General features: G+C 63.6%; 54 protein-coding genes and 1 pseudogene (1 of these 55 only partly in view). 26 read left to right on the forward strand and 29 right to left on the reverse strand.

All coding sequences use genetic code 11. The features are described from left to right. Positions 1 to 187: pseudogene (locus tag OOJ09_RS16930) on the forward strand (cobalamin-binding protein); the annotation flags it as partial. A gap of 86 nt (positions 188 to 273) precedes the next feature. On the opposite strand, the gene OOJ09_RS16935 reads toward OOJ09_RS16930, so the two are convergent. After that, positions 274 to 411 (reverse strand): EncA/B family entericidin, encoded by a 138-nt coding sequence (locus OOJ09_RS16935; RefSeq protein WP_269906280.1) that lies wholly within the window; start codon positions 409 to 411, stop codon positions 274 to 276. Positions 412 to 474: 63 nt separating this feature from the next. Between OOJ09_RS16935 and OOJ09_RS16940 the strand changes: the two genes are divergently transcribed. Further along, complete coding sequence (locus OOJ09_RS16940) at positions 475 to 1104, forward strand: DUF1638 domain-containing protein (RefSeq protein WP_269906281.1); 630 nt, start codon at positions 475 to 477, stop codon at positions 1102 to 1104. Between the two features lie 10 nt (positions 1105 to 1114). Here OOJ09_RS16940 and OOJ09_RS16945 read toward each other — a convergent pair whose 3' ends face one another. Next, the gene (locus OOJ09_RS16945) at positions 1115 to 2038 is read right to left on the reverse strand and encodes an NAD-dependent epimerase/dehydratase family protein (protein WP_269906282.1); all 924 of its coding nucleotides are present in this window, start codon (positions 2036 to 2038) and stop codon (positions 1115 to 1117) included. Between the two features lie 123 nt (positions 2039 to 2161). Here OOJ09_RS16945 and OOJ09_RS16950 point away from each other — a divergent pair, with 123 nt between their 5' ends. The 9 genes from OOJ09_RS16950 (at position 2162) to OOJ09_RS16990 (ending at position 10623) form a co-directional block, all read left to right on the forward strand. Then, on the forward strand, positions 2162 to 2737 hold the full coding sequence (locus OOJ09_RS16950) for a DUF4893 domain-containing protein (RefSeq protein ID WP_269906283.1): 576 nt from the start codon (positions 2162 to 2164) through the stop codon (positions 2735 to 2737). Between the two features lie 104 nt (positions 2738 to 2841). Further along, a complete protein-coding gene (locus tag OOJ09_RS16955) occupies positions 2842 to 3615 on the forward strand; it encodes a formyl transferase (protein WP_269906284.1) in 774 nt (257 codons plus the stop codon). Between the two features lie 305 nt (positions 3616 to 3920). After that, positions 3921 to 4223 carry a virulence factor gene (locus tag OOJ09_RS16960; RefSeq protein WP_027029474.1) on the forward strand — a complete coding sequence of 101 codons (303 nt, stop codon included), beginning with the start codon at positions 3921 to 3923 and terminating at the stop codon, positions 4221 to 4223. Next, a complete protein-coding gene (locus OOJ09_RS16965; RefSeq protein ID WP_091575484.1) occupies positions 4216 to 4824 on the forward strand; it encodes a methylenetetrahydrofolate reductase C-terminal domain-containing protein in 609 nt (202 codons plus the stop codon). Before OOJ09_RS16960 ends, OOJ09_RS16965 begins: the two co-directional genes overlap by 8 nt. Then, positions 4821 to 5912, forward strand: a complete 1092-nt coding sequence (locus OOJ09_RS16970; protein ID WP_256751304.1) for a methylenetetrahydrofolate reductase — start codon at positions 4821 to 4823, stop codon at positions 5910 to 5912. The genes OOJ09_RS16965 and OOJ09_RS16970 overlap by 4 nt, the downstream gene beginning before the upstream one ends. 80 nt (positions 5913 to 5992) lie before the next feature. Then, positions 5993 to 6967 (forward strand): methyltetrahydrofolate cobalamin methyltransferase, encoded by a 975-nt coding sequence (locus OOJ09_RS16975; protein ID WP_023812319.1) that lies wholly within the window; start codon positions 5993 to 5995, stop codon positions 6965 to 6967. Positions 6968 to 6977: 10 nt separating this feature from the next. After that, positions 6978 to 9047, forward strand: a complete 2070-nt coding sequence (locus OOJ09_RS16980) for an ASKHA domain-containing protein (protein ID WP_269906285.1) — start codon at positions 6978 to 6980, stop codon at positions 9045 to 9047. Positions 9048 to 9235: 188 nt separating this feature from the next. Further along, positions 9236 to 9421 carry a hypothetical protein gene (locus OOJ09_RS16985; protein ID WP_269906286.1) on the forward strand — a complete coding sequence of 62 codons (186 nt, stop codon included), beginning with the start codon at positions 9236 to 9238 and terminating at the stop codon, positions 9419 to 9421. Between the two features lie 245 nt (positions 9422 to 9666). Next, positions 9667 to 10623 (forward strand): alpha/beta hydrolase, encoded by a 957-nt coding sequence (locus tag OOJ09_RS16990; protein ID WP_269906287.1) that lies wholly within the window; start codon positions 9667 to 9669, stop codon positions 10621 to 10623. Between the two features lie 33 nt (positions 10624 to 10656). Here OOJ09_RS16990 and OOJ09_RS16995 read toward each other — a convergent pair whose 3' ends face one another. Next, positions 10657 to 11556 (reverse strand): LysR substrate-binding domain-containing protein, encoded by a 900-nt coding sequence (locus OOJ09_RS16995; RefSeq protein WP_091575488.1) that lies wholly within the window; start codon positions 11554 to 11556, stop codon positions 10657 to 10659. 231 nt (positions 11557 to 11787) lie between these two features. Between OOJ09_RS16995 and OOJ09_RS17000 the strand changes: the two genes are divergently transcribed. Then, complete coding sequence (locus OOJ09_RS17000; protein ID WP_269906557.1) at positions 11788 to 11973, forward strand: hypothetical protein; 186 nt, start codon at positions 11788 to 11790, stop codon at positions 11971 to 11973. A gap of 261 nt (positions 11974 to 12234) precedes the next feature. Here OOJ09_RS17000 and OOJ09_RS17005 read toward each other — a convergent pair whose 3' ends face one another. Further along, entirely contained in the window at positions 12235 to 12747 is a 513-nt protein-coding gene (locus tag OOJ09_RS17005) for a hypothetical protein (protein ID WP_269906566.1), read from the reverse strand. A gap of 45 nt (positions 12748 to 12792) precedes the next feature. Between OOJ09_RS17005 and OOJ09_RS17010 the strand changes: the two genes are divergently transcribed. Further along, on the forward strand, positions 12793 to 13731 hold the full coding sequence (locus tag OOJ09_RS17010; protein WP_375162704.1) for a GlxA family transcriptional regulator: 939 nt from the start codon (positions 12793 to 12795) through the stop codon (positions 13729 to 13731). Between the two features lie 17 nt (positions 13732 to 13748). On the opposite strand, the gene OOJ09_RS17015 is transcribed toward OOJ09_RS17010, so the two are convergent. From OOJ09_RS17015 to OOJ09_RS17085, 15 genes are all read right to left on the reverse strand, one after another. Further along, complete coding sequence (locus OOJ09_RS17015; RefSeq protein WP_269906288.1) at positions 13749 to 14534, reverse strand: ABC transporter ATP-binding protein; 786 nt, start codon at positions 14532 to 14534, stop codon at positions 13749 to 13751. Further along, positions 14531 to 15304: an ABC transporter permease gene (locus tag OOJ09_RS17020; RefSeq protein WP_269906289.1), complete on the reverse strand. Its 774-nt coding sequence runs from the start codon at positions 15302 to 15304 to the stop codon at positions 14531 to 14533. The genes OOJ09_RS17015 and OOJ09_RS17020 overlap by 4 nt, the downstream gene beginning before the upstream one ends. 106 nt (positions 15305 to 15410) lie before the next feature. Continuing rightward, positions 15411 to 16361, reverse strand: coding sequence for an ABC transporter substrate-binding protein (locus OOJ09_RS17025; RefSeq protein ID WP_269906290.1), 951 nt, complete (start codon positions 16359 to 16361; stop codon positions 15411 to 15413). 156 nt (positions 16362 to 16517) lie between these two features. Beyond that, positions 16518 to 16859, reverse strand: a complete 342-nt coding sequence (locus OOJ09_RS17030) for a peptidase inhibitor family I36 protein (protein WP_269906291.1) — start codon at positions 16857 to 16859, stop codon at positions 16518 to 16520. Between the two features lie 109 nt (positions 16860 to 16968). Next, positions 16969 to 17817, reverse strand: coding sequence for a DUF1194 domain-containing protein (locus tag OOJ09_RS17035; RefSeq protein WP_269906292.1), 849 nt, complete (start codon positions 17815 to 17817; stop codon positions 16969 to 16971). Between the two features lie 93 nt (positions 17818 to 17910). After that, entirely contained in the window at positions 17911 to 20472 is a 2562-nt protein-coding gene (locus OOJ09_RS17040; protein WP_269906293.1) for a GcvT family protein, read from the reverse strand. Positions 20473 to 20622: 150 nt separating this feature from the next. Continuing rightward, on the reverse strand, positions 20623 to 21381 hold the full coding sequence (locus OOJ09_RS17045; RefSeq protein ID WP_269906294.1) for an FkbM family methyltransferase: 759 nt from the start codon (positions 21379 to 21381) through the stop codon (positions 20623 to 20625). Beyond that, positions 21378 to 22610, reverse strand: coding sequence for a hypothetical protein (locus tag OOJ09_RS17050; protein ID WP_269906295.1), 1233 nt, complete (start codon positions 22608 to 22610; stop codon positions 21378 to 21380). The genes OOJ09_RS17045 and OOJ09_RS17050 overlap by 4 nt, the downstream gene beginning before the upstream one ends. 23 nt (positions 22611 to 22633) lie before the next feature. Further along, positions 22634 to 24064: an aspartate aminotransferase family protein gene (locus tag OOJ09_RS17055; protein ID WP_269906558.1), complete on the reverse strand. Its 1431-nt coding sequence runs from the start codon at positions 24062 to 24064 to the stop codon at positions 22634 to 22636. 103 nt (positions 24065 to 24167) lie between these two features. Beyond that, positions 24168 to 25175, reverse strand: a complete 1008-nt coding sequence (locus tag OOJ09_RS17060) for an NAD-dependent epimerase/dehydratase family protein (RefSeq protein ID WP_269906296.1) — start codon at positions 25173 to 25175, stop codon at positions 24168 to 24170. Beyond that, complete coding sequence (locus tag OOJ09_RS17065) at positions 25172 to 25603, reverse strand: EamA family transporter (RefSeq protein ID WP_269906297.1); 432 nt, start codon at positions 25601 to 25603, stop codon at positions 25172 to 25174. Before OOJ09_RS17065 ends, OOJ09_RS17060 begins: the two co-directional genes overlap by 4 nt. Before the next feature lie 124 nt (positions 25604 to 25727). Next, complete coding sequence (locus tag OOJ09_RS17070) at positions 25728 to 27080, reverse strand: FAD-binding oxidoreductase (protein ID WP_269906298.1); 1353 nt, start codon at positions 27078 to 27080, stop codon at positions 25728 to 25730. 2 nt (positions 27081 to 27082) lie between these two features. After that, complete coding sequence (locus OOJ09_RS17075; protein WP_269906299.1) at positions 27083 to 28516, reverse strand: UbiA family prenyltransferase; 1434 nt, start codon at positions 28514 to 28516, stop codon at positions 27083 to 27085. 227 nt (positions 28517 to 28743) lie between these two features. Next, complete coding sequence (locus OOJ09_RS17080) at positions 28744 to 29007, reverse strand: hypothetical protein (RefSeq protein ID WP_269906300.1); 264 nt, start codon at positions 29005 to 29007, stop codon at positions 28744 to 28746. Between the two features lie 220 nt (positions 29008 to 29227). Beyond that, entirely contained in the window at positions 29228 to 31513 is a 2286-nt protein-coding gene (locus OOJ09_RS17085; protein ID WP_269906301.1) for a mechanosensitive ion channel family protein, read from the reverse strand. Here OOJ09_RS17085 and OOJ09_RS17090 point away from each other — a divergent pair. From OOJ09_RS17090 to OOJ09_RS17115, 6 genes are all read left to right on the forward strand, one after another. Then, a complete protein-coding gene (locus OOJ09_RS17090) occupies positions 31496 to 31882 on the forward strand; it encodes a hypothetical protein (protein WP_269906302.1) in 387 nt (128 codons plus the stop codon). The genes OOJ09_RS17085 and OOJ09_RS17090 overlap by 18 nt on opposite strands. A gap of 31 nt (positions 31883 to 31913) precedes the next feature. Continuing rightward, positions 31914 to 33173 (forward strand): sarcosine oxidase subunit beta, encoded by a 1260-nt coding sequence (locus OOJ09_RS17095; protein WP_269906303.1) that lies wholly within the window; start codon positions 31914 to 31916, stop codon positions 33171 to 33173. Between the two features lie 89 nt (positions 33174 to 33262). Continuing rightward, complete coding sequence (locus OOJ09_RS17100; protein ID WP_269906304.1) at positions 33263 to 33559, forward strand: sarcosine oxidase subunit delta; 297 nt, start codon at positions 33263 to 33265, stop codon at positions 33557 to 33559. After that, positions 33556 to 36564: a sarcosine oxidase subunit alpha gene (locus tag OOJ09_RS17105; RefSeq protein WP_269906305.1), complete on the forward strand. Its 3009-nt coding sequence runs from the start codon at positions 33556 to 33558 to the stop codon at positions 36562 to 36564. The genes OOJ09_RS17100 and OOJ09_RS17105 overlap by 4 nt, the downstream gene beginning before the upstream one ends. Next, positions 36557 to 37144, forward strand: a complete 588-nt coding sequence (locus OOJ09_RS17110) for a sarcosine oxidase subunit gamma (protein ID WP_269906306.1) — start codon at positions 36557 to 36559, stop codon at positions 37142 to 37144. Before OOJ09_RS17105 ends, OOJ09_RS17110 begins: the two co-directional genes overlap by 8 nt. Before the next feature lie 291 nt (positions 37145 to 37435). Further along, complete coding sequence (locus OOJ09_RS17115; RefSeq protein ID WP_269906307.1) at positions 37436 to 38878, forward strand: MFS transporter; 1443 nt, start codon at positions 37436 to 37438, stop codon at positions 38876 to 38878. A gap of 44 nt (positions 38879 to 38922) precedes the next feature. Here the strand turns inward: OOJ09_RS17115 and OOJ09_RS17120 are convergent, their stop codons facing one another. Beyond that, positions 38923 to 39627: a nitroreductase gene (locus OOJ09_RS17120; RefSeq protein ID WP_269906308.1), complete on the reverse strand. Its 705-nt coding sequence runs from the start codon at positions 39625 to 39627 to the stop codon at positions 38923 to 38925. A 171-nt stretch (positions 39628 to 39798) separates the two neighbouring features. Between OOJ09_RS17120 and OOJ09_RS17125 the strand changes: the two genes are divergently transcribed. The 4 genes from OOJ09_RS17125 (at position 39799) to OOJ09_RS17140 (ending at position 46581) form a co-directional block, all read left to right on the forward strand. Then, a complete protein-coding gene (locus tag OOJ09_RS17125) occupies positions 39799 to 40395 on the forward strand; it encodes a helix-turn-helix domain-containing protein (RefSeq protein ID WP_269906559.1) in 597 nt (198 codons plus the stop codon). A 95-nt stretch (positions 40396 to 40490) separates the two neighbouring features. After that, the gene (locus OOJ09_RS17130; RefSeq protein WP_269906309.1) at positions 40491 to 42944 is read left to right on the forward strand and encodes a GcvT family protein; all 2454 of its coding nucleotides are present in this window, start codon (positions 40491 to 40493) and stop codon (positions 42942 to 42944) included. After that, entirely contained in the window at positions 42944 to 44125 is a 1182-nt protein-coding gene (locus tag OOJ09_RS17135) for a pyridoxal phosphate-dependent aminotransferase (RefSeq protein ID WP_269906310.1), read from the forward strand. The genes OOJ09_RS17130 and OOJ09_RS17135 overlap by 1 nt, the downstream gene beginning before the upstream one ends. Next, positions 44122 to 46581 carry a GcvT family protein gene (locus OOJ09_RS17140; protein ID WP_269906311.1) on the forward strand — a complete coding sequence of 820 codons (2460 nt, stop codon included), beginning with the start codon at positions 44122 to 44124 and terminating at the stop codon, positions 46579 to 46581. The genes OOJ09_RS17135 and OOJ09_RS17140 overlap by 4 nt, the downstream gene beginning before the upstream one ends. Before the next feature lie 170 nt (positions 46582 to 46751). Here the strand turns inward: OOJ09_RS17140 and OOJ09_RS17145 are convergent, their stop codons facing one another. Genes OOJ09_RS17145 through OOJ09_RS17175 form a run of 7 tightly spaced genes read right to left on the reverse strand, consistent with a single transcriptional unit; the run spans position 46752 to position 53308 of the window. Then, a complete protein-coding gene (locus OOJ09_RS17145; RefSeq protein WP_269906312.1) occupies positions 46752 to 47339 on the reverse strand; it encodes an NAD(P)H-dependent oxidoreductase in 588 nt (195 codons plus the stop codon). Next, the gene (locus OOJ09_RS17150) at positions 47339 to 47920 is read right to left on the reverse strand and encodes an NAD(P)H-dependent oxidoreductase (RefSeq protein WP_269906313.1); all 582 of its coding nucleotides are present in this window, start codon (positions 47918 to 47920) and stop codon (positions 47339 to 47341) included. Before OOJ09_RS17150 ends, OOJ09_RS17145 begins: the two co-directional genes overlap by 1 nt. Beyond that, positions 47920 to 49317 (reverse strand): FAD-binding oxidoreductase, encoded by a 1398-nt coding sequence (locus tag OOJ09_RS17155; protein WP_269906560.1) that lies wholly within the window; start codon positions 49315 to 49317, stop codon positions 47920 to 47922. The genes OOJ09_RS17150 and OOJ09_RS17155 overlap by 1 nt, the downstream gene beginning before the upstream one ends. After that, positions 49317 to 50618: a cytosine deaminase gene (locus tag OOJ09_RS17160; protein ID WP_269906314.1), complete on the reverse strand. Its 1302-nt coding sequence runs from the start codon at positions 50616 to 50618 to the stop codon at positions 49317 to 49319. The genes OOJ09_RS17155 and OOJ09_RS17160 overlap by 1 nt, the downstream gene beginning before the upstream one ends. 4 nt (positions 50619 to 50622) lie before the next feature. Then, positions 50623 to 51474 (reverse strand): ABC transporter permease, encoded by an 852-nt coding sequence (locus OOJ09_RS17165; protein WP_269906315.1) that lies wholly within the window; start codon positions 51472 to 51474, stop codon positions 50623 to 50625. After that, a complete protein-coding gene (locus OOJ09_RS17170) occupies positions 51461 to 52291 on the reverse strand; it encodes an ABC transporter ATP-binding protein (RefSeq protein ID WP_269906316.1) in 831 nt (276 codons plus the stop codon). The genes OOJ09_RS17165 and OOJ09_RS17170 overlap by 14 nt, the downstream gene beginning before the upstream one ends. Positions 52292 to 52303: 12 nt before the next feature. Beyond that, a complete protein-coding gene (locus tag OOJ09_RS17175; protein WP_269906317.1) occupies positions 52304 to 53308 on the reverse strand; it encodes an ABC transporter substrate-binding protein in 1005 nt (334 codons plus the stop codon). Positions 53309 to 53573: 265 nt separating this feature from the next. Between OOJ09_RS17175 and OOJ09_RS17180 the strand changes: the two genes are divergently transcribed. Continuing rightward, a complete protein-coding gene (locus OOJ09_RS17180) occupies positions 53574 to 53957 on the forward strand; it encodes a RidA family protein (protein ID WP_269906318.1) in 384 nt (127 codons plus the stop codon). 165 nt (positions 53958 to 54122) lie between these two features. Beyond that, positions 54123 to 54926, forward strand: a complete 804-nt coding sequence (locus tag OOJ09_RS17185; protein ID WP_269906319.1) for a creatininase family protein — start codon at positions 54123 to 54125, stop codon at positions 54924 to 54926. Between the two features lie 4 nt (positions 54927 to 54930). On the opposite strand, the gene OOJ09_RS17190 is transcribed toward OOJ09_RS17185, so the two are convergent. Together OOJ09_RS17190 and cobD are read right to left on the reverse strand one after the other, a co-directional pair. Further along, complete coding sequence (locus OOJ09_RS17190) at positions 54931 to 55440, reverse strand: tyrosine phosphatase family protein (RefSeq protein WP_269906561.1); 510 nt, start codon at positions 55438 to 55440, stop codon at positions 54931 to 54933. Between the two features lie 2 nt (positions 55441 to 55442). Beyond that, positions 55443 to 56495, reverse strand: coding sequence for a threonine-phosphate decarboxylase CobD (cobD, locus tag OOJ09_RS17195; RefSeq protein ID WP_269906320.1), 1053 nt, complete (start codon positions 56493 to 56495; stop codon positions 55443 to 55445). Here cobD and cbiB point away from each other — a divergent pair. Beyond that, positions 56494 to 56946, forward strand: partial view of an adenosylcobinamide-phosphate synthase CbiB gene (gene cbiB, locus OOJ09_RS17200; RefSeq protein ID WP_269906321.1) — the beginning only. It continues 516 nt past the right edge of the window; 453 of the gene's 969 nt are visible here — the first part of the coding sequence; it begins with the start codon at positions 56494 to 56496; its stop codon lies off the right edge, out of view. The two genes, cobD and cbiB, sit on opposite strands and share 2 nt — an antisense overlap.

Below are 56946 nucleotides of genomic sequence, written 5' to 3' on the forward strand. Positions count from 1 at the left end.
TGTCATCGACACGATGAAGGAAAAGGGCATCCGCGACGACTATGTCGTGCTGGTCGGCGGCGCGCCTCTCAACGAGGAATTCGGCAAGGCCGTCGGTGCCGATGCCTATTGCCGCGACGCCGCGGTGGCGGTCGAGACCGCCAAGGACTACATGAAGCGTAAGCACAACGTGCGCGCGTCAGCCTGACCCAAGGCCATCAGGATGGACCAACAAGAAAAGCCGCGCCTTGCAGCGCGGCTTTTTTGTTCCCAGATGACGGATGAGGCTGCCGATCAGTTGGCGACAGTGTCCTTGACCGCCCTGGCCGTCGATTTGACGTCCTTGCCGACGCCACGGACGGTGTTCGCGCAAGCCGTAAGAGCCAGGGCACAGGCAAGAATGGCAACAGGCGCGGTGCGTAGCAGTTTCATGGACGGTGTCTCCCTCAATAGATAAATTAGCCCACAGCAACAAAAGCCGGCTCGACTGGTTCCATGGCCAAGACACAGAAAACGAAACCGAATCAAGACGACAGGGTGCTGGTCATCGCCTGCGGGATGATTGCGCGCGAGGTGTTGGCCGTCAAGGAACAGCTCGGGCTGGATCACCTCGAATTGACCTGCCTGCCGGCGGAATTCCATTTCTATCCGGACCGCATTGCGCCGGCCATGGACAAGGCGATCGAAAAGGCCAAGGCGGACGGTTTCAGCAACATCTTCGTCGGCTATGCCGATTGCGGCACCGGCGGCCTGCTCGACCGGATCTGCGAGAAGCATGGCGTCGAGCGCATGGCCGGCCCGCATTGCTTCGCCTTCTATCAGGGCATGGAGGCCTATGCGAAGGTCGCCGATGGCGACATGATGTCCTTCTATATGACCGACTTCCTGTGCCGCCAGTTCGACGCCTTCTTCATGAAGCCGCTCGGCCTCGACAAGCACCCGGAGCTGATCAAGGACTATTTCGGCAATTATGAGAAGCTGATCTATCTGGCGCAGACCGACGATCCGGAGCTCGACAAGGTTGCCGAAAAGGCCGCGAAAATGCTCGGCCTCGTCTATGAACGCCGCCCGACCGGCTATGGCGACCTGACGGCCGGAATGGCGCAGGCCGCGGCGCATTCCTGACGCGCGCGGACTAGGCCCTACCCTCCTCGCCCGCAAGCCCGGCAAGCACGTCGGCGAAGCTCGTCTTGCAGACGAAACCCAGCCTGTCCTTCGCCCGCGACGCGTCGTAGACGCGATCGATGGAGGAAAACATCGTCCAGCCTTTTCGCGCGTAGAGCGCCGGAAATTCCGGAAAATAGCGTGCAACAACCGATGGCGCGTCGGCGATCAGTGCCGCGCAGTCATCGCGCCGGAATGGCGTCGGCGCGCAGACGATGAAGGTGTCGAAACCGAGCCGGGGCGCCTTTTCGAGGGCAAGGATGTGGGCATCGGCCGCGTCCTCCACCGTCAGCCGGCGGAACAGCAGTTCATTGGCCTTGGTGTTGGCGTCCGACTGCTCGATCGCATGCGCCATGTCATCGGCTTCGGGAAAGAAGCGCGCCGTGCGCAATACCACCACCGACAGCCCGTGCTGGATGTGATAGAGGCGGCAGAGATGCTCGGCCGAGAGCTTGGTGACGCCGTAGATGTTGCGCGGCTCGGGCGCCATCTCCTCCGTCAGCCAGGCCGCCCTGCGCGCACCGCCGCTGAACCCGTCGCGTATCGCTTGCGAAATCATCAGCGAGGTCGTCGAGGTGAAGACGAAGCGCTGCACGCCGGCCACCACCGCGGCATCGAGCAGGTTCAGTGTGCCCTGCACATTGGTGGCGACGAAATCGCTGTTGGCGCGGCTTTCGATGTTCGGCTTGTGCAACGCGCCACTGTGGATGATCGCCTCGATCCGGTTGTCGCGGACCCTGCGCATGACAAGGTCGCGGTCGGCGATCGAGCCGACAATCTGGGTCTCCGCTGATGGAACGGGGTCGAGGCCGATCACATGGTGGCCAAGGGCACGCAGGCGGGGCGCCAGCGCGCTGCCCAGCCAACCCGACGACCCCGTGAGCAAGATTCGCATTCGTCGCACCATGATTTTTGACCGTGACGCTGTTAAGCACGGATGACAGGCGCCAGCGACCCGGTAAGTTGTGCGCCAGGGGAGCAGCGGTGCTGCTGCAAGATATCAACAGGGAGGCCTGCCATGACCCTTCGCCCGCTTTTCGCCCTTGCCGGCCTGCTCTGCTGCACCTTGCCCGCGCTTGCCGACGGCGAGGTGCAGAAACTGATCACCGCCGCCGACAAGGCGCGGCTCGACAAATATGGCGAGACGCGCAAGGCGGCTCTTGCCGAGGCCAGAGCGGGCGCTCCCGCCGAAGTCAAGCAGCTCGATGCCTTGCTGGCGAAGCCGCTGGTGTCCTTCTCCGACAAGGACCTGACCGGCAACTGGCGTTGCCGCACAATCAAGGCCGGCGGACCGTCGCCGCTCGTCATCTACGGCTGGTTCAAGTGCAAGGTGACTGATGACGGTTCGGGCTGGCGGTTGGAAAAGATCAGCGGCTCGCAGCGCACCAAGGGCCGCTTCTTCGATGACGGCGAGAAACGCGCGATCTATCTCGGCTCCGCCTACGTCAACAACGACCCGGCAAAGCCCTATGGCAGTGGCCCGCAAACCGACCAGGTCGGCTATGCCTTCCGCAACAGCGCCAAGGAATGGCGCATTGAGTTTCCCGCGCCCTACTACGAATCCAAGCTCGATATCATCGAATTCAAGCGCTGACCGGCATCGAAGACCTGATCATCAAGGATTAACCCGGACGCCCTAGCATCCCGCCAGCCAAGGCCGGTACCGGCCGCATCTTGTCCAGCGGTGCGTCGCGGAGCATGGAATCCCCGAAATCCAATATTGTCGTCGTCACCGAAGGCGGGCCGCACATCTGGGCGGTCATCAACGCCATCGCAGATCGGTTGGGGCCTGTCAGCGCCATCCTCGAAACGCCTGAATCCAAAAAGCAATTGCTGCTCAGGCGTGCCCGGCGCCAAGGTTGGATCTCCGTCATTGGTCAATTGGGCACGATGGTGCTGACGCGGCTCGGCAAAAGTTTCTTCGCCGGCCACGCCGCGCATATGATCGCTGAGCAGAAGCTGCAGACCGAACCAAAGCCGGGCCAGTCGATCATCCATGTTCCCTCGGCCAATGCGCCGGAATGCCTGGAGGCGATCGCGAGGCTCCAGCCGGGCGTCGTGTTTCTCGCCGGCTGCCGTATGCTGACGCGGGAAACGCTGTCGAAAATTCCTTGCCCCGTCATCAATTACCACGCCGGCATCACCCCCAAATACCGCGGCATGAACGGCGGCTACTGGGCGTTGGCGGGCGGTGACGCGGAAAATTTCGGCACCACCGTGCTGCTGGTCGATGCGGGCGTCGACACTGGCGGCGTGCTGCGGCAGGCGCGCGGCAAGCCCGAACCCGGCGACAGCATTTCGAGCTACGCGCTGCGCCAGGCGGCGTTCTCGCGTGGGATCTGCATCGAAGCGATCAGCGAAGCACTGGCCGGGAAACTCGTCACCATCGACCCGGGACTGCCATCGCAGCAATGGTATCACCCGACGATCTGGTTTTATCTCTGGACAGGCCTGAGAACCGGCATCTGGTGACGCGTTTTTCGCCCGAAAGCCGGGGCCGGGCGCCGGCTTTCCTGGCGCGACGAACCCGCCGCCGGCAGAAGCCGCGAACGAATAAACGCGCCTTTCATTTTACGACATCCAAATGCGTCGTTTTTGAATGCGCGCGCGTCGTCCCATAACAAGCGGCCTCACAGCGCATGCGGCAATGCTCGATACATTGCATCGGCCGGAAAATCGGAGTCGATCTTCGGAAAGCACGGCGCAGCAGAGTAAAGTGGTAGAGCGTCCTTTGTGCATCCAATTGGACGCACGGCGCTCTACGGGAGTGAGAATTCATGGCCGATCTGATCGTCGTCTACTGGCGCGACATCCCCGCCCAGATCATCGTCAAGAAGGGCCGGCAGAACGCCAAGCGCGAACTGCCGCTGCGCTTCACCGAGGCGATCGACATGTGCGCCATGCGCACCGGCGCCGGCGGCACCGACGACTATCTGGCCGAATGGCGCAAGGCTGATCCTATTCCGGTTGGCGACGACCTCGAAGCCGAGGTCGAAAAGGCCTTTCAGGACCTCGACACGAAATACGACCGCGAGCGGCTGGTCGCTCTCGTCAAAGCCGGCGGGAAAGAAAATGTCTGAAACCACCCCTGCCAAGGATGGCCCGACGGTTACGCAGGCCACTCTTAACAAGAAGGCAGCCCCGAAATCCGACTACAAGCCGGCCGATGTGTCGCCGCAGCGGCGCGTTCAGCGTTCCTTCGCGGTGCGGCTCTGGTCGGTGCGGCACTCGAAGCTGCTCGAATGGTTCTATGCCAAATTCGCCGACACGTTCCTGCTGCTGCATCCCTTGTGGAAAGGCCTCGGCTATAACAGGGTCGAGGGGCCGATCAAATTCGTCGAAAAGCGCGTCAAGGGCTTCATGTTCGACTGCCGCATGTGCGGCCAGTGCATTCTGTCCTCGACGGGCATGTCGTGCCCGATGAACTGCCCCAAGCAATTGCGCAACGGCCCTTGCGGCGGCGTGCGCGCCAACGGAAATTGCGAGGTCGAGCCCGACATGCCGTGCGTATGGGTCAAGGCCTGGGAAGGCTCGCAGAACATGGTGCATGGCGACAGGATCCTCACCGTGCAGAAGCCGGTCGACCAGTCGCTGCGGGAAACCTCGGCATGGCTGCGGGTGACCGCGCAGGCGGCCGCCGCGCGCGAAGCCGCCGCCACCAAGACCGGGGCATCGGCATGATCGGACGCCAGCGCGACGAGAACCCGGCCGGCATCCATCTGCCACTCGATCCCCTGCCCGGCCACACTTCGCGCGGCCGGCTGGAGCGCGTGCTTCGGCGTGGCGAGTTCGCGGTGACGACGGAGCTCAACCCGCCCGACAGCGCCGACCCCGAAGACGTCTACAACCGTGCCAGGATCTTCGACGGCTGGGTCGACGCCATCAACGCCGTCGACGCGTCGGGCGCCAACTGCCACATGTCGTCGGTCGGTATCTGTGCATTGCTGACCCGCATGGGTTATGCGCCGATCATGCAGATCGCCTGCCGCGACAAGAACCGCATCGCCATCCAGGGCGACGTGCTGGGTGGCGCGGCGATGGGCGTCGCCAACATGCTGTGCCTCACCGGCGACGGTGTGCAGGCCGGCGACCAGCCCGGCGCCAAGCCGGTTTTCGACCTCGACTGCATGTCGCTGCTCGAGACCTGCCGCATCATGCGCGACAACGGCAAGTTCCTGTCTGGCCGCAAGCTGACGACGCCGCCGCAGCTTTTCCTCGGCGCTGCAATCAACCCGTTCGCGCCGCCCATCGACTTCCGCCCGCATCGCCTGGGCAAGAAGATCGCCTCCGGCGCGCAATTCGTGCAGAGCCAGTACTGTTTCGACGTGCCGATGTTCCGCGCCTACATGCAGAAGGTTCGCGACCTCGGCTACACCGAACAGTGCTTTATCCTGTGCGGCGTCGGCCCTCTGGCATCGGCCAAGACGGCCAAATGGATCCGCTCGAACGTGCCGGGCATCCACATCCCCGATTCGGTCATCAAGCGGCTGGAAGGCGCCCAGGATCAGAAGAAGGAAGGCAAGCAGCTCTGCATCGACATCATCAACGAGGTCAAGGAAATCCCCGGCGTTTCCGGCGTCCATGTGATGGCCTACCGCCAGGAGGAATATGTCGCCGAGATCGTCGATGAATCGGGCGTGCTCAAGGGCCGCCAGCCCTGGAAACGCGAAATCCGTCGCGACGATCAGCTTGTCGCCGACCGGCTCGACCACATACTGCACGATGAGATTACCGAAACCCAGGTGGACATGGTGAAGACCGCGCATTGATGGCGCGAACAGTCACCAATCGCTTGATCGAAATCAGATAACGATATAAAGAACTCTTTATATCACGGCGGAGAAAATTCATGACCCGTACCATCGTCGCCTCGGCGACACGAGAAATCATCATCGGCTTCGACCAGCCCTTCTGCGTGATCGGCGAGCGCATCAACCCGACCGGCCGCAAGAAACTGGCCGCGGAGATGATCGCGGGGAACTTCGAGACGGTGATCCGGGACGCGCTTGAGCAGGCAGCCTGTGGCGCCACCATGCTCGACGTCAATGCCGGCGTCACCTCGGTCAACCCGAATGAAACCGAACCTGGCCTTTTGGTGCAGACGCTGGAAATCGTGCAAGGGTTGGTCGACCTGCCGCTGTCGATCGACAGTTCCGTGACCGCCGCGATCGAGGCGGCGCTGAAGGTCGCCAAGGGCCGCCCGCTGGTCAACTCCGTCACCGGCGAGGAAGAAAAGCTCGAAGCCATCCTGCCGCTGGTCAAGAAATACAACGTGCCGGTCGTCGCCATTTCCAACGACGAGACCGGCATTTCCATGGACCCGGACGTGCGCTTCGCGGTCGCCAAGAAGATCGTGCAGCGCTGTGCCGATTTCGGCATTCCCGCGCACGACGTCGTCGTCGATCCGCTGGTCATGCCGATCGGCGCGCTGGGCGACGCCGGCCGCCAGGTGTTCGCGCTGCTGCGCCGCCTGCGCGAAGAGCTCAAGGTCAACACCACCTGCGGCCTGTCCAACATCTCCTTCGGCCTGCCGCACCGCCATGGCATCAACGCCGCGTTCATCCCAATGGTGATCGGCGCCGGCATGACGAGCGCCATCATGAACCCGGTGCGCCCGCAGGAAATGGAAGCCGTGCGCGGCGCCAATGTGCTCAACGGCACCGACGAGAACTGCACCAACTGGATCAGGACCTACAAGGACTACAAGCCGGCCGAAGGCGGCCAGGCGGTTGCCGCACCGACGCAGGTCAATGCGCCGGGCGATGGCGCCGGCAACGGCGGTCGTCGCCGTGGCGGCCGTGAAGCCCGGATGGGTCGGGGATAAGCGCGCAATCGTGAATTCACCCGCAAACATCACCGATCCGCTCGTGCTGTTCATGCCGTCCGGCAAGCGCGGGCGGTTTCCGGTCGGCACGCCGGTGCTCGATGCCGCGCGCCAGCTCGGCGTCTATGTCGAAAGCGTCTGCGGTGGGCGCGCCACTTGCGGGCGCTGCCAGATCGAAGTGCAGGAAGGCAATTTCGCCAAGCACAAGATCGTCTCCTCCAACGACCACATCACGCCCAAGGGCCCCAAGGAAGAGCGCTATGAGCGCGTCCGCGGCCTGCCTGAGCGGCGCCGCCTCTCCTGCTCGGCGCAGATCCTGGGCGACCTCGTTATCGACGTGCCGCAGGATACGGTCATCAATGCGCAGACCATCCGCAAGGATGCCGACACAAGGGTGATCGCCCGCGATTCGGCGATCCGCATGTGCTATGTCGAAATCGAAGAGCCCGACATGCACAATCCATCAGGCGATCTCGACCGGCTGAAGATAGCGCTGATGCACGACTGGGGTCTGAAAAGCCTCGATTTCGATTTTCATCTTCTGCCGCAGGTGCAAGGCATCTTGCGCAAGGGCAACTGGACCGCGACCGCCGCCATCTACAAGGATGCCGACACCGAGACCGCGCGCGTCGTTGCGCTGTGGCCTGGGCTCAAGAACGAGGCCTATGGCCTTGCCTGCGACATCGGCTCGACCACCATCGCCATGCATCTGGTGTCGCTGCTGTCGGGCCGCGTCGCCGCCTCGTCCGGCACGTCGAACCCGCAGATCCGCTTCGGCGAGGATCTGATGAGCCGCGTCTCCTATGTGATGATGAACCCGGACGGCCGCGAAGGCATGACGGTCGCCGTGCGCGAGGCCATCTCGGGCCTGGTCGACAAGGTTTGCGCCGAGGGCAATGTCCAGCGCAACGACATCCTGGATTCCGTCTTCGTCGGCAATCCGATCATGCACCATCTGTTCCTCGGCATCGACCCGACCGAGCTCGGCGGCGCGCCCTTCGCACTGGCCGTCTCCGGCGCGGTGCACATCAAGGCATCCGACATCGGCCTCAAGCTGAACCAGGGCGCCCGGCTCTACATGCTGCCTTGCATCGCCGGCCATGTCGGCGCCGATGCGGCGGCGGTGACGCTGTCGGAAGGCCCGCACCGCCAGGACGAGATGATGCTGATCGTCGATGTCGGCACCAATGCCGAAATCGTGCTTGGCAACCGTACGCGCGTGGTGGCGGCCTCCTCGCCCACCGGCCCGGCCTTCGAGGGCGCGGAAATCTCCGGCGGCCAGCGCGCGGCGCCCGGCGCCATCGAGCGCGTGCGCATCGATCCCGACACGCTGGAGCCGAAATACCGCGTCATCGGCTCGGAATTGTGGTCCGACGAGCCGGGCTTCCTCGACAGCGTGCAGGCGACCGGCGTCACTGGCATCTGCGGTTCCGGCATCATCGAGGTGGTGGCGGAAATGTATCTCGCCGGCATCATCTCCGAGGACGGCGTCATCGACGGCGGGCTATCCGCCCGCTCGCCGCGCGTCACCGCCAACGGCCGCACCTTCTCCTACGTGCTGAAGGAAGGCGAGCCGAAGATCACCATCACCCAGACCGACGTGCGCGCCATCCAGCTCGCCAAGGCAGCGCTTTATGCCGGCACCAAGCTTTTGATGGAAAAACAGCATACGGACCATGTCGACCGCATCCATTTTGCCGGTGCCTTCGGCTCCTTCATCGATCCGAAATACGCCATGGTGCTGGGCCTGATCCCAGATTGCGACCTCGACAAGGTCTCGGCGGTCGGCAACGCTGCCGGTGCCGGCGCCCGCATGGCGCTGCTCAATCGCGGTTATCGTCGCGAGATCGAGGACACGGTCAGCAAGATCGAAAAGATCGAGACGGCGCTGGAACCGAAATTCCAGGAGCATTTCGTCTACGCCATGGCGTTGCCGAACAAGGTCGATCCGTTCCCGAAGCTGTCGGCGGCGGTGAAACTGCCGCCGCGCAAGACTGTCAGCGAGGATGGCGTCGCCGGCGACGCCGCCCCGCGACGGCGTTCGCGCGAAGGCCACGCCGCCCGGCGCGGCCGGGAGTAGCCTGACTTTCGCGGGCAAGCCGCGCCCTCATTTCATTTGCATGCAAATGTTTCCGGATCGCACCGATCCGGAAACCGAACCGCTGTTTTCGCGAAATCCATCCGATACATGCGTGGCGCATCTAACCGGCATCGAACGGCGGGCAGAAGATAGCCTTCTTTCGCCGCAACGCTCCAAGGGAGGCAGCAATGTCGATGTTCGAAAGCCTCGGCCGCTATGGTGTGGCCATCAAGATTGCCCATGACAGGAAGAAGTCGATCCGGGCCATGAACAACCTGCCGGCGCATGTCCAGAAGGACATCGGCTGGCCGGCATCGCCGCCCAGCGACCCGCAGGCCGCGCTTGCCGCGCTGCTTCTGGGCACGCCGCGCTGATGACATTCGCCGACAAATGCAAGCTGCTCGCCAGGCGCCGGAGCCCCATGCGGCCTCGGCGCCGGGCAACGCCGGGCTGCGCGCCGCTCTTCTGCCACGGCGCTGACAGCCACCGTGCGGCGCCACGGCGCGGATCACACCAGCGTGTAGACACGGCGTAAATCTTGACATTTCGGGCCAGGGGACGATCTTCGGAGACAAGTGGGGTTCTCTTAGTCGGCTTTGGCCGAAGTTCGTGTATCCGCATGCCAAGTCTCAAAAGCCACGTCGTTTCCTTCGTGCTCAGGCACAGCCGCAAGAAGGCGTTTTCCAGCCCGGAAAACCTGCAGCGCTGGATCGCTGCCGCGCGCAAGACGGAAGACCACCATCCGCCGGCCTCGCTGCACCAGCGCTTCGACATCGAAACGCGAACCGTCGACGGCTTTCCGGTCTACGAAATCGCACCCAGAGCCGGCGAGCGGAAGCGGATTCTCTACTTGCATGGCGGCGCCTATGTCTTTGAAATCACACCCTATCATTGGCACCTGATTGCCGAGATGGCCGACCGGCTCGGCTATGGCATCACCGTGCCGATCTATCCCATCGCCCCCGAACATGACTTCCATGCCATGTTCGGCATGGTCGGCGATGTCTACCGGCAAATGCTCGACGAGACAGAGGCGGAGGACATCATCTTCATGGGCGATTCCGCCGGCGGCAACATGGCTGTCGTCCTGACCATGATGGCCGCGGAAGAGGCCTTGCCCCTGCCGTCGCACCATGTGCTGATTTCGCCCGGCCTCGATATGTCGCTTTCCAACCCAAAGCTCTTCGAGGCCGAACGCAACGATCCGTGGCTCGGCGTCCCCGGCGGCCTCGAGGCGATCCGCATGTACAGTGCCGGCATCGACCGCAGCGACTGGCACATCAGCCCGATCTATGGCGATCTGTCGGTGCTGCCGAAAACGCTGCTTCTGACTGGCTCGCGCGATCTGTTGACCCCCGACAATCTGATCTTCGCCGAAAAGGCGCGTGCCGCCGGTGTCGAGGTCGATGTCGTTCACGAGGAAGGCATGTTCCACGTCTGGCCGTTGATCGACATGCCGGAATCACGCCGCGCGCGCCAGCACATCGTCGCGTTCCTCGGCGAGAGCCGCTCGCCGATCAGGCAGGACACGAGAACAAGATTTGAGGCGCCCTCCTCCGCCGAGGCGGCGGAGTAGCGCCTCTACTTTGGATCCGGCACTATCGGCGGATCAGAATTTTCCGGTTTCCCGGAACACTTCGAAGGTCGCCCGGATATGGTCGGCGACGGCCTTGACCGGCGCGCTGGCGTCCGGCGCCACCACCATGGCCAGATTATAGGTCCCGATGTCGGGCATGCCGTCCTTCGGGCTGAGTTCGACCATGTCGTTGCCGAGGAACGACTTCGGCAGCGGCGCCACCGCAAGGTCGGACATGATCGCCGCACGTTGGCCGGCTGTGTGGGCGCTCATATAGGCGATGCGGTAATTGCGGCCCTCGCGGCCGAGCGCGTCGAGCGCCCCGGCCCGCCAGGCGCAGCCCTCTTCCCACAGCGACACCGGCAAGGGTTCGCGCAGATGCGCGCAGCCGCCCTTGGCGCCAGCCCAGACGATCGGCTCGGTCAACAGCACCTCGGCGCCGAGCGCGCTGGTCTTGTAGGAATTGGTCAGGAGCGTGATGTCGAGCGCCCGGTCGTCCATGCGCCGGCGCAGATTGATGCTCTGGTCGATGGTGACGTCGACGGCGATCGACGGATGCGACTGCGCGAAACGCTTCAGCACATGCGGCAGCACGCGCTCGCCATAGTCATCCGGCGAGCCGAGCCGGACAACGCCGACGATGTCGGGAATGATGAACTTCGACACCACCTCGCGGTTGATCGACAGCAGCCGGCGGGCATAGCCGAGCAGCATCTCGCCATCCGTGGTCAGCGTCACCGATCGCGCGTCGCGCGCGAACACCGAACGGCCAAGAATGTCCTCCAGCTTCTTGATCTGCATGGAAACGGCCGACGGCGTGCGGAAGACGGCGTTGGCGGCTGTGGTGAAGCTGCCGGTCTCGGCGATCGCCACGAAGGTGCGCAGGACATCGAGGTCAAGCAGCGGCAGCGGATGATTGAGTGGGGCGTTCATGGCGATCAACCTTCAATTTTTCTGATGCCAAACATCATTCCATTTCGTTTGATTGAACATCAGTTAGGGAGGATAGTCAACACCATCGAGGCAGGACGTACTGGCAGTGGCCGCGAAACAGCCACGACACAAACCTGCAATCGACATGAAATGAAGCTGAAACACACCATGCGTAACACCTCACTCATCCAGCGCTGGAACAGTTCCAGCCCGGCAGCCAAGGAGAATGAAATGTCTATCCTGTCATCCCTCGGTCGCATCGCGACCGAATTCAGCGCGGCCCGTGCCCGCTACCAGACCGAACGCGCTATCCGCTCCCTGCCGATCGAACTGCAGAAGGACATCGGTTGGCCTGAGACTTCCGATAGCAAGACCGGTATCCGCAATGGCGTCGGATCCTGGGCTGGAGCAAAGTAGATCGTGTGTACCAAGTGCTGAAGGCCTGCCGCGCGGACCAGCCCGGCAGGCCTTCTCTATTTAATTTGTATTCAAATGAATTTTGGAGCCATGCGACGGCTGCATGGCGCATATGAGCAAGCCGCATAACGGCTCACATTCCCAATTAATGCCTTGTAAATAATCGCAAATTTCAGGCACCCTGCCCAAATTTTTCGCATTCGGTGTCGCATTTCATATCAAGCGCTTCGCTTTTGCGATTTAGTTTTGCGCGGCACAAGCCTATATCAACGCCAGCAAGCGAGCTGCCCCACTCCATAAAGCGAAGGCGACCCGTCTGAGCAACAAATGGAGATGATCATGAAGCTTTTTGCCCGCCTCTTTGCCCGCCGCGAAATGAACCTGACCACCGCTCTCGAGCGTCAGCGCCTTGCCAACACCATGCCCGGCCAGACCGGCGCGATGGCCGCGGCCCGCCTCGGCTTCGTCGCCTGAGGATTTTTCCAGGCAGCGCTTCCCTGCCGCTGCTTTAAAACTGTAACGCCGCCCGGCTCTGGCCGAGGCGGCGTTTTTGTTTCGCCGCCGCACGTTCTTGCTCGTCCATTGGACAATTGGAGCCGTTTCCCGGGCATCGCCGCGCGCCAATTGCCCATTTGCGACCCATGTCGCAAATTTAATCGCGTCCGGACGGCGTAGCCAATTGACAGGAATGGTTTTTCCTGATGTCGCTATGCTATTCGCGACATCCTGTTCGCGCCATCGCTGCGTGAGGTCCCCTTGAACGCCGTAAAGCATCCGATCAAGCGATCGTTTGTATTCTTCCTTGTCCCCGATTTCACCATGATCGCCTTTGCGACCGCGCTCGACCCGCTGCGCTCGGCCAACCGCATGCTTGGCTATGAGGCCTATCGCTGGCGCCTCGCCAGCATCGACGGCAAGCCGGTGCGCGCCTCGAACGGCGTCGAATGCGCGGTCAACACCTCGCTGGAAGAAGAGCGCAAGAAGATGGCCGGCCCCGAGCGGCCAAACATCGCCATCGTCTGCAGCGGCATCAATGTCGAGCGCTATCAGAACAAGTCGGCCTTCGCCTGGCTGCGCGAGGAATACAATCGCGGCGTCGCCGTCGGCGGCCTGTGCACCGGCGCGCACATACTGGCGGCCGCCGGGCTTCTGTCCAACAAGCGCTGCGCCATCCACTGGGAGAACCTGCCGGGCTTTTCCGAGGCATTCCCGAAGGCCAACGTCTTTGCCGATCTCTTCGAGATCGACCAGAACGTCTACACCTGCGCCGGCGGCACGGCCGCGCTCGACATGATGCTGAAGCTGATCGGTGACGATTTCGACGAAAACCTCGTCAACCGCGTGTGCGAGCAGGTGCTGACCGACCGCGTGCGCAGCCCGACCGACCGCCAGCGCCTGCCGCTGCGCGCGCGCCTCGGCGTGCAGAACTCGAAAGTGCTGACCATCATCGAGTTGATGGAGGGCAACCTGTCCGAGCCGCTGTCGCTGATCGAGATCGCCGACCATGTCGATCTGTCGCGCCGCCAGATCGAGCGGCTGTTCCGCACCGAGATGGGACGCTCCCCTGCCCGCTACTATCTGGAAATCCGGCTCGACCGCGCCAGGCATCTGCTGATCCAGTCTTCGATGCCCGTGGTCGAGGTGGCGGTCGCCTGTGGCTTCGTCTCGGCCTCGCATTTCTCAAAATGCTACCGCGAGCTCTACGCCCGCTCGCCGCAACAGGAGCGCGTCGACCGCAAGCAGTTACTGGCGGCCTGATCCGGTAATCCACGACCCTAGGCCGCCTGCGCCGTGCGCATCGCCTCGACGCGGATGTCCTCGGTAAGCCGCGCCTTCAGCGCCGAGAATTCCGGGCTGGTCTTCAGCGTGTAGTGGCGTGGATGCGGCAGGCCGACGGCGACATCCGACTTGATGCGGCCAGGGCGCGCCGTCATCACGATCACACGCGAGGCCATGAAGATGGCCTCCTCGATGTCGTGGGTGACGAACAGCACCGTTTTCTTGCGCCGTTCCCAGATGCCGAGCAGCAGTTCCTGCATCAGCCCGCGCGTCTGGTTGTCGAGCGCGCCGAACGGCTCGTCCAGCAAGAGGATCTCGGGATCGTTGGCAAGCGCCCTGGCGATCGCCGTGCGCTGTTGCATGCCGCCGGAAAGCTGCTTCGGCCAATGGTTCTCGAACCCCTTCAGGCCGACGAGGTCGACATAGGAAGCGACGATCCCGTCCCGCTCCTTTTCGGCCATGCCGCGTTCGCGCAGGCCGAAGGCGATGTTCTCGGCGACCGTCAGCCAGGGAAACAGCGTGTAGGACTGGAAGACCATGCCGCGATCCGGGCCTGGCCGGTTGACCGCCTTGCCGTCGAGCAGCACACGGCCTTCGCTCGGCGCTTCCAGGCCGGCGACGATCCTCAACAATGTCGACTTTCCGCAGCCGGACGGCCCAAGGATGGTGATGAAGTCGTTGGCGGCGACCGCCAAGTCGATCGGCATCAACGCCCTGACCGGTTGACCGCCGCGTACGCCCGCAAAGGTGCGGCTGACATTTTCGATCAGCAGCTTGCTCACGCCAGGCTCCATGGAAAGAGCCAGCGGTTGAAGGCCTTGAAGGCGAAATCGGACAAAAGCCCGATCAGCCCGATGACGATGATGCCGAAGATGATCTGGCCCGTCGCCAGCCGCGACTGGCTGTTGATGATCATGTAGCCGATGCCGGAAGACGAGCCGATCAGTTCGGCGACGATGACATAAGTCCAGGCCCAGCCGAGCACCAGCCGCAGCGTCTCGGCGATCTCCGGCGCGTTGGCCGGCATGATCACACGGCTGACGATGCCATTGTTCGTGGAACCCAGCGTATAGGCGGCCTCGACCAGGTCGCGCCGCGTGGAGCCGACCTTGACCGCGATGATCAGGATGATCTGGAACACCGAGCCGACGAAGATGACGAGCAGCTTTTCCAGTTCGCCGATGCCGGCCCACAGGATCAGCAGCGGAATGAAGGCGGAGGCCGGCAGGTAGCGGGCGAAGGAGACGAATGGCTCCAGAAACGCTTCCACCGGCTTCCAGGCCCCCATCGCGATGCCGAGCGGCACCGCGACGACGGACGCCAGCAGGAAGCCGCCGAAGACCCGCCAGATGGTGATCAGTATGTCGAGCCAGAAACGATCCTCGACGAGCAGCCGCCAACCGTCCCGGAGCATCGACAGCGGATCGGCGAGGAAGATGCGGTTGACATGGCCGCCAAGCGTGATCCACGCCCAGAAGGCAACGAACAGCACGAAGAAGGAAATGCCGAGCACGGTTCGGATGCCTGGCGGGACCGGATGCAAGGGGCGCATCGTCAAATCGTCCCCATCTTCAAATCGTCCCCATGCTCAGATCGGCTTTGTCCAGGAGAAAACGGCGGCGCCGGGCGCCGCCGCATTATGGTCAGAGGCTGGACCGTCAGTTAGACACGGCGCTGGTGTCGGCCAGCGCGGAAACGTCGGGCGCTTCCTTGATCAGCCCCATCTGCAGCAGCAGCTCGCCAGCGGTCTTGGAAAAGTCCTGGAATTCCTTGGTGAAGAACTGCTTGTTCTCCGCCCGGTCGGCCCATTTCAGGTACTTCGCCGAATCCTCGAACTCCTTGGCCGACTGCTTCACGTCGGCACCCATGATCTCGTAGGATTTCTGCGGGTCCTTCTTGATCAGGTCGAGCGCGTCGAAATAGCTGTCGGCGAGCGCCTTGGCCGCGTCGGGATTGGCCTTGAGGAATTCGGGCGTGCAGCCGACCGTGTCGAGAACCATCGGATAGTCGAGCGTGGTCGCCAGGATGTGGCCCTGATCGGACTTGTCGCGCACGGCCGAGATGAACGGCTCATAGGTGACAGCGGCGTCGTTCTGGCCGGCCAGGAAGGCCTGCGCCGCGGCGTCCGGCTCCAGGTTGACGACGGTCACGTCCTTGGTCGACATGCCGTTCTTGTTCAGCACCCAGGCCAGCATGAAATAGGGCGACGTTCCCGGTGCCGAGGACGCGACATTCTTGCCCTTGAGATCGGCGACGGTCTTGATGTCATTGCGGGCGACGATGCCGTCGGCGCCATAGGATTTGTCGAGCTGGAATATCTGCTTGGTGGTCACCCCACTGGCGTTCCACACCAGCCAGGTCTCGACCGTGGTGGCGGCGCATTGCAGGTCGCCGCTGGCGATGGCAAGCGGCCGGCTCGCTTGCGGCACTTTCTTCAAGGTCACGTCGAGGCCGTGTTTCTCGAAGATACCGGCCTGCTTGGCAAGCGTCAGCGGCGCGAAGCCGGTCCATCCGCTGATGCCGATGGTGAGCGATGTTGCGGCCATCACCGGTGCGGACAGACCGGCGGCGAGCGTCAATGTTGCGGCAAAAACGGCGATCCTGATCATCTCGGTTCCCCTTTTGTTTTCCTGGATGGGGAATAGTTCACAGACGCCAATCGGCTTGTCAATCAACAGCTTGGTGAGGCACGTGGACCGGGCGGCGACATGCTGCCGGTTGGCGTCCGGCCGCCGAAACGGCACCCGGCCGCGTGCAATCCAGTATCAGTAGCCGTCGCAATAGCACTCCGCCGACGAGATGCGGTCGTTCCAGTCGCCTCCGAGCTCGCGGGCCCTGCGCCGGATCTCGATCGACTCCCCCCTCATGCCAGTGTGCTCATAGGCGACGAGCGTGCAGCCGCGGCGCACGAACACCGACGACACGCGGTCGTTCCAGAACTGGCCGCCGCGAAAACTGACGGCATCGTCGGCCTCCATCTCGATCGACCGTCCGCGGAAATTCACATGCTCGAACATGACGCAGGCGGGCTGATCGTTGTATTGGGCGCTGGCGCCGTCGGCATAAAGCACGGATGCGACCGCAGTCAGGATGACAAGACGTTTCATTCTGGTGTTTCCTCGGTTTTGACCGCGACGCCCCGACCTTCGCGCGGATGGCGCCAGTTTGCCACTGCTTCGGGCGACGAGGCAAGCCTGTGGCAACACGAGATCGGGCCTAGCGGCTGTCGAACATCCAGCTGCGGTTACGCCACATCTTCTCGCCGACCAGGCAGTCGGTGGCCGGCCTGTCCTGCGCCAGCACCACCGGCGGATGATCCACCTCCTCGGCCGCCCATTGCGGCGAGGCTGGACCAGCAAGCTCCAGCACCAGCTTGCGGCGGATGGCTTCGGGAAATTGCGTCCAATCGTTGACCGGGATCATGAAGGCTCCGGGACCGCCGATGACGCAGTCGCTGTAGTAGCGATCGAGATCGTTGACGTCGTAGGCACCGGTGAAGCCGCCTCGGGTCATCAGCGGCAGGCCATTGATGACGATGCCCTGCCTGACTACTCCATCGCGGATCAGGTTGACCGGCGCGCCCTGGTTGTTGGGACCGTCGCCCGAAATGTCGATCACCCGCTTCGTCCCCCGGTAGCCGCTTTCGGCGAAGAGATCGCTGCCGAACTCCAGCGCGCCGGAGATCGAGGTGCGCCGCGCGCTGTTGGGCGGCTGGGCGGACAATCGCGCAACCACCCGCTCGGCGTCGGCACGGTTGGCGATCACCGTCCACGGCACGATGACGCGCTGCCAGGTGGTGCCGGCCCACTCGACATAGGTGACGGCGATCTTGCCATGGGCGCCGTCGGCGATGGCTTGCAGCACGTTGTCGTGCGTCAGCGCCGCCGCGTAGCCGTGACGCTGGATCTCGAGCTCGTCCGCCGACATCGACAGCGAAACATCGACCGCCAGCACCAGCTCGACATCGACCGGCTCGTCGGCCAGGGACGCAGGCACCAGCCAGAGCATCAGCGCGAACGCGGCGCCGCCGAAAAGGAAATGTCTTGCGCACCGGAAAGCAGACATTCCCCAAGGTTAAGCGAAAACAGCCCCGTTAAAAAGACAAAAGCCCGGCGGAAGGCCAGGCTTTTGCCATCAGTCCGTTGCCCCACCCGGCAATCAGCTGCGCGGCTTGAGGTTCTCCGGGTCGTAGAGCGGCTTGTAGCCGACTGCCGCCACTTCGACCGGATAGGTCTCGCCGAAATACTCGATGGCAAGCTTGCGGCCTTCCTGGGCATACGCCCACGGCAGGTAGGCGAGTCCGATGTTCTTGCCGATGGTCGGGCCGTAGGCCATCGAGGTGGTGAAGGACCGGCGGCCGAGCTCGTCGACCAGCGTCTCGCCCGTCTTCGGGTCCATCACCGGCATCGTGCCGACCGGATAGCGGGCAACGCCTTTCGCATCGACATTGTCGGTCATCACCAGCGTGCACAGCATGGCGGGCTGATGCTCACGGGCGCGATACTCCACATGCCTGGCCTTGCCGCAGAAATCGTTCTCCTTGACCTTCGGTCGGGCGAGATCGGCTTCGAGCAGATTGTATTCGGTCAGCAGGTCGGCGTTCTGCAGGCGCAGGCTCTTTTCCATGCGGCGGGTGTTGGCATAGGTCTCGACACCGAACGGCATCACCCCGGTCGAACGCAGCGCGTCCCAGACGGCGAGGCCGTCCTCGTAGCGCATATGCAGTTCCCAGCCCTGCTCGCCGACATAGGAGATGCGGAAGGCGGTGACGTCCTTGCCGCCGATCCGCACCGGCTTGATCGCCGCGAAGGGGAAGTTCTCCGGCGACAACCCGTCAGGATTCTCGACCACCTTCTGCAGAGTTGCCCGCGCGTTCGGACCCCAGATGCCGATGGTGACGAATTTCTCGGTCACGTCGGTGATCGTGACGTCGAAACCTTTGTCCTGCGCGGTGCGGCGCATATACTGGAAGTCGCGCGGGCCGGCATCCGCCCCGTCGATCAAACGGCAGCGGTCAGCCATGCGGATGACGGTGAAGTCGGCGCGCACCATGCCCTCTTCGTCGAGGAAGTGGGTGTAGATGCCCTTGCCGATGTTGTTGTCGCCACCGATCTTGGCCGCGCACAGCCATTCCAGCAGCGCGACATGGTCGGGGCCTTCGATGTCATACATGGCGAAGTGCGACAGGTTGACGATGCCAACATCCTCGCTCATGGCGAGGTGTTCGGCATTGGAGACGCGCCAGAAATGGCGGTTGTCCCACTCGTTCTCACGCACCGGCACCCGGTTGCCGTATTTCTCCAGCAGGTGCTCGTTGGCGGCATAGCCGTGCGCACGCTCCCAGCCGCCCAGTTCCATGAAATAGCCGCCGAGTTCCTTCTCGCGCTCCCAGAACGGCGAGCGCCTGATGTTGCGGCCCTTGGAGAACGGCTCGCGCGGGTGCACCGCCGGATTGTAGACCTTCATCGCCGTCTCGGTGCAGCGATCCCAGATGAACTGCTCCTTCGTCTGGTGCGGATAGAAGCGTGCATAGTCGATGGCGTGGTGGTCGATCGCCGTGCGGCCGTCGGTCATCCAGTCGGCGATGAGCTTGCCCATGCCGGGGCCGTCCTTGACCCAGATGGCGACGGCATACCACAGGCCCCTCACCTTCTGGCTCTCGCCCATCGACGGGCCGCCATCCGCCGTCACTTGCAGCAGGCCGTTGAAGGAATGGCTTTCGTTGTAGCCGAGTTCGCCCAGGATCGGCGTCAGCTCCATGGCGCGCTCGAGCGGCGCCAGGATCTGCTCCATGTCGAGGTCGCGCTGCGACGGCGAAAGCCGCGCCTGGTCCTTCTCCAGCAGGTCGCGAGGATGGCAAAGGCGCGGGTTGGTCTCTTCGTAATAGCCCCATTCGATCTGGCCGCCCTCGGCGGTCTTGGGATCGCCGGTGTCGCGCATATAGGCCGAGTTGCCCTGGTCGCGCAGCAGCGGCCAGCCGATCTCCTTGCCGGTGCCGGCGAACTCATTATAGGGCCCGAAGAAAGTCAGCGGATGGTCGATCGGCATGACCGGAAGGTCCTCTCCAACCATCTCCGCGATCAGCCGGCCCCAGATGCCGGCGCAGACGATGACATAGTCGGCCTCGATGGTACCGCGGTCTGTCACCACGGCGCCGATGCGACCGTCCTTGACCACGAGCGACTTGGCGGGCGTGTTGGCGAAGGATTTCAGCTTCCCCGACGCCTCCGCCTGGTCGACCAGCTTGCCGGCAACGGTCTGCGAGCGCGGAATGACGAGGCCGGCGTCCGGATCCCACAGGCCGCCCTGCACCATGTCCTGTTCGATCAGCGGAAATCTTTCCTTGATCTCGGCCGGTTCGATCAGGCGGGCGCGTGTGCCAAAAGCTTTCGCCGAGGCGATCTTGCGCTTGATCTCGTCCATGCGGCCGTCGTCGCCGACGCGCGCGACCTCAAGGCCGCCGATGCGGGCGTAGTGGCCCATCTTCTCGTAGAAATCGATGGAATAGAGCGTCGTCCAGCAGGACAGGAAATCATGGCTGGTCGTGTAGCAGAAGTCGGAGGCGTGCGCCGTCGAGCCGATGTCGGTCGGGATGCCCGACTTGTCGATGCCGACAATGTCGTCCCAGCCGCGCTCGATCAGATGATGGGCGATCGACGCGCCGACAATACCGCCCAGGCCGACGATGACGACCTTCGCCTTTTTCGGAAACTCTGCCATGCCCGCGACTCCAAAGTGCTATTGCGGGCAGCGTCGGCGCCCGTTTGATCGGCGCACAATATGCAGGCGACGGGCACGACGCTACCGCCTGTTTGCGACACGCCGCAGATGCGGCGCGACCCGATATGGATCCGGAAAAATCGCTGCTTGTCAGGCGAAGGCCCAGATGTCCTCGGCCTGGAAGCCGACCTGGTAGCCGGCGGTCTTCAACTTGACCACGACCTGGCCGATTTCGACCGCCGGCAGCGCGCCGACCTCGACCTTGATCATGCCGGGACGATAGCGCTTGAGGTCGAGCTGTTCGAAGACGATCCAGTCGGCGCCCTCGCAATCGACGAGGAAGGCGTCGATGCGGGTGATGCCGTTTCGGTCAAGAAGGGTCTGCAAGGTCTCGGATGGCACCTCGATATCCCTGAGATGCGGCGCGAACTTGTTGAAGTTGGCGTCGGCCTCGCCCCAGGCATTCTTGCCCGACATCAGATTGGTGTCGGTGACCGACGAGCAGCCTATGAACTCGATGGGCAGCGTACCCGCCTCGAGCGCGGCGGCATCGAAGGTATGGACGGTGATCGTCCCCTTCGTCTTGGTGACAGCCACCGGCTCGATGATAAACCGGCTCGTGTCGGGATAGTTGGCGCGCAGCCGTTTCTGATTGTAGGGGATTGGCTCGACCAGCATTGCGCGCGCGCCGGCAATCCGGTGCAGCCATGGCGTGACGTCGTCGAACAGCGCACCGTCGCAGGCCCCGACATTGACCATCTGGAACGGCCGTCCCGCCCCATTGAGGCGCGCCTTCAGCGCCGCCTTGGCCAAGAACTTTGTCCCGCGCAGCGACGGCCCACGATCGAGTATGCCCTCGGGAAGACCAAGCGACAGGGCGATGCGCGCCAGGCTGGATACGGAAATCATGACTTCTCTCCAGGAATGACGTGCAAAGCGGCGCGCTGCTGGCCACGGGCCACTGTTGCCCATAGTGCCATCAGCGGGGTCGCCAGCAGCAGGAAGGGCGGGATCAGATGCGGGAAATAGATGCGCGTGTCGTGGATCGGGAAGACGGCGAACTTCGCCAGCGCGCCGAGCACCAGCGCCGCAAACAGGATGCCGGCACGACAGTCGAGGCGGAAGCCGGCGCGGCCGGCCGCATACCAGCCGGCCAGTGCCAGAACCGACACGCCGACCCAGCTGTTGAGGCTGACGGCGCGCAGCAGCGATGTGGCAAACGCCCGGAGATAGGCCGTGACCGAGAATGGTGGCTCGAACCCGTCCATATTGTAGTGCTGTTCGATGCTGGAGAACCACAAATGCGGCCACCAGCCGGGGTGATGGGCCCAGTGCGAGATGGCGAAATAGGCGACGAAGGAAGCGGCAAAGCCGGCCAGCGCACCCCAAGCCTTCTGCCGGAACGCGACCAGCAGCACCGCGAAAATAGCGAGGAAAACAATGTTGTCCGGCCGCGCCATGAAGGCGAGGAAGAGCAAGATCGCGGTTGCGGCCTCGCGACCCCGGACATAGGCGTAGAGCCCGCCGAGAAACAGCGCCGAACACAACAGGTCAGGCGTCGAGGCACGCGCCGCATCGCCGAAATCGGCCATGATCAGCACAGCGCCGACCACCGGCGCCAACGCCAACGCCTTCTGTGAGCGCAGCCAGAGCAATGCGGTCGCGCCGAACAGCAGGACGGAGAACACGGAGACGAGCCGCATCGCTTCGACCGGCGACATCACCGAACTCATCGTCGACAGGATCTCGGCGTAGAGGAACTTGATCCGGTACATGCCAAGCAGCGAGTGGAAGTCGGCGGCATTGTCCGCCATGTGGCTGCGGAAACCGCCGCCATCGTCGGTCAGGGTCTTGTAGTCGCCTGCCGAAACACCTGATTTGACGGTGCTGTAGGCGTAGTCATGCAGCGCCTGCGCATCGGGATAGGTTCCCTCCTCGGCGACCGCGAGATAGGGCAGCATGTCCCAGTTGGCGTCGGGCATCGCCCATGCCGTAAACGCCGTCAAAAGGATATAGAGCGCGAAGGCCGCTGCGCCGATCGGCGCGGCCAGCCGCGCATAAGTCCCCTGGCCCCATGCCAGACCGGCCTCGGTGAGCCGGTCGAGCGGGTTTTTCGCGGTGGGAGACTTGGTCAGCATGGCCTTGCTCGGCGAACTTCGCTTTAACGGACTTGGCTTTTGACGAAATCCTTCACGATCGACACGATGCCGCGCGACAACAGGCTGTCGAGAGCATCGACGAAACGGTCGACATGCTCGCGCTGGCAGATCAGCGGCGGCTCGAGCCGGATGACGTTGCGGTTGTATTCGGTGAAGGCGACGAGCACGTCGTAATCGCGCAGCAGCAGCGCGCCGACAAAACCCGACAGGGAGCCCTTCAACTTGTCGTCGAGCACGCTGACGATCGGGCGCAGCACCATCGGCAAGGTCTGCGAGAAGTCATGGAACTCCAGGCCGACCATGAAACCCTTGCCGCGCACGTCCTTGATGATCTTGGGATATTTGTCCTTGAGCGCCTGCAGCCGCTGCAGCAGATAGTCGCCAGTGACGGCGGCGTTGTCGATCAGCCCCTCGTCATAGAGCACGTTGAGCGCCTCGATCGAGGTGACGCAGGCCTCGCCCATGCCTCCGAAAGTGGCCATGGCATGGATCATCGCCGTCTTCGGCGTGCCATAGGCCTTCATGTAGACCTCGCGCCGGGCGATCATCGCGCCGACCGCCGCCTTGCCGCCGCCAAGCGACTTGGCCAGCGCCGTCACATCGGGGATGACGCCGTAATGCTCAAAGGCATAGAAGCGGCCCGAGCGGCCATAGCCGCACTGCACTTCGTCGGCGACCCACAGCACGCCATACTGGTCGCACAGTGCGCGCAGCTTCTGCCAGTATTCGGCAGCCGCCTGGATGATGCCACCGCCGCCCTGGATGGTTTCGAGCACGATGACGCCGACCTCCGGGTCGGAGCGGAACAGGCGCTCGACCGCTTCGATGTCGGCAAAGGGAATGCGGACCGTGTTGTCCGCCATCCTGAAGTCGGCGCGATAGAGCTGGCCGTCGGTAATGCCCAGCACGCCCTTGGTCTTCCCGTGGAAGGAATTCTCGGCATAGACGACCTTCGGCCGCTTCGGGCCGGCGGCGCGCTCGGCGAGCTTCACCGCGGCTTCCATGGCTTCGGAGCCGGACGAACCGAGGAACACCATGTCGAGATCGCCCGGCGAGCATTTGGCAATGTTGTGCGCAAGTGCCGCCGCATATTGCGACATGAAGGCGATGGCGATTTCCTGCCGCTTCTCCTCCTGGAATTTCTTCCGCGCTTCCAGGATACGCGGATGGTTGTGGCCGAAGGCCAGCGAACCGAAACCGCCGAAGAAGTCGAGGATCTTGCGGCCATTCTGGTCGATGTAGAACATGCCTTCGGCGCGCTCGATCTTGATCTTGTGGAAGCCGAGCAGCTTCATGAAATGCAGCTGGCCAGGATTGAGATGCGCCTTGAACAGGTCGGTCATGCGCGCGACATCCATCGACTTGGCCTGCTCGACGCTGATCAGGTCGGGCTTGGCGATGGTGGCGGGCGACAGCGCCGGCGCGCTGACCATGGTGCGCGCATTCGTCTGCTCGGGCTTGGCCATGACGGTCATTTCAATCTCCTGTCTGCGCGCACGAGCAGGATCGTGCGCAACGAAACTGTTTGCGAGCCCGCTATTCGGCGGGCACATGTTGGGTGGCGACGGCGTGACCGGCCTTCTTGGCGCGGTACTCGCTGTAGGCGGCGATCAGCATGTCCTCGTCGCGATACTGCGGCACCCAGCCGAGCTGGCGTTCGGCCTTGGAGACGTCGAGCACGCACTCCTCGTCGGCGATCAGATATTGCTCCGGGTCCATGATCGGCATGTTCATGAGATCGAGCAGGTCGAGCGTGCGCTTGACCGCCCAGCCTGGCGTAGGCAGCAGGATCGACTTCGATCCGGCATGCCGGATCAGGTCGCCGAGCAATTTCTTCACCGGCGGCGGGTTGAGCGAGCCCAGATTGTAGGCCTCATCAGGCACACCGGCCTTCCAGGCGGCGCGCGCGGCCTCGGCGCAGTCGAACACCGAAATGAACTGATACGGGTTCCTGCCCGAACCGATCATCGGCACGGGCAGATTCCAGTCGATCAGCTTGAACAGTTTCTCGAGAATGCCGAGCCGGCCCGGGCCGATAATGAGGCGCGGGCGAAACAGCGAGATCGACATGCCGCGCTTGCGCCATTCGGCGGCCAGTTCCTCTGTCTTCTGCTTCGACCAGCCATACTCGCCAAGCGGCGCGACCGGGTGCTCTTCGGTCATCGGCTGGGTGACCGTATGGCCGTAGATCATGTCGGTCGTATAGTGGACGAGCTTGGGTGCGCCAGCCCTGTCCATGGCCAGCATGATGTGCTCGGTGCCGTGGAAGTTGACCGGAAAGAAGAAATCGTGCCGCTTGGCGCGCACCTGGATCGGCGACAGCATCTTGGCCGACAGATTGTGGACCATGTCGTCGGCCTTCAGCCCAACCGAGGCGACCGACGCCGGATCGGTCACGTCGCACTGGACGAAACGGACGTTGCGGTAGTGCGGCAGGTCGCTCTTGACGATGTCGGCGACGACAACCTCTTCTCCATCGGCCACAAGCTTCGGGGCAAGGTGGCGGCCGACGAAACCGTCGCCGCCGAAAATCACATGTCTCATCGAACGGTCTCGCTGTGAATCTTGTCGGACGAAAGGGAAGCCGTTTCCTCGTCATGCCCGCGGTCACTTTGCGCGATCAGCACCGTGCCAACGCAGATGCAGGCGATGCCGGCGATGCGCCAGCCATTGAGATCCTCGCGGAAGACGAAATAGGCGAAGATGGCGACGGCGACATAGGCAAGGCTGAGGAACGGATAGGCGAAGGAAAGCTCGACCTTGGACAGTACATAGAGGTGCGAGGCCATCGAGATGACGAAGGTGCACAGGCCAAGGAACACCCAGGGGCTGAAGACGATCTGCAACAGCTTGATGAGCGGGTTGACGCCCTCGAACGAGATCGGCCCGAGCGACATCATGCCTTGCTTCAGCATCAGCTGCGCGGCGGCATTGGTCATGACCGTAAAGAGAATGAAGACGATGTATTTCATGTTTTCCAAGCCACCCCTTCACGCTTCCTATTACAAACCCGCGAATATTTCGTGAAGTCAAAAGAATGTTTTGAATGAACCGCAGGATTGTCGTTACGCTAACCAAGATTATTTCAAATTCTAACTATTCCGCGGCTTCGACGGCACCACGCCGCGTGTCGAGCTTCTTTGCCGTCCGCGCCCAGAAGCTTGACATGAAAGCGGGATCGCGAAGCGCCTCCAGCCGTGGCCATTCGGGAAAGGACGAAGCGAAGATATCTGCGGGCATGCGCGCGTCCTTGTAAGGATTGACCGCGCCGCCGGCCTCGACCGTGATGCGGTCGAGTTCCCGCAGCAAGGCCAGCGTCGCCGCTCCCTTGTTGGGGAAATCAAGCGTCAGTGTGTACCCGGGACGCGGGAATGAAAGCAGCGCCGGCGAGCGGACGCTGCCGAAGCGTTTCAACACGGTGAGGAACGACCCCTGCCCGGCTCGCCTGGCGGCAGCGAGAAGCTCCGGCACGACGGTGCGCGCGGCCGCTTCCGGTATCACGCTCTGGTGCTGGAAAAGCCCTCTCGGCCCGTAAAGCCGGTTCCAGTCGCCCACGCCGTCAAGCGGAAAGAAGAAACTGTGGTAACCGACCTGTCGCGGCGCCGTCGACCGCCCCTTCTTCCAACGGTAGACGGCGTTGAATGCGGTCAGGAACGGTCGATTGAGCACATTGAACGGCGGCTGGACCGGTATCGAGAGATTGCCGCCGGCGCGCGAGGCGGCATGCGAGCCGTGCTCGGCATGATTGCCGGTGAACAGCAACCCGCGGCCGCTGTTGCGGCCGCCGGCAAGCTGGTCGATCCAGGCGACCGCGTATTCATTGGCCTGATCGGCGGCCTCGGCCAGGCCGAAGAACTCGCCAAGATCGCGAAACGGCGTCGCCTTCTCGACGATGTCGAGTGAGGGGACCCGCATCAACCGGATCGAGGCCGACAGGATGAGGCCGGTCAGTCCCATGCCGCCGATCGTCGCCCGAAACAGCCGTGGATTGTCCGTTGCCGAGCAGCGATGGCTTTTTCCGTCGGACCTGAGCAGCGTGAAGGTCTCGACGTGGCAGCCGAAGGTGCCGCGCCGATGATGGTTCTTGCCATGGACGTCATTGGCGATGGCGCCGCCGAGCGTGACGAATTGCGTGCCCGGAACAACCGCCGGGAAGAAGCCGTAAGGCGCGGCATGGGCGATGATGTCGGACAGGAGCACGCCGGAGTCCGCCTCGAGAAGACCCGTCTCGGCGTTGAAGGCCCGGATACGGTTCAACGGCCGCATGTCGACGACCGTGCCGGCCTCGTTCTGGCAGGAATCGCCGTAGGAGCGCCCATTGCCATAAGCCAGCAGCGACGCCGGCTTGGCCTGGCCTGCCCTCAGCAGCGCAATGCCATCCTCGGCGCCGATCGCCCGTGGCGCTGGCGGCGTGGCGAGGCCAAAACTCCGGAGCCGTTCGCCAGCCATGCCTACCAGCCCCCGATGACCAGCAGCACCGCGCCGATCAGCACGACGATCTGGCTGCGCCAGTCACGGATGATGAAGACGACCGGGTCGTCATGCATCTCGTCGCGGCGGGCGAGGATCCAGACGCGCATGGTGAGATAGAGCACGATCGGCGCCAGCGGCCAGATCAGCCACGGATGCGGATAAAGCTCGCGCACCGAAACACTGTCCATGTAGAGCGCCAGAACCAGCGCCGAGGAGAAGGCCGAGGCCATACCGGCCTGGGCGACGATCTCCTGGTCCTCGGTGCGATAGCCGCGGCCGGCAATGCGCTCGCCAGGCGGAATGGCGGTGGTGCGCAATTCGACAAAGCGCTTCACCAGCGCCAGCGACAGGAAGAAGAAGATTGAGAAGGCAAGCAGCCAGAACGAGACGTCGACGCCGGTCGCGGCCGCACCCGCCAGGACGCGGATCGTGTAGAGGCCGGCGAGCGTCAGCACGTCGACCAGCAGCATGCGCTTGAGCGACAGCGAATAGGCCGTGGTGACGACCATGTAGCCGCCGAGCACGGCCAGGAATTCCACCGGCAAGAGCAGCCCGGTGCCGATGCCGATCGCCAGAAGCACAACGATCGAGCCAAGGCCGAACGGGATCGACAGGGCGCCGCTCGCAAACGGCCTGTTGCGTTTGGTGACGTGCTTGCGGTCGAGCGCGAGGTCGAAGAAATCGTTGAGGATATAGATGGCCGACGCCACCGCGCTGAACGAGATGAACGCCAGCAGGCATTGCCAGATCATGTCGGAGTTGAAATATTCGTGCGAGAGCACCATCGGCACCGCGATCAGCGAGTTCTTCAACCACTGATGGACGCGCAGCATCTTGATGATGGTCCGCAATGTCGGCTTCGGCACCGGCATGGTCTCGGCGCCGTGTGTCGCTTGCCAGCGAGCGGCATGACGGTCTGGCGCCACGACGATCGCCGCGCGCGCGGCATCGAAGACCTGGAGGTCGTGGCGGCTGTTGCCGGCATAGTCGAACCCGCCGTCGCCATAGGCCGCGATCAGCGAGGCGCGCTTCTTGCCCGAAGTGAGATTGTCGAGACCGTCGGTTGCCAGCACCCGGTCGAAAATGCCGAGATGGGTAGCGATGGCGTCGGCGAACTTGCGTGGCGTGCCGGTCGCCAGCACGATCCTGCGGCCTTCGGCGTGCTCGGCGCGAATGCGCTCGAGCAGCGGCTCGCGATAGGGCAGCGACGCCGGATCGATGTCGATGCGTTGGGCGATCGCCTGCTTCAGCCGCGCCGGTCCGCTGGCGGCCCAGAAAGGCACGAGGAATATATAGAGCGGATTCTTCTTGAGAAGGATGAACAGTCCTTCCCACAACAGATCGGTCGCGATCAGCGTGCCGTCGAGATCGACCGCAAGCGGTATTGCGTTCCTGTCCGAGCGCGCATCCATGTCCGTCCTGCCCTGCCAGCGTATGATCCGGAAACCGGAATCTCGTTGCGCGCCGCGTTTCGGCGTCTTGAAAGCTGGTATAGCGAGGGATGGCGTAGCGAACGTTAAAACGCCCGGTTGCAGGCGGCTGCCGCGGCTGTTTTTCCGGCGTCATTGTTAAACAACCGCTACCGGAAACGATAAAAGGCCGAGCGAATGCCCGGCCTTTCCTGTCATACCATCGAGACTTACTTGATGCGGGCGACACCGCCCGAGATCTCGACCGTTTCAGAACCCGTCAGGGCTTCGAGGTCGCCGTTGGGCAAGGTGACGAAGCAGCCATTGGGGCAGAACTCGACGGTTTCACCAGCGGCCAGCGCAAGGTCGGTCTTGCTGCCGCCCTCCGTCACGACCAGCGTGCGGGTCTCGGCGTCCTTGTTGACCGCGCTCGCGGCATTGGCCGAGCCGATGGCAGCGACCAGGGCGACGGCAGCGACGAGAGACTTCCACATGTTGCAATATCGGTGTTCCCACCGCCTCTGTTGCATTTCGCAAGGCATTTTCGCCTTTGCATGGGAGCTTATATGAGATGGAAGCTGAACCGCAACTGAATGCCGCATTCATGCCGCAATCGGCTTTGGCTTCTCCAATGCCGGTCAAGGCGCGGCGGGACCGGCCTTCGCACCGCGCTATCCGCGCCGATGGCGAATGGCTGAAAAGGCAACAGGAAGCCTAGTCGGGATCGGGCTTGCGCACCTTGCGCCCCGTCTTCGCCAGTCGCTTCTTCTCCGCCTCGGCTTCGGCCTTCACCTGTTCCTGTTCGGCGAAGTCGGCCTCGATCTTGTCGTCGTCGATCGGCCAGGCCTTGGGCTTCTTGATCTCGACCACGGCGCGCGGCGTCGAGGGAATTTCGATGTGCTCCTCGTTGAATTTTTCAAGGACGGCGAAGCGGACGTCGTTCTGTACGATGTTGCCGTTCATCACATCGGCCAGGAAGACCCTGATCTCGAATTCGAGCGCGGCCGCGCCAAAATTGGAAAACAGCACGAAGGGTTCGGGGTTCTTCAGCACCAGCGGATGGTTGCGCGCGATCTCCAGCAGGATGGTATGGACCTGCTTGACGTCGCTGCCATAGGCGACGCCGACCTTGATGTCGATGCGGCCGAGCTTGTTGCGATGCGTCCAGTTGCCGACAGAATTGTTGATCAGGTTCGAATTGGGCAGGATCACCGACTGGCGCTGGAAGGTCTCGATCTCGGTCGCGCGCACGCTGATCTTCTTGACCGTGCCGCTGACATCGCCGGCCACGATCCAGTCACCGACCTTGAACGGCCGCTCGGCCAGCAGGATCAGGCCGGAGACGAAATTGGACACCACATTCTGCAGGCCAAAGCCGATACCGAGGGAAAGAGCACCGGCGACGAGCGCAAGACTGGACAGGTCGATGCCCGCCGCCGAGATGCCGACGAGCGCCGCAAGGGCAACGCCGGCATAGCCGACCGCCAGCCGGATCGAGTTGCGCACCCCGGTATCGACCTTGCCGCGCGCCATCACCGACCCGTCGAGCCAGCCCTGGAACCAGCGCGTGAGGAAATAGCCGATGATGAAGACGACGATGCCGGACAGGATGCCGGTGACCGAAATCGTCACCGACCCGATGTTGATCCCGGTTGCCAGCTTGTAGGCCCACGCCTGGATGTCGCCTGGCTGGAACCCCCACATCAGCAGGATCAGCGGCAGGAACACCAGCACGATCATCAGATTGATGGCGACGCTGACGACGAGGCCGAGCTGGTCGAGTGCCGTGTCCTCGTAGCTGGAATTGGCCGACAGCCAGCGCCCTACCGAGGTGTTGGCGAAAGCCCCCTCCTCGCCGATCGCCCGCGCCGACAGGAAGCCGATATAGGCCGTGATCAGGGCGGTGCCGGTGACCACGACCTGCAGCGACACGAACAGGGCGAGGCCAATATAGCCAAGCAAGGCCGTTATGATGGTGAACAGACCAAGCGCCAGCGACAGGTAACGCAGCCATGCCGGCCATGGCCGCCAGCTTCCGTCGTGTGCCTTGAACGGTCGCAGCATCGCCATCAGGATCAGGATGATCCCGACGATGATCGTGGCGACGAAACTGCGGGCAATGGTCAGCGACAGCGGCGAGCCCATCTTGTCGTTGATGACCGACAGGAAAGTGTTGACGCTGATGACCACGGCCATGGCGGTAGCCAGGCGAACCAGCCAGCGCGCCGGCCCCGTTTCGACCGGGATAAGACGCCAGTTTGGCAACCGCGGCGAAAGTGCCGCATTGGTCAGCCGGTTGACGCAGAACACCACCCCGATGACCGTCGCCAACGCATTGAGGAAGAGGCCAATGTCGCCGCGCAACACATTGTAATAATTGAAGAAGAAGATGGTCGAGCCAAGAAAGGCTCCGACTGCCAGCGTCGGCAGCAATGTCGACCAGAAGGCCACCGACAGGCGGCTGAGATAAGACGGGTCTTCGTTGGCGGGATCGGCTTCGAACACCCGCCCGAACAGGCGCCGGCCGCCGACCAGCAGCACCAGCGCCAACCCGAGTGCCACGAAGGTTGCCGCGAGGATGGCCTGGAACTTGAACTTGAAGGCGAAGCTCAGCCAGGACGACACCGCCTTGTAGAAATTGCCGAACTCATCGAGGGCATCCGAAAAGACCTGCGGGCTTAGCGCATCGGACAGCACGTAGCGCTTGGTGAGCAGATTGCGGAACAGCTCGCTGCGCATGTTGCCGATCTTGTCGATCAGCCCGCTGATGCGGATCGACAGGTTCTGCGCGGCGGCGACGACCGCGTTGATCTCGGCCTTTTCCGACGCCAGCGCCTGGCGTTCGCCCGTCACTATGTCGGGCTCCTGAGGCTGGCCCGCCGCCGGCGGCGGGCCCAGCACCTCGATGCGATTGTTGATGTCGGTGAGGCGCGAACGGAACGCCAGTGCACTCGTCAGTGCCGCCCGCGACAGATCCTCCAGTTGCAGACGGATATCCACGAGAGTGGCATCGTCATCACCGTCCTGCTGTATTTTCTTCTCGAGATCGTCGGTCTTGGCCGTCAGGCCCTGGATGACTTTCTGTTGATCGGTGATCAATCCGGCCGCGCCCTGGCCGAGCGCTTGCGCCATCGCGTCAAACGAAGGCGACGCCGAAACGACGAGCGTCAAAACCAAAATGAGGCGAAGCAATCTCAAAAGCATGATTTGTCGGCGACTCACGGGCGCAAAAAACAGTCTAAAAGCCTGTCCTTGATAAAGACGGCCATATCATGGGGCAAGCCGTCGCATCGGGTCGTTGCCAAAGGCGTCGGCCAGTCGAAAGGCGATGGCGCAATACTGGCTTTGCGGATGCGGCCTGCCCTATAGTCTGCCGCATCGCCCGAACCGGATGACAATGATGGCAGAGTACTCGGCCTTTTCGCTGCTCGCGAACGCGCTCAAGGGAAACAAGGACTGGAAGCCGGCCTGGCGCAAGCCGGATCCGAAGGCGTCCTACGATGTCATCATCATCGGTGGCGGCGGCCATGGGCTGGCGACCGCTTATTATCTCGCCAAGGAACACGGCATCACCAATGTCGCCGTGCTGGAAAAAGGCTGGCTCGGCTCCGGCAATGTTGGCCGCAACACGACCGCTGTGCGCTCGAACTATCTGCTGCCGGCCAACACCCGCTTCTACGAACACTCGATGAAGCTGTGGGAGAACCTGTCGCACGAGCTCAACTACAACGTCATGTTCTCGCAGCGCGGCTGCCTTAATCTCGCGCACACGCCCGCCCAGTTCGACGACTATGCAAGGCGCGGCAATGCCATGCGCCATCTCGGCGTCGACGCCGAGCTGATGACGCCAGCGCAGATCAAGCGTCTGATCCCGGCGCTCGATATCTCCGACAGCGCACGCTTCCCGGTGGTCGGCGGCCTGATGCAACGGCGCGCCGGCACCGCCCGCCACGATGCGGTGGCCTGGGGCTACGCGCGCGGCGCCGACCGTCGTGGCGTCGACATCATCGAAAATTGCGAGGTCACCGGCTTCCTGCGCGATGGCGACCGCGTCACCGGCGTGTCAACCTCGCGCGGCGACATCCGTGCCAAGAAAGTGGCCGTCGCGGTGGCTGGCAGCACCGGACGCGTCATGCAACTGGCCGGCATCGAGACGATGCCGATCGAGAGCCACGTGCTGCAGGCCTTCGTCACGGAATCGCTGAAGCCCTTCATCGACACCGTCGTGACGTTCGGCATGGGCCATTTCTACATGTCGCAGTCGGACAAGGGCGGCCTTGTCTATGGCGGCGACCTCGACGGCTACAACAGCTACGCCCAGCGCGGCAATCTGCCCATCGTCGACGAAGTGATGAGCGAGATGCTGGCGCTGTTCCCAGGCCTTGCCCGCGTGCGCATGCTGCGCTCATGGGGCGGCGTCTGCGACATGTCGATGGATGGCTCGCCGATCATCACCACCGGTCCCCTGCCCGGCATGTATCTCAACTGCGGCTGGTGCTATGGCGGCTTCAAGGCGACGCCGGCTTCCGGCTGGTGCTTTGCCTGGACCATCGCCAAGGATCAGCCGCACGACTTCAACGCCCCCTTCACGCTCGACCGCTTCCACCGCGGTCTGGTGATCGACGACAAGGGCCAGGGCGCGAATCCGCGGCTGCATTAGACCATGGTCCGGAACCGAAGACCCGCCCTAGCGAAAGTGGAAAACCGGCTTTCCGACCGGATGACGGTCAAACAAGAAGATAGAATTCAATGTTGATCACCTGTCCGTATTGCGGCCCTCGCGATGTCATCGAGTTCACCTATCAGGGTGACGGCAATCGCGAGCGCCCCGACCCCGCCTCGCAGAATTTCGAAGCGTGGAACGCCTATGTCTACGACCGGCTGAACCCGGCCGGCGACCACAACGAGATCTGGCAGCATTCCGGCGGTTGCCGCGCGCATCTGCGGGTCGTGCGCAACACACTCACGCATGAGATTTCCAGTGTCGCCTTCGTGCGCGGCGAGCACACCTCGACCCCGCGTCGCAAGGCCGAGGGCAAATCGTGAGCCCGCGCCGCACCGACACCGGCGGCCGCATCGACAGGCTGAAAACCATCCGCTTCACCTTTGACGGTGTGGCCTATACTGGCCATGCGGGCGACACGCTGGCATCGGCCCTGCTGGCCAAGGGCGTCACCCTTTTCGGGCGCTCGTTCAAATACCACCGCCCGCGCGGCCTGCTGACGGCGGGTGTCGAGGAACCCAACGCCCTGGTGACGGTGCTGAAGGGCGAGGTCCGCGAGCCCAACATCCCGGCGACCATGGTCGAGATCCATGACGGGTTGGTGGCCATCAGCCAGAACCGTTTTCCGTCGCTTGCCTGGGACATCAACGCCGTGAACCAGCTCGGCGGCAAGCTCCTGTCGGCCGGCTTCTACTACAAGACCTTCATGGGACCGGTGGTCGGCCCGCTCAAAGGCACACGCTTCTGGATGGTCTGCGAGCGTTTCATCCGCCGCGCCGCCGGTCTCGGCAGCGCCGGATCGGCGAAGGACCCGGCCCGCTACGAGCGCATGAATGCCTTTTGCGACGTGCTTGTGGTCGGTTCCGGCCCCGCCGGGCTGATGGCCGCCAAGGCCGCCGCCGATCAGGGCGCTCGCGTCATGCTGGCCGATCTCGAGCCGCGTTTCGGCGGCTCGGCCAACTGGTCGGGCGAGACGATCGATGGCGCGCCAGCCTCCGACTGGGCCCGGCGCACCGTCGCCCAGCTCGAAGGACGCGACAATGTCCGGCTTTTGCCGCGCACCACGGTCTGGGGCTATTACGACAACAACACGCTTGCCGCGCTCGAACGGGTCACCGACCACAAGGAGCAGCCCGGCAAGGGCGAGCCGCGCCATCGCTACTGGGCAATCCGCGCCAAGTCTGTTGTTTTGGCCACGGGCGCTTTCGAGCGGCCGCTGGTCTTCCCGGGCAATGACAGGCCGGGCGTGATGCTGGCGCATGCGGCGGAGCGTTATGCCAACGAGTTCGGCGTGCTGCCGGGCGAGCGGATCGCGCTGTTCACCAACAATGACAGCGCCTATCGGGTGGCCGTCGCCTTGAAGAAAGCGGGTGCGGCGGTCGTCGCCATCGCCGACGTCCGGCCGGAGCTTTCGGCCGAGATGCGCAAGCTGGCCGAGGAAGTCGACGCCGAGATCCTGGCCGGCCATGCCGTCGTCGCCACCGAGGGTGGCAGGGCGCTGTCCGGCCTCAAGCTGCAGCGCTTCGACATGGCCAATGGCACCCTCACCGGCGATGCGCGCAGCATCCACGCCGATTGCCTGCTGATGTCGGGCGGCTGGTCGCCGACAATCCACCTGGCCAGCCAGGCCGGCGCAAAGGCGCAATGGAATGCCGCGCGTCAGGCCTTCCTGCCGCCGAAGCCGACGCAGCAATGGCCGACACAGCAATGGATTGGCGCCGGCGCCTTCACCGGCAGCTTTTCGACGGCTGAGGCCATTGCCGAGGGCCGCGCCGCCGGCCTTGCCGCGGCTGGTGCAACGGGCACGCCGACTGCGTTGCCCACCGTCGAAGCCGTACCCGGAGATCCCGATCCGGCGCCGGTTTTCGAAATCAGGGCCAAGGGCAAGAGCTTTGTCGACTTCCAGCACGACGTGACGGCGGAGGATGTCCGGCTGGCGCATCGGGAAGGCTTCGTCTCGGTCGAGCATCTGAAGCGCTACACCACGCTAGGCATGGCGACCGACCAGGGCAAGAGTTCCAATATCCCCGGCCTTGCCATCATGGCCGAAGCGCTGGGCAAGCCGATCCCCGAGGTCGGCACGACGCGCTTCCGGCCACCTTTTGCACCGGTGTCGATCGGCTCGCTGGCGGCGGAGCGCTTCGGCGACCTGAAGCCCGAGCGGCTGACGCCGATGCATGACTGGCATGTCGCCAATGGCGCGACCATGTATTCCGCCGGCCTCTGGTATCGGCCGATGATCTATGGCGATGCCGGTGAGACGGTTGAGCAGGCCTATGTGCGCGAGGCCAAGGCGACGCGCGAAAGCGCCGGCATTGTCGACGTCTCGACATTGGGCAAGATTGCCGTACAGGGCCCCGATGCCGCTGCATTCCTCGACCGCGTCTACACCAACATGTTTTCGACACTCGCCGTCGGCAAGGCGCGCTACGGTTTGATGCTGCGCGAGGACGGCCTCGCCTTCGACGACGGCACCACCTGGCGGCTTGGCGAGCAGGATTTCCTGATGACCACCACCACTGCGAACGCCGGCAAGGTGATGCAGCATCTCGAGTATTTCCTCGACGTCATCTGGCCAGAGCTGAAAGTCCACGTCACCTCGGTGACCGACGAATGGGCGGGCGCCGCGATTGGCGGGCCGAAGGCCAGGCAGATCCTTGCCGCCTGTGTCACAAGCACGGCAGTCGACAACGCCACCTTGCCCTTCATGGGCATCGTGCGCGGCGAGATAGCTGATGTGCCGGTGATGATCTGCCGGCTCTCCTTCTCCGGCGAAATGGCGTTCGAGGTTTATTCCGGCGCCGGCCACGGCACCCATGTCTGGGAAGCACTGATCGAGGCCGGCAAGCCGTTCGGGCTGGTTACCTACGGGCTCGAGGCGCTGGGCACCATGCGCATCGAGAAGGGCCATGTCACCGGCGCCGAGATCGACGGCCGCACCACGGCGCGCGATCTGCATCTCGACTGGATGCTGTCGAAGAAGAAGCCGTTCATCGGTTCGGCGATGATGGACCGCGAGGGCCTGATCGCTTCTGACCGTCTGGAACTGGTCGGCCTGATCGCACTCGACAATCGGCCGCTCAACGGCGGCGCGCACATCGTCGAGGAGGTTGACGAGGCCAATCCGCACGGCTCCATCGGCCACATCACCGCTTGCTGCTATTCGCCGGCGCTGGGCAAGCATATCGCGCTCGCCCTGGTCAAGGGCGGCAAGGCGCGGCGCGGCACGCGCGCCCATGTCTCCGATCCCTTGCGCAACCGCTTCGGGCCGGTCGAGATCGTCTCCAACCACTTCTTCGATCCGGAAGGGACCCGCATGCATGGTTGAGCGCCAATCCCCCCTTGAGCCGGAGTTTCACGTCGGCTCGCACGGCAATTTCGAGCATGGGGTCGAGATCATCCTGACCGAGACGCGGCCAGGCTCGATTGTGCAACTTGCCGCCTGGCCGGGCGAGGAGAAGAAACTGATATCAGGCATTCGCACCGTCACCGGGCTTGCGCTGCCCGATGGCGCTGGCGGCGGCCTGAGCGACGGTGTGAAGTCGGTGTTCGGCTTCGCGCCGGGAAAATTCACTGTCGCCGACGAAGCCGAAGGACTGGCCGCGGCATTCGCCAGGGTGGTAACCCCGGCCATCGGCACGGTGACCGATCTTTCACATGGCCGCACCGCCATTCGCATTGCCGGGCCGAAGGCCGAATGGGTGCTGGCGAAGTTCTTCGCCATCGACTTCGCGCTGCCGGCCTTTCCGGTTGGCGCCGGCCGCTCGACCACCCATCACGACGTCTTCGCCCAGATCCAGCGCACCAGCGCCGACCAGTTCGACATCTATGTCTTTCGCTCGTTCGCCCGCTCGTTCTGGAAGGCGCTCTGCCATGCCAGCGAGGAAGTCGGCTATGAGGTGCAATAGAGCAATTCCAGGAAAAGTGTGAAACGGGCTTTCCCGGGAAAAGCGCACAGCGCTTTCCCTTGGGAATTGCGTCAAGACAAGGAGTTGGAGCAACTCACCGCTTCCCTGAAATGCTCTAACTGGCGCGGCCGGATGGTCGCGTCGCCTCTGCCTCTGGCATCAAGGCCAACCGGTTCTGCCGCTAGAGAATTCCGCCGCGGACGACCATGGTGGCAAAGCGTGGCCGTCTAGCCGGCCCAAGGGATAAATCCCGTCTCAGCGTCGGCACATTCGTTTGGTTCGAACATCTCCATGACTGCAGAAATATCCGCCGGCGCCACGGATCGCGCCGATGTGTCGGCCAGAGCCATGTTCCTGCTGCCGCTGACGGTTGCCTGCGGCGTCTTCATGACCAGCCTCGACCAGAATGTCGTGGTGACGGCGCTGCCCGGCATCGGCGAAAGTCTCGGCCGCCCGCCCAGCCAGCTCGGCCTCTTGATCACCGTCTATGTCGCCAGCCTGATCATCTCGATGCCGCTTGGCGGCTGGGCCGCCGACCGCTTCGGCCTGCGCAACGTCTACTGCTTCGCCTTGCTGGTGTTCGCCACCTCGTCGGCCCTGTGCGGGCTGTCCGACAACATCTGGATGCTGGTCGGCGCCCGCGCGCTGCAAGGCTTCGGCGGCGCGCTGATGGGCACGCTCGGCCAGGTCGTCATCCTGTCGACCTTTCCGCGCAGCCGCACGCTCAGGATCAACATGTACATCTCGCTGGCCGGCCAGTCCGGGCCATTGGTCGGCCCGCTCGTCGGCGGCGCGCTGACCACGTACATCTCCTGGCGCTGGATCTTCTTCATCAACGTGCCCTTCGCGCTGACTGCGGCTGTGCTTGCCGCCTCGCTGTTTCCGACGATGACCAAGCCCGTGCGCACGCCGTTCGATTTTCCGGGCTTCCTGCTGGTCGGAGGCGGCATGGTGCTGCTGGTCTTCGGCATGGACTCACTCGCCGCGAAGGACGCGGCTGGCGGCATGATCGCGGCTGAACTTGCGCTGGCGATCCTCATCCTGACGGCCGCCTCGTTCTACTGCTTGCGCGCCCGCAATCCCCTGCTCGACCTCAAGCTGCTGCGCATCCGCACCTTCCGCATCTCCTTCCTCACCGGCGGCGGGCTGGACACGATCGGCCTCAGCTCCGTCGTCTTCCTGCTGCCGCTGATGTTCCAGCTCGGCTTCGGCATGAGCGCGGTGCAGGCGGGATCGCTCACCTTCGTGGCGGCAGTCGGCTCGGTGATCATGCGTTTCTTCATGCCGCGCGTCCTCAACCGGTTCGGTTTTCGCCGCGTGCTGGTCTTCAACACGCCGATCGTCGCCGCCATGGTGGCCGGCTTCGCCTTGATGCAGGCGACCACACCGGTCTGGATCGTGCTTGCCTACATCTTCGTCTTCGGCGTCTTCCGCTCCGCGCAATGGGCCTCGACCGGCAACCTCGCCTATTCCGACATCGCTCCCGAGCAACTCGCCCGCTTCAGCGCGCTCTATTACATATTGTGGCAACTGGCGGTCGCGATAAGCGTCGGCCTCGCTGCCGCCGCACTGTCGTTCCTGGCCGGAGGCGGCCCGGCCGTGGCCAATGACTTCAGGATCCTGTTCGGGATCGAGGGTGTCATCACGCTGTGCGCGCTGCTCGCCTACCTCAAGCTGACACCGCAGGACGGCGCGCATGTCAGCGGCCATGGCGCGCAGATGAACACGGAGTAGAGCAGCCAGACTTGGTCCGTCAGGCCGGTGCTACTTCAAGCTGGCTACTCGCTGAACGACACCCACTCTTCCAGCGGCACGCGATCGGTGCGGAAGGCGTTTTCGGGCTTGGACGTGTCCTCATGGCCAAGCGCCATGCCGCAAACGACGATCTCCTCGTCGGGAATGTTGAGCACCGGCCTGATCTGCCGGTGATAGGGCGCGAATGCCGCTTGCGGGCACGTGTGCAGGCCCCTGCCCCGCGCCGCCACCATGATGTTCTGCAGGAACATGCCGTAGTCGATCCATGAGCCCTGGTTGAGCCGGCGGTCGATGGTGAAGATCATGCCGACCGGCGCGTCGAAGAAGACGAAGTTGCGGTCGTGCTGGGCGCGCATCTTGTCGACCTCCCTGCGGCCGATGCCGAGCGCGCCATAGAGGCCGAACCCGTTGGCGCGCCGGCGGGTCAGATAGGGCTCGAAGAACTGGGTGGGATAGTAGCGGTACTCGTCCCAGTCGGCCTTTTCGGCGCGAATGCCGGAATTGAGAATGGCGTCGGTGATCCGCTGCTTGGTCTCGCCCTTGGTGACATAGACCTTCCACGGCTGCATGTTGGTGCCCGATGGAGCCCGGGCCGCAACCGACAGAATGTTTCGGATGGTATCGTCATCGACCATGTCGGGCAGGAATGCCCGCACCGAGCGGCGCGACAGGATCGCTTCGTCGACGATCTCGGCATCACCCGCGATTCCGGGGTTATTCTCCAGCATGGGCCGTCCCTTACCCTTTGTCTCGATCGGACGTCCCCACTCGCCGCTCGCGGCCGAGCCTTTGCATGAACCATCAAAATCGTGCAAGCAAATCTTGAGCATCTGTGAAAATCTACTTGATTTTTTCATGAGCTTGATTTCTCATGAAATTTGACCGTTCTTTTTCATGAAGTGAGCGTTTTGCCTTCACCTACCGCGCGAACATTGCAGGGGCCTGACGAACGTGTGCTGGCCGGCGATATCAGGGCACTGCGCAAGGCGCGCGGGCTGACGCTTGCGGAGATCGGCCTGAAGCTCGGCCGTTCGGTCGGCTGGGTCAGCCAGGTCGAGCGTGGCCTCTCGGCGCCATCGCTCAGCGACCTCAGAGCCTTCGCCGAACTGTTCGGCGTGCCGGTCAGCCTGTTCTTCAGCCATGACGTGCCTGTCGAAAGCGAGCGCGGCGTGGTCGTGCGCGCCGGCAGCCGGCGCACGCTTGGCACAAGCGAATCCGGACTGGTGGAGGAGCTTCTGTCGCCCGATCTCGGCGGTAGCTTCGAGATGCTGCGTTCGGTCTTCGCACCGGGCGCGGAGCTGAAGATCGAGGCACGCCGGCCGACCGAGGAGGCCGGATACGTCGCGTCCGGAACGTTCGACATCGAAATTGCCGGCATCTGGCATCGGCTCGGCGAAGGCGACTCCTTTCGCTTCGAGGGCAAGCCTTTCCGCTGGCGCAATCCGGGTGCCGATCCGGCGGTTGTCATCTGGGTGGTTTCGCCGCCGGTTTATTGAATGCATGTCGCCCAAAAGCGCGCGGCGGTTTTGGCCAACGATATGCATCAAAACAAAAAAGAAAGCGCAGCGCGCTGAAGGTATGGGAGAAGAACATGGCCGGTTTGCCGAGCACGGCGCGCGTGGTGATCATCGGAGGCGGTGCCGTCGGCGCGTCCTCGCTCTATCATCTCGCCAAGGCGGGCTGGACCGACTGCGTGCTCCTGGAAAAAAACGAGCTGACCTCCGGCTCGACCTGGCATGCCGCCGGCAATGTGCCGACCTTCTCCTCGTCCTGGTCGCTGATGAACATGCAGCGCTATTCGACCGAGCTTTATCGCGGCCTGGCCGAAGCGGTCGACTATCCCATGAACTATCACGTCACCGGCTCGCTGCGGCTCGCCCACTCGGTCGAGCGCATGCAGGAATTCCAGCGCGCCAAGGGCATGGGCCGCTATCAGGGCATGGACATCGACGTCGTCGGCGTCGACGAGATCAAGCGCCGCTATCCCTTTATCGAAACCCATGATTTGAAAGGCGCGCTGTACGATCCGAGCGACGGCGACATCGATCCGGCGCAGCTCACCCAGGCATTGGCCAAGGGCGCGCGCGACATGGGCGCCAGGATCATCCGCTTCTGCCCGGTCACCGGCGTGCGCCGCGAGGCCGACGAATGGGTGGTCGAGACGGCACAAGGCGAGATCCGCTGCGAGATCGTCGTCAATGCCGCCGGTTACCGCGCCGCCGAAGTAGGCCGAATGTTCGGCCGCGACGTGCCGATGATGGTGATGAGCCATCAGTACATCTTGTTCGAGGAGATCCCCGAGCTGGCCGCCTGGTCCAGGGAACAGGGCCAAAAACTGCCGCTGCTGCGCGATGTCGACACCTCCTACTACCTGCGCCAGGAAAAGAACGGCATGAATCTCGGCCCCTATGAGCGCAATTGCCGCGCGCATTGGGCAACCCACAACGATCCGATGCCGGAGGACTTTTCCTTCCAGCTATTCCCCGACGATCTCGACCGGCTGGAGCATTATCTGGCCGACGCTGTCGCCCGCGTGCCGATCCTGGGCACGGCAGGCCTGTCCAAGGTCATCAACGGCCCGATCCCCTACACGCCGGACGGCAATCCGCTGATCGGCCCGATGCCGGGCGTCCCCAACGCCTTCGAGGCCTGCGTCTTCACCTTCGGCATTGCCCAGGGCGGCGGCGCCGGCAAGGTGCTGGCCGAATGGGTGACGCAAGGCCAGACCGAATGGGACATGTGGTCGTGCGATCCGCGCCGCTTCACCTCGTTTGCATCGGCTCCCGATTACTGCGTCGCCAAGGGCATGGAGATCTACGGCAACGAATATGCCATCCAGTTTCCACGCCACGCCTGGCCGGAGGGTCGCGACCGCAAACTGTCGCCGATCCACGACCGCATCAAGGCGCTCGGCGCCCGCTTCGACGCCTATAATGGCTGGGAGCGCGCCACCTGGTACGCGCAGGACGGCGACGACATCTCCGAGGAAGCCACGCTGACCTTCCGCCGCGAGGGGCCGTGGCACCATCGCGTGCGCGAAGAGTGCCTCGCCGTGCGCGACGCGGCCGGCATTTTGGACCTGCCGGGCTTTTCGCGCTTCAACCTCGAGGGTCCGGGTGCCGCCGAATGGCTGGGCCTGCAGGTCACCGGCCTGGTGCCCAAGCCCGGCCGCATTGGCCTCGTCTATTTCGCCGACGACAAGGGCCGCATCGTCACCGAAATGTCCGTCGTGCGCCACGACGAGAATGTGATGACGCTGATCACCGCCGCGGTCGCGCAATGGCACGATTTCGAATGGCTGAAATCGCGCATGCCCAGGGATGCGGCCTTCAAGCTGATCGACCGGACCGAGGAATTCTCCACCCAGATCCTGGCCGGTCCAAACTCGCGAAAAATCCTCGCCGACGTCTGCGAAGCCGACCTCGCTTTGCCATGGCTGACGCATCAGGAAACGAAGATCGCCGGCCGCTGGGCGAAGCTTGTGCGCGTGTCCTTCGCCGGCGAACTCGGTTGGGAGATCCACACCAGGGTCGACGACACCGCCGCCATCTTCGACGCTGTCTGCGCCGCTGGCCAGAAGCACGGGCTGAAACCGTTCGGCATGTACGCGCTGGACTCACTCAGGCTCGAAAAAGGCTACCGCACCTGGAAGGGCGACCTCTCAACCGACTATTCGATCCTGCAGGGCGGGCTGGAGCGCTTCGTCAAATGGGACAAGCCCGAGTTCCGAGGCAAGGCGGCGCTCCAGAACGAGAAACAGCAAGGTGTGAAGAAGCGTTTCGTCACGCTGGTTGTCGAAAATCCCGGCGATTGCGACGCGCCCTACATGTCGACGCTGTGGCATGGCGGACAGATTGTTGGCGAGACGACGTCCGGCGGCTGGGGGCATCGCATCGACAAGTCGATCGCGCTCGGCATGTTGCGCATGGATTTGACCGAGCCCGGCACATCAGTCGAGGTCGAAATCTTCGGCGACCGTTTCAAGGCGGTCGTGCAGAAGGATGAACCTTTGTGGGATCCCAAGAACGAGAGGCTGAGAGCCTGATGCCAAAACCATCATCGCGCATTTCCGGCATCGTGCCCTCGGGCAAGGATGGCTGGGAAGTCCATTTCGAAGCCTGGACCCGCAAGGAAGCCGGCGAGGACATCATCATGCTCTCGGTCGGCGACCACGACTTCGACACGCCTGCGGAAACGATCGAAGCCTGCGTGACCGCGGTTCGCGGCAGCAATCACCACTACACCCCGCTTCCCGGCCTGCCGCGCCTGCGCAAGGCGATGGCGGCAGCCTCGACCGCTTGCACCGGCGTTGCGACCAACCCCAACCAGGTGATCGCCACGCCGGGTGGGCAGGCCGCGCTCTATGCCGCCGTGCAGGCCGTGCTCGACCAGGGCGACCACGCCATCGTGGTGGCGCCTTACTACGCTACCTATCCCAACACCTTCAGTGCGGCCGGCGCCGATTTCACCGTGGTCGAGACGCCCGCCGAGGACGGCTTCCAGCCGCGCGCCGACATGATCCGCGCGGCAATTCGGCCGAACACCCGCGCCATCCTGATCAACACGCCGAACAACCCGACGGGCGCGGTCTATTCGCGCCAGCGGCTGGAAGAGCTGGCGCAAATCTGCAGGGAGTACGATCTCTGGCTGCTTTCTGACGAGGTCTACTGGACGCTGGGCGGCGGCGAGCATGTCTCGCCGCGCTCGCTGCCCGGCATGGCCGAGCGCACGCTGGTCATCAATTCGATGTCCAAGAGCCACGGCATGACCGGCTGGCGCATGGGCTGGCTGACGGGTCCGGAGGAGATGATCACGCTACTGGTCAATCTCAATCTTGTGACCACCTACGGCCTGCCGGCCTTCATTTCGATCGCCTGTGCCGAGGCGCTGGAGAATGGCTATGGCGTCAAGGAGATCGCCGAACGCTATGCGGCGCGCCGCACCGTCTTCCTCGATGCCGTGCGCGGCATGAACAATGTCAGCGTTCGCGGTTCCGAGGGCGGCATGTATGTCATGCTCGATATATCAGCCGTCGAATCCGACGACGAGAAATTCGCCTTCGCCTTGCTCGACAAGGAAAAGGTCGGCGTGATGCCCGGCTCGAGTTTCGGCGAGGCGGCCGCCGGCCACATCCGCGTCAGCCTCTGTCAGCCCGAGCCCGTGCTGCGGGAAGCAGCGCTGCGGCTGCGACGCTTTGTTTCCAGCTATCGCCGCGAGGCCGCATGAACACCCCTGCCCCCAAAACCATCCCCACCAAAGCCCGCGCCGTCATCATCGGCGGCGGCGTCTCCGGCTGTTCGGTCGCCTATCACCTCGCCAAGCTCGGCTGGACCGACATCGTGCTGCTGGAACGCAAGCAGCTGACCTCGGGCACGACATGGCACGCCGCCGGCCTGATCGGCCAGTTGCGCGGCTCGCAGAACATGACGCGGCTGGCGAAATATTCGGCAGACCTCTACGTCAAGCTGGAAGCCGAGACAGAAGTCGGCACCGGCATGCGCCAGGTCGGCTCGATCACCGTGGCGCTGACCGAGGAGCGCAAGCACGAGATCTATAGGCAGGCGTCTCTCGCCCGTGCCTTCAATGTCGACGTGCGCGAGATTTCGCCCAATGAAGTCAAGCAGATGTACCCGCATCTCAATGTGTCCGACGTGGTCGGCGCCGTGCATCTGCCGCTCGACGGACAATGCGACCCCGCCAACATCGCCATGGCGCTGGCCAAGGGCGCACGCCAGCGCGGCGCCACCATCGTCGAGAATGTGAAGGTCACCAAGGTCCATACCAAGGCCGGCCGCGTCACCGGCGTGTCGTGGGCGCAAGGTGAAGACCAAGGCATGATCGAGGCCGATATCGTCGTCAACTGCGCCGGCATGTGGGCGCGCGAACTCGGCGCCCAGAACGGCGTCACCATCCCGCTGCATGCCTGCGAGCATTTCTATCTCGTCACCGAGCCGATCCCCGGCCTCTCCCGCTTGCCCGTCCTGCGCGTTCCCGACGAGTGCGCCTACTACAAGGAAGATGCCGGCAAGATGATGCTCGGCGCCTTCGAGCCGGTGGCGAAACCATGGGGCATGGACGGCATCCGCGAGGATTTCTGCTTCGACCAGTTGCCCGAAGACATGGACCACTTCGAACCCATCCTCGAAATGGGCGTCAACCGTATGCCGATGCTGGCGACAGCCGGCATCCATACCTTCTTCAACGGCCCCGAAAGCTTTACGCCGGACGACCGCTACTATCTCGGCGAAGCGCCCGAGCTGTCCGGCTACTGGATGGCGACCGGCTACAATTCGATCGGCATCGTCTCTTCCGGCGGCGCCGGCATGGCGCTGGCGCAGTGGATCAATGACGGCGAAGCGCCCTTCGACCTGTGGGAAGTCGACATCCGCCGCGCCCAGCCGTTCCAGAAAAACCGCCGCTATCTCAAGGAGCGCGTCTCGGAGACGCTCGGACTGCTCTATGCCGACCATTTCCCCTATCGCCAGATGGCGACGTCGAGGAATGTCAGGCGTTCGCCCCTGCATGAGCATTTGAAGGCCCGTGGCGCCGTGTTCGGCGAGGTCGCCGGCTGGGAGCGCGCCAACTGGTTCGCTCGTGAGGGACAAGAGCGCGAATACCGCTACTCGTGGAAACGGCAGAACTGGTTCGACAACCAGCGCGAGGAACACCTTGCGGTCAGGAACGGCGTCGGCCTGTTCGACATGACCTCGTTCGGCAAGATCCGCGTCGAGGGCCGCGATGCCTGCGCCTTCCTGCAAAGACTGTGCGCCAACGACATGGACGTTGCGCCGGGCAAGATCGTCTACACCCAGATGCTCAACCGGCGCGGCGGTATCGAGAGCGACCTGACGGTCTCGCGGCTGTCGGAAACCGCCTACTTCCTCGTCGTGCCGGGTGCCACGCTGCGGCGCGATCTGGCATGGCTGCGCAAGCACCTGGCCGACGAATTTGTTGTCATCACCGATGTGACGGCGGCCGAAAGCGTGCTGTGCCTGATGGGACCGGACGCGCGGAAGCTGATCCAGAAGGTCAGCCCGAACGATTTCTCCAACGAAGCCAACCCGTTCGGCACGTTCCAGGAAATCGAGATCGGCATGGGCATGGCCCGTGCGCACCGCGTCACCTATGTCGGCGAACTCGGCTGGGAGCTCTATGTCTCGACCGACCAGGCCGCCCATGTCTTCGAGGCGATCGACGAGGCGGGGGCGGATGTCGGCCTGAAGCTTTGCGGCCTGCACACGCTGGATTCCTGCCGCATCGAAAAGGCCTTCCGGCATTTCGGCCACGACATCACCGACGAGGACGATGTGCTGGAAGCCGGCCTGGGCTTCGCGGTGAAAACGGCGAAGGGCGATTTCATTGGCCGTGATGCCGTGCTGCGGAAGAAGGAAGCCGGATTGAACCGCAGGCTGGTCCAGTTCCGCCTGAAGGACCCGCAACCGCTGCTTTTCCACAACGAGGCGATCCTGCGCGACGGCAAGATCGTCGGCCCGATCACCTCGGGCAATTACGGCCATCACCTCGGCGGCGCCATCGGGCTGGGCTATGTGCCGTGCCAGGGCGAGAGCGAGGCGGAGGTGCTGGCCTCATCCTACGAGATCGAGATCGCCGGTGAGCGCTTTGCCGCCGAAGCATCGTTGAAGCCGATGTATGATCCGAAGGCGGAGCGGACCAGGATGTAGCGCCTTACCCTCCCCCTGGTGGGGAGGGTCGGCTCGCAGTCGGAGCAAAGCGGAGATTGCGAGACGGGGTGGGGGGTAGCGCCCTACGAGACCCCCACCCCGCTTCGCAAAAGCCGCCCCAAGCGGCATTTGCTGCGCGACCCTCCCCACAAGGGGGAGGGTAAAGTCCCTCAAAACCGCTCCAGCTTCGCCCTCACCTTCGCCAAAAACGCGGCCCGGCTCCCTGGCGTCGAGGAATCCATCAGATAGTGCGCCAGGAAGAAGGTCCGGCAACGCGTCGCGCACAGCGCCCGCATACCGCGCAGCAGGGTCTTGCGGCCGGGCTGTCCGACGACGACGCTCCACCAGGTCGGCGCGCCGCAGGTGGTGATGACACCAACCTTGGTCACATGCGTCATCAGCGACTTGATCCGTCCCTTGCCAGCCGGCAGCTTGAAGGCGACATCGGTCGCCCACACACGGTCGAGCCAGCCCTTCAGCATCGCCGGCAGCCCGTACCACCAGGTCGGATAGACAAACAGGATCGCTTCGGCCCAGTTGAGCAACTCGAAATGCGGCTTCAACGCCGGGTCCTGCGGCGCCTGGTCATTGTAGGAGCGCCGCTCGTCGCAACCCATTACCGGATTGAAGTTCTCGGCATAGAGGTCGAGCAAACGCACCTCCCAGCCCCTCGCCTTCAACACCTCGACGGCGCTGTCGCGAATGGACGCGCAGAAACTCTCCGGCACCGGATGGCAGTAAACCACCAGCGCGCGCATCAGAATGCGTCCATGTTGGCCGCGACCTTGGCCGTGAAGGCCTCGCGCGTTTGGTCGGTCGACAGGTTCATTGCATAGTGAGCGAGATAGGTCACCGGCGCGCCCGGTTTTACGGTGGCGCGCAGCATTCGCTTGATCAATCTGCGTGGCGGATCGCCCATCAACGCAGCGCGGAACCGGCTGCCGCCATAGGTGGTGACCGCGGCGACCTTGCCAATTTTGTGCAGCGATGGCTGCACCTTGCCGTCGACCAGCTTGAAGGACACGCCGGGCAAGAAGACGCGGTCGAAAAAACCCTTCAGGATCGCCGGAAAGCCGTAGTTCCAGACAGGATAGGAAAGCACCAGCGCATCGGCCCGCAGCAGGCGCTCGACATAAGGCGCCACGGCATCGGCGGGACCGCGCCGATTGTGATAGTCCAGCCGCTCCTGGCGCGTCAGCCGCGGGTCGAAATCCTCGGCGTAGAGATCGCAGTCGTCGACCGTATGGCCCGCCGCCGTCAATCGCTCGACGATCATCCGGTGCAGGCCGGCATTGAAGCTGGTCTCGACCGGATGGGCGTAGAGCACGAGGATGTTCATCAGCCTGCCTTCTGCAGCCCCTTGAACAGAAACGACTTGCCCGAGCGGTAGTCGTAGTCCGGGTTCTCCCAGGCGATCATCTTGCCGGGGTTGAGCAGACCTTGCGGATCGGTCTCGCGCTTGAAGGCGAGTTGCACCTCGTCGGTCTGCTTCATGCCACCCTCTTCCAGCGTGTAGCGGTGCGGGTTGAAGATCCAACAGCCATTGTCCTCGTGGATGCGGATGATCTCGTCCAGCCGTTCCGCCGTGGTGAAGCGCACCAGTGGCAACCCCGCGACACCGATCGCGCCGTCAAAGCGGATGAATTCGAGATGTGCCGGCACCTCGTCGCCAAAGCGATCGACCATCGCCTTGACATGGGCGAGATGATCCGGCGACGGATAGCGCGCCTGCAAATAGGTGATATCAGGGTCGACCCTGATGGCGCGCAACGTCGTGTGGTTCCACGTCAGCTCATAGGCCGGCGGCAGCCCCTTGAGGTCGGCCTCCCGGTCAGCGCGGAAGACCATCTCGCCCTTGCTGCGTGCCGTGAAGGCGACAAAGGCATCCATCGCGTGTGGCGCGATCATGCACACGACGATGCTCTGTTCGCGCCGGAAAAACCGCTGGTGCCGCTTGAAATAGTCGTAAGGGACAGGTGCGGCAATCGGTGTGATCAACTTCGCCAGTATGCCGTCCTGGACGGCGAGGTCGTTGCCGAAGACTGCCGCGTCCATGAAATCGTCAAAGCCGACGATGACATCGATCCAGTCGTAGCTGGCGGTCAGCGGCATCTCGACCTCGGTGATGATGCCGTTGGTGCCGTAGGCGTGCATGACCTTCAGCACGTCCTCGCCGGCGAGATCCATGACGCGCGGCGCGGCCTCCATCGTCACGGTCCTCAGCCGGATGACATTGCCGAGATCACGCAAGCCACCCCAGCGGATCGAGCCGACACCGCCCGAACCGCCGGCGACAAAGCCGCCGATCGAGGCCGTGTTGTAGGTCGATGGCGAGATGCGCAACTCCTGGCCGGAATGCGCCCGCGTCGCCTTGTCGATATCGGCCAGCACCGCGCCCGGCCCGGTCACCACGCGCCCCGGCGCGATCGACTTGATCTCGTTCATCTCGGCGAGGTTGAGCACGACACCGCCTGAAAGCGGCATCGCCTGGCCGTAATTGCCGGTGCCGCTGCCGCGCGGCGTTACCGGCACGCCATGGCGATGACAGGCGGCAAGCACGCGGATCACCTCGGCCTCGCTCTTCGGCGTCACGATCAGGTCGCCGGTGACGTGGTCGAGCTGCTGCTTCAGCACCGGGCTGTACCAGTAGAAGTCGCGGCTCTTCTGCTGGACGATGGCTGGATTGTCGTCGAGCTTCAGGCCTTCGAGATCACGTTTGAGCGCCGAAACATCCATCATTCCACCATCAGTTCGTCGAGTTCGGCATAGTCGGGCAATTGCCGATCGATAGCACGACCGCCGCGCACGACGATGCGATCCGATTCGGGGCGCGACAGCAATTCGGTCCAGCTTCGACCTTTGAACAGGATGAAGTCGGCATCGCCACCAGCCGCAAGCGTGCCGAAACCATCGAGCCGCATCACCCTGGCCGGCGTCGCGGCGACCGCTTGCGGCCAGTCGGCGACCGGATGATCGAAATGCAGGATGCGCGTCGCCATGCGGTAGACCTCGAGCATGTCTAGGTCGCCATAGGCATAGAAGGGATCGCGTGTGTTGTCGGAGGCGACGGCGACCGGAATGCCCCTCGCCTTCATCTCGTGCAGCAGCGTCACGCCACGCCAGCGCGGCGTGGTATGATCGCCGCGTCGATCCTGCAGATATAGATTGCACATCGGTAGAGAAACGACTGCCAATCCCGCTTTCGCCACCTTGTCCAGCGTGTCCAGCACATCGAGGTCCGGCTGGCGCGCCAGCGAGCAGCAATGGCCGACGAGGATGTTGCCCTCGAAGCCGCTCCACAGAGCGGCCTCGGCGATCTTCTTGAGCGAGATCGCGGCAACGTCGTCGGTCTCGTCCGCATGGAAATCGAGATCGAGGCCATGCTGGATGGCTTGCGCGAAGACGTGGTCGAGCAGCTCTTCCAGGTCCGGCACCATATAGGTGACGACACCGAGAACACCCTTGGCGGCGGCAACCCTTTTCGCCAAGCTGTCGAACCACCTCCTGTCGCGCACGCCCTCGATGCCGAGCAGGCACGCGCCCTGCAGTTCGATGCGGCCGCGCCATGTCTCGCGCATCGTCTCGAACACCGGCCAGGAGATCTCCTCCTGCGGCGCGACGCTGTCGAGATGGGTGCGCAGCGCCCTGGTGCCGTGCGCGTAGGCCGAGCGCAGGGAAAAATCCATGCGCCGCGCCACGTCCTCGGCGCTCCAGCGGGCAGCGCGATCGGCGCCGGTGGCATTCAGCGCTCCCATGAACGTGCCATCGGGATTGGGTTTTCGCGGCCAGATATGGCCCTTGTCTATATGCGTGTGGCAGTCGATGAAGCACGGCAGAACGATGCGGCCCGCGAGGTCGATAGCATCGGCAGGCGCTTTCGATCGGCCATGCGCGGTGATGCTGGAAATCTTGCCGTCGGCGACGGCGATGTCGGCAAGCCCGAAGCCGTCGCGGTCGAAAGCAGCGCCAAATTCCGGTGTCAGGGACGCATGAAGCCGGGCGTTGGCGAGCCGGTATGAACCTGTGTTCGGGATCAAGGCACTAGCGCTCCTGCTTCAGCGCGCTTTCGTGCCAGCGCCGGAGAATGAGATGCGAAATCAGCGACAGCACCAGGAAGATTAGGATGCCGGTGAGCGAGATCAGGAACAGCGCCGCGAACAGCCGTGGTGCATTCAGCCGGTAGCCAGCCTCGATGATACGCGAGGCGAGCCCCGACGACTGGCCGGTGGCGCCAGCGACGAACTCGGCCACCACCGCGCCGATCAGCGACAGGCCGCCGGCGATCTTCAACCCGCCCAGGAAATACGGCATCGCCGCCGGCAGGCGCAGATACCGCAACTGCTGCCAGCGCGTCGCGCCATTGAGCTTGAACATGTCGCGCAGATTGCGGTCGACGGAGTTGAGGCCGAGCGTTGTGTTGGAGAGGATCGGAAAGAAGGCGACGATCCAGGCGCACAGCAGAAGCTTGGTCGTCTGGTTGTCGACATAGATGTTGATCAGCGGAAAGATCGCCACGATCGGCGTCACCTGCAGCACGATGGCGAACGGGAAGAACGACATCTCCACCCATTTTGATTGCGCGAACAGCACCGCCAGCCCGACTCCGCCAACGACAGCGAGAAGCAGGCTGAGGAAGGTGATGCGCAAGGTGACCAGCAGAGAGGAGAACAGCAGGCCGGCATCGATGTAGAGCGTCGACAACACGACGCCGGGGCGCGGCAGGATGTATTGCGGGATCGCGTTCCACACGCAGATGCGATCCCACGACCAGATCGCCAGGATCATGATCGCCAGCGGCAGAACCCATCGGCCGATCCGCTCGAGCCGCTCCTGGCGCACCCGACGCGCTTCCTCGGGATCGAGTTTGAGAACCCCCTCGTCAATGGCCGTCATGATGCGCGCCTGCTGTTGATTTGATGGCGTTGACCAGCACATCGGAGGTCTGCCGGCAAAGCGCCGCATAGTCGGGCGAGGTGCGAAACGCCTCGTCGCGTGGATAGGACGCCTCGATCGCGAGTTCGTCGAACACCCGGCCCGGCCGCGCCGCCATGACGACGACGCGGTTGGAGAGAAAGACGCTTTCAAAGACGCTGTGCGTGACGAAGACGACGGTGAAGCGCTCGTCCTGCCACAATTCGAGCAGATCGTTGTTCAGCTTGAAGCGCGTGATCTCATCGAGTGCCGCGAACGGCTCGTCCATCAACAGCACCCGCGGTTTCGTCACCATGGCGCGCGCGATCGAGACGCGCATCTTCATGCCGCCGGAGAGTTCGCGCGGCACCGCGTCCTCGACGCCGGTCAGGTGCACCCGCGCCAGCATCTCCATCACCGCCGGGGCCGCCTTGGCGCGGCTGACGCCCTTCAGCCGGAGCGGCAGCCAGACATTGTCGAAGACACTGGCCCAGGGCAGCAGCGTCGGCTCCTGGAAGACGAAGCCGATGTTCGAGCGATCGAGCGAGCCCTCGGCGCGCCAGTCGAGCACGCCGGAGGTCGGCGTCGACAGGCCGGCAATCAGCCGCAACGCCGTCGACTTGCCGCAGCCGGACGGTCCGAGCAGGCTGAGGAAATCGCCTTCCCGGATCGTCAGGTTGACGTCGCTGAGCGCCGTCACGCCATTGGAAAAGACCTTGCCGACGCCGCGCAGCGCCAGCAATGTCGGAGCGACGTCCGACACACTTGCCGGCGCTTGCGCCACCTTTTCCCTCATCATGCCTGGACCGGCCTATTTCTTCAGCTCGAGCCCGACACCCTTGTTGACGAAGGTCAGTGTGTAGGCCTTCTTGATGTCGATGCCTTCAGGCGTGACCTTGGCCTTGACCATCTTGTCGTAGAAGCTCTTGATCCGTTCGTCGGTCATGGCGCCGATACCGAGCTTGTCGGTGTCGCCGGAATCGGCAAGGCCGAACTTCTTCATCTGCTCGATCGAGAAGGCGATCTGGTCGTCCGTCATGTCAGGATTGTCTTTCTTGATCATGTCGTTGGCGGCCTTGTTGTCGCCGTAGAGATATTTGTACCAGCCCTTGGCCGAGCCATCGACGAAGCACTGGACCACCTCGGGCTTCTTGTCGATCGTATCCTGCATCACTTCGACCGTCGTCGAGTAGGTGTCCCAGCCATAGTCGGCGAGCAGGAACTGGTTCGGCACGAAGCCGCCTTCCTTCTTGACCGCGAACGGCTCGGAGGTGACGTAACCCTGCTGGATCGACTTCTTGTTGGCGAGGAAAGGCGCGGTGTTGTAGGTGTAGGGCGCGCGCTTGGCGGCGTCGAAGCCGAGCTCGATGACCATCCACTGGAAGAAGGTCTGCGCACCCTCGTCGCCCAATATGTACTGGTCGGCGTTCTTCAGATCCTCCCATTTGTCGAGCCCCTCGCCGGGGTGGGACATGATGACCTGCGGATCCTTCTGGAAGTCGGCCGCCACCACCCGCATCGGAATGCCTTGCTGGACGGCATCGAAAGCCGACAGCAAATTGCCGCCCATGTAGAAATCGATCTTGCCGGCAAGCAGCATCGGCCGCCCGCTGACCTGCGGGCCGCCCTGCATGATGGTGACGTCGAGGCCGCAAGCGGCGTAGGTGCCGTCCGCCACGGCCTGATAATATCCGCCATGTTCCGGCTCGGCCAACCAGTTGGTGCCGAAGGTGACTTTTTCATTCGCCGCCGCGCCGAACGTGCTGGCCGCAAGCAGGGCCACCACCGCCACCGAGATCTTCTGTTTTCCGTACATCGACACCACCCTTTGTTTGCTCCGGCGCGCCACGCGCCGGGCTCGACACCAAAGATTCAAGAAGCAAGACACATGCCACCGGCGCCTCGCACCGGGACCGCCCGCGTGAACGACATTGCCATGCCGGAGGCGGACGGGTCATGCTGTACGGAAGGCATCGTGCCTATTTTTTGAACGCCTGTCCACAATCGCCCCAGCGACATGCATTGCCATCTTGAAGGTGTAACGCATCCGGTCTTAGGCTGCCCGGAGACAGGAGATTGCCATGTTCAAATTTCTGAAGCCAGCGTCGATCAAGCCGCCCTTCGCCCGCTACAGCCACGGCGTCGAGGTGCCGCCCGGAAAACGCCTGGTCATGTGTTCCGGCCAGCTCGGCATCCGGTCCGACGACTTCGTCCCGGAAGATGCCGGCGCTCAAACCGAGCTTTGCTTTGCCAACATCAGCGCGATTCTGGCCGAGGCCGGATTGGGCTTGAAGGACATCGTGCGCATCAATGCCTTCGTCTCCGATCGCACCTATCTGCAATCCTATATGGATGTTCGCAACAGGCTGTTCTCCGATCCCGCGCCGGCCTCGACGCTGATGATCGTCTCCGGTTTTGCCCGGCCGGAATTCAAGGTCGAGGTCGAGACCATCGCGGCTGGGTAAAAGGTCTCGGCGGGACGCTACGAATCGACCGACCAATAGTCTAGAGTTACGAAAAGTTCGCGCTGCCCTCATCCGCCCGCCAGCACCTTCGCCCCGTATAGTGACGGGGAGAAGGTAAGGGTGGGGGGCGGCGCCAACGCAGGATCAGTTCCGTCGAGGCCCGAAATGAACGAAACAAAAAGACGCGTCTGGTGGGGCGACTACCGGACCACCGAATATGCCTCGATCGACCCGGAGGCGACGATCGCCGTGCTGCCGCTGGCGGCGATCGAACAGCATGGTCCGCATCTGCCGGTTTCGACCGACACCTCGATCATGAACGGCATGCTCGACACGGTCATCGCCCGCTTGCCCGACGATCTCGACATCCGCATCCTGCCGGTCCAGGCGGTGGGCAAGTCGAACGAGCATCTTCACGCACGGGGCACCCTCACTCTGCCGGCACCGACATTGATCGAGGCCTGGACCGAACTGGGCCAGTCGATCGCACGTGCCGGCGTGCGCAAGCTGATCGTCGTCAACTCGCATGGCGGAAACGAGGAGATCATGGGCATCGTCACGCGTGAATTGCGCGTGCGCGAAAAGATGCTGGCGGTGAAGACCAGCTGGCAACGTTTTGGCCGGCCGGCCGGCATGTATACCGAGCTCGAGGACCGCCACGGTATCCATGGTGGCGATGTTGAGACCTCGCTGATGCTGCATTTCCGGCCGGATCTCGTCGACATGGCCAAGGCCGACAATTTCGTTTCCAACGTTGCCAGGGCCGAGAAGGAATTCTCCTTGCTGCGCCACACCGGCACCCATGCCTTTGCCTGGATCGCCAGCGATCTCAACGCGAATGGCGTGGTCGGCGACGCCAGCATCGCGACAGCCGAGAAAGGCCGATTGACCGCGGAGCATCAAGCCGATGGCTTCATCAGCCTGCTGCGGGATGTGCGCAAGGCAAAGCTCGCCGATTGGCTGAAGTAGTCGGCTACATATCGATACTCAGCGCGAAGGGTGTGCCTTCGAACGCGTCGGCGCCGCGCCCGATCGCCTGGATCGCCTCGATCATGCGGCCGTCGCGACCGAGCAGCGCGTCGGCGACCGCGATCAGCCGCGGATTGGGTGTCGCCGATGGCGACAGCGCCCGCAACGTCCGTGCCAGTTCGGCCTCGTCGCGTTTCGGCGCCAGCGCGGCCGCTATGATGTAGGCCGAGGCGGTCGAGCGGCTGATGCCGGCATAGCAATGCACGACCATCGGCCTTGCCCGGTCCCAGCGGCGCCCGAAATCGAGCAGGTTGCGGACATGCTCCTCGCCCGGCATGGTCATGCCGTCCTGCGCCACCGCGATGTCATGCATGACCAGATGCAGATGATTTTCCCTGGCGATCGAGGCTGGGCGCACCACCTCAGTTCCCGCTGCCAGCAGGGACAACAGCCTCTCAGCGCCGGTCCTCGCAACCGTTTCCTCGACTTTTGCCAGCGAACAGACATGGATCATCATCACGCGATCTCCCTGGCGTCATCGTCGCGCCGTGACGCCCAGCCGGCAAGAGCGGATTCGAGCCGCTGCCATTCCTCCTGACTCCCCGGCAGGCCGGCGCGCAGCACGTTTGGTCGGCCAGGGAAATGCCGAAGCAGGATGCCGCGCTCGCCAAGCGCGGAAAACAGGCCGGCGGCATCCGGCAGACTGACATAGCGGAACAGCGTGGTACCGCCCGCGACGGGAACGCCGAAGCGGCCAAACAGCCCATCGAGCCGCGCCGCTGCATCCGCCAGGGATGACCGCATCGCGTCCTGCCAGCCGATATCGGCAAGCGCGCGGATGCCGTATTCCAGCGCCGGGCCGGCGACGGCCCATGGTCCGAATTGCATGTCCAGCCGTCGGACCGTCGGCGCATCGGAAAACGCGAATCCGAGCCGCAAACCGGCCAGGCCAAAGAACTTGCCGAACGAGCGCAGCACGACGATGCCGCCCTGGTCGACATCGCCGGCGAGGCTGTGCTGACGCGGGCCGACATCCATGAACGCCTCGTCGACGACGAGCAGCCCGCCCTTGGCGTGCATTCCGGCGGCCAGCGCCAGCAGCCTGTCGCGCTCGATGACCCGTCCATCCGGATTGTTGGGATTGACGACGATGGCAAGATCGGCTCCCGCCAGAGCCGCGAAATCGTCGACTTCCGTCACCGCGTGCCCGGCGATCGCCGCTGCCCGCGCATGTTCGGCATAGGTCGGCCCCAGCACCAGCGCCTTGCCGGGCGCGATCAGCGATGCGACGCGCGGCAACAGGATCTGCGTGCCGGGGGCTGCCACGATGTTGTCCGGCGAAGGCGCGCCATAGGCGCTGGCCGCGACCTCAACAAGGTCGCGGGTTCGCGCCGCTTCCGGCAGCCGCAACAGGATGGTGGCGGGCAGGTCGAAAAGCGGATAGGAGTGCGGATTGATACCGGTCGAGAGGTCGACGAAAGGCAGCACGGCGCTGGGGAAAAGCGCCCTCGCCCGGCCAAGGCTTCCGCCGTGATCCACCGCCGCCACCGCTCCATCAAGAAGCTTCATGTCAGTCCTGATCGCTTTCCTGTCATTGGCCGTCGAATTCGTCCTGGGCTACCCGGACTGGTTGTTTCGCGCCATCGGCCATCCGGTGACGTGGTTTGGCAGGCTGATATCCTTTCTCGACCGCAGGCTCAACCGTGCGACTGATCCCGACGCGCTGCGTCGCCGGCGTGGTATCCAGGCGCTGCTGGTCATCGTCCTGGTGCCGGCGGTGATCGGCCTCGGCGTGCAGATCCTGCTCTGGTTCATGCCCATGGGATTGTTCGTTGCCGCCATTCTGGCGACGTCGCTTTTGTCGCAGAAGAGCCTTTACGAGCATGTCGAGGCCGTGGCCGACGCGCTCGACACCGGTGGCTTGGCTTTGGGTCGTGTTGCCGTCTCGCGGATCGTCGGCCGCGATCCGGAAGCGCTCGACCGGGCCGGCGTCTGCCGCGCGGCGATCGAGAGCCTGGCC

The organism is Mesorhizobium qingshengii (genome assembly GCF_027563465.1).
In the GTDB taxonomy this organism is placed as follows: Bacteria; Pseudomonadota; Alphaproteobacteria; order Rhizobiales; family Rhizobiaceae; genus Mesorhizobium; species Mesorhizobium qingshengii_A.

Bases quoted from the DNA above. Each gene is read 5' to 3' on its own strand.
- OOJ09_RS16960 (WP_027029474.1), top strand. From the start codon at position 3,921: ATGGCCGATCTGATCGTCGTCTACTGGCGCGACATCCCCGCCCAGATC.
- OOJ09_RS17110 (WP_269906306.1), top strand. From the start codon at position 36,557: ATGGTTGAGCGCCAATCCCCCCTTGAGCCGGAGTTTCACGTCGGCTCG.
- OOJ09_RS16945 (WP_269906282.1), bottom strand. From the start codon at position 2,038: ATGCGAATCTTGCTCACGGGGTCGTCGGGTTGGCTGGGCAGCGCGCTG.
- OOJ09_RS17135 (WP_269906310.1), top strand. From the start codon at position 42,944: ATGCCAAAACCATCATCGCGCATTTCCGGCATCGTGCCCTCGGGCAAG.
- OOJ09_RS16975 (WP_023812319.1), top strand. From the start codon at position 5,993: ATGACCCGTACCATCGTCGCCTCGGCGACACGAGAAATCATCATCGGC.
- OOJ09_RS17050 (WP_269906295.1), bottom strand. From the start codon at position 22,610: ATGCTGACCAAGTCTCCCACCGCGAAAAACCCGCTCGACCGGCTCACC.
- OOJ09_RS17070 (WP_269906298.1), bottom strand. From the start codon at position 27,080: ATGGCTGGCGAACGGCTCCGGAGTTTTGGCCTCGCCACGCCGCCAGCG.
- OOJ09_RS16935 (WP_269906280.1), bottom strand. From the start codon at position 411: ATGAAACTGCTACGCACCGCGCCTGTTGCCATTCTTGCCTGTGCCCTG.
- OOJ09_RS17035 (WP_269906292.1), bottom strand. From the start codon at position 17,817: ATGTCTGCTTTCCGGTGCGCAAGACATTTCCTTTTCGGCGGCGCCGCG.
- OOJ09_RS16970 (WP_256751304.1), top strand. From the start codon at position 4,821: ATGATCGGACGCCAGCGCGACGAGAACCCGGCCGGCATCCATCTGCCA.
- OOJ09_RS17040 (WP_269906293.1), bottom strand. From the start codon at position 20,472: ATGGCAGAGTTTCCGAAAAAGGCGAAGGTCGTCATCGTCGGCCTGGGC.
- OOJ09_RS16985 (WP_269906286.1), top strand. From the start codon at position 9,236: ATGTCGATGTTCGAAAGCCTCGGCCGCTATGGTGTGGCCATCAAGATT.
- OOJ09_RS17130 (WP_269906309.1), top strand. From the start codon at position 40,491: ATGGCCGGTTTGCCGAGCACGGCGCGCGTGGTGATCATCGGAGGCGGT.
- OOJ09_RS17065 (WP_269906297.1), bottom strand. From the start codon at position 25,603: ATGAAATACATCGTCTTCATTCTCTTTACGGTCATGACCAATGCCGCC.
- OOJ09_RS17165 (WP_269906315.1), bottom strand. From the start codon at position 51,474: ATGACGGCCATTGACGAGGGGGTTCTCAAACTCGATCCCGAGGAAGCG.
- OOJ09_RS17190 (WP_269906561.1), bottom strand. From the start codon at position 55,440: ATGATCCATGTCTGTTCGCTGGCAAAAGTCGAGGAAACGGTTGCGAGG.
- OOJ09_RS17120 (WP_269906308.1), bottom strand. From the start codon at position 39,627: ATGCTGGAGAATAACCCCGGAATCGCGGGTGATGCCGAGATCGTCGAC.
- OOJ09_RS17145 (WP_269906312.1), bottom strand. From the start codon at position 47,339: ATGCGCGCGCTGGTGGTTTACTGCCATCCGGTGCCGGAGAGTTTCTGC.
- OOJ09_RS17080 (WP_269906300.1), bottom strand. From the start codon at position 29,007: ATGTGGAAGTCTCTCGTCGCTGCCGTCGCCCTGGTCGCTGCCATCGGC.
- OOJ09_RS17045 (WP_269906294.1), bottom strand. From the start codon at position 21,381: ATGATTTCCGTATCCAGCCTGGCGCGCATCGCCCTGTCGCTTGGTCTT.
- OOJ09_RS17000 (WP_269906557.1), top strand. From the start codon at position 11,788: ATGTCTATCCTGTCATCCCTCGGTCGCATCGCGACCGAATTCAGCGCG.
- OOJ09_RS17140 (WP_269906311.1), top strand. From the start codon at position 44,122: ATGAACACCCCTGCCCCCAAAACCATCCCCACCAAAGCCCGCGCCGTC.
- cobD (WP_269906320.1), bottom strand. From the start codon at position 56,495: ATGAAGCTTCTTGATGGAGCGGTGGCGGCGGTGGATCACGGCGGAAGC.
- OOJ09_RS17025 (WP_269906290.1), bottom strand. From the start codon at position 16,361: ATGATCAGGATCGCCGTTTTTGCCGCAACATTGACGCTCGCCGCCGGT.
- OOJ09_RS17115 (WP_269906307.1), top strand. From the start codon at position 37,436: ATGACTGCAGAAATATCCGCCGGCGCCACGGATCGCGCCGATGTGTCG.
- OOJ09_RS17060 (WP_269906296.1), bottom strand. From the start codon at position 25,175: ATGAGACATGTGATTTTCGGCGGCGACGGTTTCGTCGGCCGCCACCTT.
- OOJ09_RS17150 (WP_269906313.1), bottom strand. From the start codon at position 47,920: ATGAACATCCTCGTGCTCTACGCCCATCCGGTCGAGACCAGCTTCAAT.
- OOJ09_RS17010 (WP_375162704.1), top strand. From the start codon at position 12,793: ATGATCGCCTTTGCGACCGCGCTCGACCCGCTGCGCTCGGCCAACCGC.
- OOJ09_RS16995 (WP_091575488.1), bottom strand. From the start codon at position 11,556: ATGAACGCCCCACTCAATCATCCGCTGCCGCTGCTTGACCTCGATGTC.
- OOJ09_RS16940 (WP_269906281.1), top strand. From the start codon at position 475: ATGGCCAAGACACAGAAAACGAAACCGAATCAAGACGACAGGGTGCTG.
- OOJ09_RS17055 (WP_269906558.1), bottom strand. From the start codon at position 24,064: ATGGTCAGCGCGCCGGCGCTGTCGCCCGCCACCATCGCCAAGCCCGAC.
- OOJ09_RS17100 (WP_269906304.1), top strand. From the start codon at position 33,263: ATGTTGATCACCTGTCCGTATTGCGGCCCTCGCGATGTCATCGAGTTC.
- OOJ09_RS17170 (WP_269906316.1), bottom strand. From the start codon at position 52,291: ATGATGAGGGAAAAGGTGGCGCAAGCGCCGGCAAGTGTGTCGGACGTC.
- OOJ09_RS16990 (WP_269906287.1), top strand. From the start codon at position 9,667: ATGCCAAGTCTCAAAAGCCACGTCGTTTCCTTCGTGCTCAGGCACAGC.
- OOJ09_RS17005 (WP_269906566.1), bottom strand. From the start codon at position 12,747: ATGCTTTACGGCGTTCAAGGGGACCTCACGCAGCGATGGCGCGAACAG.
- OOJ09_RS17180 (WP_269906318.1), top strand. From the start codon at position 53,574: ATGTTCAAATTTCTGAAGCCAGCGTCGATCAAGCCGCCCTTCGCCCGC.
- OOJ09_RS17155 (WP_269906560.1), bottom strand. From the start codon at position 49,317: ATGGATGTTTCGGCGCTCAAACGTGATCTCGAAGGCCTGAAGCTCGAC.
- OOJ09_RS17185 (WP_269906319.1), top strand. From the start codon at position 54,123: ATGAACGAAACAAAAAGACGCGTCTGGTGGGGCGACTACCGGACCACC.
- OOJ09_RS17075 (WP_269906299.1), bottom strand. From the start codon at position 28,516: ATGGATGCGCGCTCGGACAGGAACGCAATACCGCTTGCGGTCGATCTC.
- OOJ09_RS16950 (WP_269906283.1), top strand. From the start codon at position 2,162: ATGACCCTTCGCCCGCTTTTCGCCCTTGCCGGCCTGCTCTGCTGCACC.
- OOJ09_RS17030 (WP_269906291.1), bottom strand. From the start codon at position 16,859: ATGAAACGTCTTGTCATCCTGACTGCGGTCGCATCCGTGCTTTATGCC.
- OOJ09_RS17175 (WP_269906317.1), bottom strand. From the start codon at position 53,308: ATGTACGGAAAACAGAAGATCTCGGTGGCGGTGGTGGCCCTGCTTGCG.
- OOJ09_RS17020 (WP_269906289.1), bottom strand. From the start codon at position 15,304: ATGCGCCCCTTGCATCCGGTCCCGCCAGGCATCCGAACCGTGCTCGGC.
- OOJ09_RS16965 (WP_091575484.1), top strand. From the start codon at position 4,216: ATGTCTGAAACCACCCCTGCCAAGGATGGCCCGACGGTTACGCAGGCC.
- OOJ09_RS16955 (WP_269906284.1), top strand. From the start codon at position 2,842: ATGGAATCCCCGAAATCCAATATTGTCGTCGTCACCGAAGGCGGGCCG.
- OOJ09_RS17095 (WP_269906303.1), top strand. From the start codon at position 31,914: ATGGCAGAGTACTCGGCCTTTTCGCTGCTCGCGAACGCGCTCAAGGGA.